The sequence below is a fragment of the Parapedobacter flavus genome, assembly GCF_035818675.1.
Classification (GTDB): Bacteria; Bacteroidota; Bacteroidia; order Sphingobacteriales; family Sphingobacteriaceae; genus Parapedobacter; species Parapedobacter flavus.
In genome coordinates this window covers 1-57,671 of sequence record NZ_JAYKZZ010000029.1, presented here as the reverse complement: position 1 = coordinate 57,671, position 57,671 = coordinate 1, and the positions used below count along the sequence as shown (strand labels likewise).

Here is a 57,671-nt window from a genome sequence, read left to right as displayed (position 1 = left end):
ACAGGCACAAAAGCTTACGCTTACCTCCCGTGCGTTCCACAGCGATTTGCTCGGTGAATTTGCCGAGTACATTACCGCATACTTCGGTTACGACAAGGTGTTGCCGATGAACAGCGGCGTGGAAGCAGTGGAAACGGCACTTAAGTTGGCCCGCCGTTGGGGCTATGATAAGAAGGGCGTTGCGGCCAATCGCGCCAAAATCATCACGGTGGCGGGAAACTTCCATGGCCGTACCCTCAATGTGGTATCTTTTAGTACCGACCCCTCATCGCGCGACGGCTTCGGGCCGTTTATGCCGGGTTACGAGGTGATCCCCTACAACGACCTGGCGGCCTTGGAACGTGCCTTGGCAGACCCCGATGTCGCCGGATTTCTAGTGGAGCCGATTCAGGGCGAAGCGGGTGTCTACGTGCCGGATGAAGGATACTTGGCTAAGGCCTATGCGTTGTGCCGACAGGCTAACGTATTGTTCATTGGCGACGAAATCCAGACCGGGCTGGCCCGGACGGGTAAGATGCTGGCGTGCGACCATGAAGATGTACGCCCGGATATTCTGATATTGGGTAAGGCGCTTAGCGGTGGCACGTTGCCCATCTCCGCCGTATTGGCCGATGATGATGTGATGCTCTGTATCAAGCCTGGTGAACATGGCTCTACCTACGGCGGCAACCCGTTGGCTTGTAAAGTAGCCATAGCATCGTTGGAAGTAATCAAAGAGGAAAAGCTGGCCGAACGATCGGCCGAGCTGGGCGACTATTTCCGCGATAGATTGCGCGCATTGAACCACCCCCACATCACGGAGATACGGGGCAAGGGATTGCTGAATGCCATTGTCATTGACCATGAAAATCCCGAGGCGGCTTGGGAGATTTGTCTCGCACTCAAGGACCATGGTTTGCTGGCTAAGCCAACCCACGGCGACAAAATCCGGTTCGCGCCACCACTGGTGATTACCAAAGCGGAGCTGGATGAATGTATCGCGATTATTGAAACAGGTCTTAAAACCCTGAAATAGCACGCCTCATATTTTTTCTAAAAAATCCTTGGATGGTGCTGATTTAATACCGATATTGGTCCTAGGTTTAGGTTGATAGTCCCCAATCCCTTGGGGGCGACATCTTTTCCCGGGAAGATGATTAAAGCCCCGCCCCATTTTTCGATAAATGGGCCGGGGTTTTTTCATTCAATGGAATCACCGGGCATTCATACAGGGTGCCGGCGCATAAGCGGAAACATGGATTTATTTAATCAAATCATCGACAAACATAGAAATTGGCTGCCCTACGATGGAACGGTCCATTATTACGGTAGGCTATTATCCAAGGCCCAGGCCGACCATTACCTAGCCCGATTGCTCGAAACGATTGAGTGGCGCAATGACGAGGCGGTTATTTTCGGAAAAAAAATCATCACTAAGCGGAAGGTGGCGTGGTATGGCGACATTCCGTACGAATACAGCTATTCCAACACGACCAAAACTGCGTTGTATTGGACGGCTGACTTATTGGAATTGAAAGCACTGATAGAGAACGAAACGGGCGAGCATTTTAATTCTTGTTTGCTCAATCTGTATCACAATGGAGAGGAAGGTATGGCGTGGCATAGCGATGGTGAAACCGACCTTAAAAAAGACGGCGCGATAGGTTCCTTAAGTTTTGGTGCCGAGCGGAAATTTGCTTTTAAGCACAAACAGAGCAAGGAAAAAGTGGCGCTCGTGTTGGAACACGGCAGTCTGCTGGTGATGAAAGATACCACCCAAACACACTGGCTCCACCGGTTGCCACCTACCAAGAAAATACGGACGCCACGGGTAAATCTTACCTTCCGGACCATAGCGGGAGGTTAATCAATTGCGCAACACCTTTACATCTTTAAACATAAACGTGTTGTCGCTGACCCGTAATGGTTTGCCCGACGTTGTCGTCACGTTTTCGAGCACCACCTCTTTGGTTCTTACGTAAGGAAACTCCTCTTGGTACGACTCGTCTGTCATTTGGGGATTGAAATCGGCGAAAAGGGCAGGGCCGTTATAATCCACCGGGATATTGGAGTCGTCAATCGTCAGGTTTTCAATCGTAATGTGCTCAGGCATATAGCAGACATAACCAAAGTCATGCAGGCCCGATTGCCTGCCGCTGATGAGTGAGACGTGGGACAAGTTCCTGGCGGAAGGCTTGAAAACACAGTCCTGTATGATCAGTTCACCTTGCCACGTACTCCCGTAGTCGGGCCGCAGGTTGATGATGCTTCTGCCGAGTATGGTGCTGTTCGACACGATAAATGTGCCGGTACCGATGGCGTTGATACCCATGTGGCCGAGCGTGGAGTTACGGACCGTGGCGTTGGCCACCCCCTGGTGGGCATCGAACCGAGATAATGTACAGCCATCATACAACAGGTTTTTACCGAAGTTGGAGCCCATGATGCCCCAATAAGTCGGGTCGTTGATATCGTTGGTTTGGGTGCAGTTGATGAATGAAACGTTGAGCGCACGGTTCACCGAGATGTCATAGGTCCCCATCGATACTGGCTTGCCCGCGTTGCCGATGGTTCTGTAGGTTTTCCGTCCGGTGAGCACCGTGTTTTTTACGGTTACGTAAGCACAATTACCTACATCAATGAATCCGCTGTAGGGGGCGCCATGGTCCCCTTCGCCGGTAACGCGGTGCACCAGCCCATCGACGGTGACATTGGAACGCCGTATCGCTAAATTACGACTATAGTACGTGTATTTTGATTCGGCTTGGTTGGCGATGGTGGTGAACGTGCCGCCGGTGATTACCAACGGCGTCTCATCGATGGGGAGCGCCGTGATACTGGTGATTTGGTCGAAATCCCAAATTATAGGTGCATCCATATCTACATTGCCGTTTTTGTCGACCACAAAAATATCCGTTTGGGAGGAACCATTATTTTGGTTCAGGCCGAAACGGATATATTGTTTTACGTTGGTGTTCACCACCGTGATGAGGCAGGGGCCGGGAAGCGTTGCGTCTATTTTTGCTTGGTTTTTCCGCAGGGAGGATATTCCTTTGGGTGTAAACGATTGCATTCCCGAGCTCACCAAAAAAACTGCTGCGGTTCGCTTCTCAACATCGGTATCATCAATGATGAAGGCGGCTTTTCCGAAGTCGGTGTTGGTTTTGATGACAGCTGTGCGTGCTTTTCTGCCAATATAGTAAGTGGCGTTGTCATCCCCTTTAACCGTCAGGCCGTGGGCATTGGCAAAGGCATGGGTGGCAGCTATCGCATCGATATCACCCGTTTTCCCGTCGCCCTTCGCACCGAAGTCGCTATATTGTACCCAGCCGGTATCTTTGAACTTACGGGCGCTTTCGGGTGGTACATTGATTTGCAGACGGCCGTCGTCGTCACGTACCTGTATTTCCCCTTTATGGGAGGTGATCAACACATCGTCTTGGGCTTTGCAAACGATCACGGCTAACAAGCAGCCGAGCAATAACGTATATTTCATAATTTTACAGCTTGTAGTGTGGGGCTAAGTTAATTAAAATATTTTTCAAACCGATTTTTCATTGGATACAATTCCAGCGGAACCGCCGATTTATTTACAGGATCATCATCGGGTATATTTAAGAATGGTATTCTTTTGCAATATTCAAATACCGAACAAAACATTACACTTACTATTTCAAACACTGCCTTTGCTGTTTTAGGGTTTTAGTTTTGCTATTATTGTGACAAGTTTGATGAGAATTAAACTCGACATCATGAAAAGGACACTCTTCATATTCCTAAGCTTGATTATCACGCTGTCTACGGTAAACGCACAGAATGAGATCAACTTTTATCGCACGTACGGGGCCGGAGGAAGATTAACTATGCATGTTGATAGTGCAGCAAAAAATGTCTATTATGGCAATAAATTTCCAAATCAACCCAACACCTCTTTTAATTATTTGCCAGATGTCAACAAGGTAAGTGTCCAAATGTATTTTCAAAAGACAGAAAATCCGCAGAACCATCGGTACACCATTTTGGTCGATGATGAACCAATCGTGGTAAACAAGGCGATCAATAAAGAGGAACTACAAGATGTCGTCAGGAAAGATTATGAATGGGAAGACGAAGTACTCGATTCCACATCACTTGGTGTTTTTCCTATAAAAGGCAAAACCATTACAATACTGACTTATGACATCCAAAGACCACAGGATGTTTACAAAACTGTGTTTTACGGGAAGCCTATTCCGAAAGCGAAAATCGAAGTCTTAGCAAAGCGTTTTGCAACGGAAAAAGGCGTCGACTACAGCCATATCACAGAGCCAAAAGAAAGAATAGATCTCACTTTCACTGAAAAAGACGACGAGCTGACCATTGTCAAAGAAAAATCGGATATCGATTATCTCTACTCCATCTCCGTAAAAGATAAGAAAACAGGTAAAATAATCTTCGAATCCACATCATGGCTTTATGGCGGCTACCTTAATAGAGAAGACAAACTTTCACCTTACGTACAGATTGACAAGAGCATTTTCAAAAAATCCGGAGATTATGAAATTATCATTCAGCCATTGATTCGATGGGGTAAATACCTTAATAGCCATTTTAAATACGATATTTCGCCAAAAGAAATAGAAAAATATATAGCCAGATATACGCTCGCTATCACGTTAGATCAAGAGAACTATACCAAAAAAGAACTTTTGACCTACACACTTATTGTGGTATCTTCTATTGGATTAGTTTTTCTTGTTATCCTCTATTTTACCAGAAAAAGAAATAAGAAGAGGCTGACGGAAAAAGAACAGCAAAAAAACATGGCCAAGCTCCAGCTTAACTCCATTCGTTCCCAATTAAACCCTCACTTTCTGTTTAACGCACTCGCTGGCATTCAAAATTTAATGAACAAAAACGAAACAGATAATGCCAATAAATACCTTTCTAAATTCGCTCGACTAACGCGTAATGTACTTGATGATAAAGAGCTGATTTCTTTGTCGCAAGAAAAAACTTTACTAGAGGATTACCTGCAAATGGAGCAATTGCGGTTCGGCTTTACGTACGAAATTAATCACTCTGGAGACTTAGATTTAGATAACCTAGAAATACCAAGTATGCTGCTCCAACCTTTTGTAGAAAATGCGGTAAAGCATGGCATATCGCAAAAAGCTACCGGTGGAAAGATTACGATTGAATTTATTAAGCAAGAAAAAAATTTGGTCTTAACGGTTACCGATAATGGAAATGGATTTGACCCAAAAAGAAAAAATAATGGACTGGGTCTGCCATTGAGTGACAGTAGAATAGCATTATTAAATAGTATTTATAAAGAGAATCGCTTTACCTTAGCTATACAATCAACCACTAACGGGACTGAAATGAGCTTAACATTGACCGATTGGCTATAATATGATGAGAGCAGTTTTAATAGATGACGAAATTTCGAACTTAGAAAACCTGCGGACTTTGCTAGAAAGGCACTGTCCGCAGGTAACTATAATCGCAACAGCGCAAAATGTAAGTGATGCGGTTGACACAATTGAAAAACATTTGCCAGATTTAGTGTTTCTGGATATTCAAATGGGCGATCAAACAGGTTTTGATGTGCTAAAACTACTTCCAACGCGTAATTTCGAAGTTATTTTTGTTACGGCTTACGACCAATATGGAATACACGCTGTAAAATTTGCAGCCTTAGATTATCTTTTAAAACCTATTGATATTGAAGAGTTGATGAATGCGGTAAATAAAGCTGAACATAAATTAGCAATACAAATACAAACTTCGCAGCTCGATTTTTTACTGCAACAACTCAAAAGGCCAGAAACGAACGTTAGCAAAATTGCACTACCTATGCAAAGCGAAATAAGGTATGTTACTTTATCACAAATTATACGTTGCGAAGCAGACAATACGTATACCCACTTCTTCCTTTCGAGCGGTGAAAAAATAGTGGTTTCTAAATCACTTAAAGAATATGCAGATTTACTGCGCCCCAATGGATTTTTAAGAACTCACCAAAGCCATTTAGTAAATCCAAAATACGTCAAAAGCTGGTTAAAAGAAGACGGTGGGATTCTACTCTTAATATCAGGAGAAAAAATACCCGTTTCTAAGCCTAACAAGGAGACTGTAAAGCAAGCCTTGCAACAGCTCTAAATAATAAATCTTAAATTTGAACTAACAAAAAAAGCCCAATCTTTCGATTGAGCTTTTTGTGATCCTAATGGTACGAAACTCGAACCCTTTTTTGGGAAATTTAAGGCGATAAAAATCGTACGTTATATATATTGTAGAAAACGAAACGGAACATATCAAGAATGACCCAGATTTACGGCATTTGATACAAGAGGGATAAATGATAAGAGGTTGCAAAAAGCAACCTCTTATTTTTTTAGTTTAAAGACCTAAATTCATTAGGTGTTACACCTGTTTTCTGTTTGAAAAGCCGTGTGAAATGTTGCGGATATTTAAAGCCTAATTCATAAGCTATTTCGCTAATGGATTTATCGCGTATCCTTGAGCGACCGCATTGTTTACCAAAATATCCAAGGCACCGAAAGTCTTTTTTTGTTTCTTCAAACAGCTTCGTTACATCGGCTTCTTTCGATACATCGCCTTGCACCGCAATGGCTGTGCCTCCATTGTCGGTAATAGCTTTCACTACTTTGTTGGCTGCTTCTTTACTTGAAGCATAACTTACAACAACCTTTGCGCCTGCCTCGGCAAATGCAATTCCTGTACCAATTCCTCTTTCAGCACCTGTTACTATCGCTACTTTGTTTTCTAATTTACTCATTATTTATTGTAGCGAAATTTAATTATTAAATTTTTTAAGGATTATATTTGAACCATTGCAACTGCTTCAATTAAACTTAACCAAGTCTTTAAATATCAGTTTGCCCCAACTGTTTCCATGCCCGTGTACGAGCATTCCTCCCTCTGAAAGTCTGCCAAGATTGATGGGGGCAAAACCGAGATTTTCTGCAAGTGTTCCAATATCTCTTGTTGCTGCATCATCATCACTTGTAAGAAACACCACTCTTCTGCCACCGTGTACGACAGGGTCTTGAGAAAGAGTAGCAGCCACCAAATGGTTGAAACCTTTCACCAATTTTCCTCTGGTGAAGGCTTCCTCAACCACCCTGCCGGAAGGTTGACCTCCTAGCACTTCATCGGACACGCCATAAGCATTCGTAACATCGACAATGATTTTTCCCTGCCAATTGGGCAGTAGCTTTGCTACTTCCGTATAAGATTCGAAGCGGACTGCCAAAAAGATGATATCCGCTTTAACGGCATCCTCCAGTTTTTTGGGAATAATAGAGGAGCCGATTGCGGCAGCAGTGGAAGTGAGGCTTTCCGGTTCGTGTCGGGAGGCAACGGATACTTCAATGCCTTTTCGGGCAAACGCTTTGGCTAATGCCTGACCTATATTGCCAAAGCCAATAATTGCATAGCTCTTTATTGTGTTGTCTGATTTATTCATTTTGAAATATTTTAAGGATTTAATGGTACGAGTTCAAATTCATGTTCGTACAAAAGATGATTACTTAGCCAAATAAGTCATACCACCATCGACAATTAGCTCTGCACCAAGCATAAAAGATGAATCATCAGAAGCGAGAAAAACTGCCGCTTTCCCAATATCAGATGGTTGACCAATTCTGCCTATCGGCATTACACTTGCAAAATGTTTTTTTACAGCTTCCATTTGCTCTTTGGGAACGAACTTCTCAAATGCCGGAGTATCTGTTGTACCTGGAGTTATTACATTCGCTCTAATCTTTCTATCTAAAAGGTCATTTGAAAATGCTTTTGCAAAATAGATTACGGCTGCTTTTGCAGCACCGTAAAGTCCAAATGACGGGTATGCCCGATGTGCTGCATTTGACCCGATAAGAATAATAGACGCACCATCATTCATATAGGGAAGTGCTTTATTTACAGTAAAATAAACACTCTTAAGGTTTAATTCCATTGACTTGTCATAGTCGGCTTCGCTAGTGTCTGCAACAGTTCCGTTAATTCCACCACCCGCATTGGCTACTACTACGTCTATTTTACTAAATTTTTCAGATGTTTCTTTAAATACTTTTTCCAAGTCGGCTATGTTAGTTACATCGGCATTGATTGCTATGAAATCATTACCAAGCTGATTCGCAGCACTAGCTAAACTTTCTTGATTTCTACCTACAATAACTCCTTTTGCACCTTCATCTTTAAATTCTTGAGCAATGCCAAATCCAATGCCACTATTACCACCTGTAATAACTACTACCTTGTTTTTTAATCTAGTCATTTTTATATTATTTTAAATTAGTATTGCAAAGATACCATCATTAGTTTCTAAAATATACTATATTTGTATTCTCTAGTACCCAACGGGTAACTAGTTTTATAAAGCTTAGATAAAATGAGAGACGATAAATTTTGTAATTCGAACTGCCCATTATACCAAGCGATTGGGAAAGTTGGCAACAAGTGGAAACCTATTATCATAAATGTCATTCGAGAAAGGACGGTTCGGTTTGGTCAGTTAGATGCCATTATACCGCATATTACCCGAAAGGTACTTACAGAACAATTAAGGGAATTGGAAGAGGATGGTATCGTTAATAGAGAATCATACAAGGAGCTTCCACCAAGAGTAGAATATTCATTAACGGAGCAAGGCAAGGCATTTCTTCCTATTCTGGAAATGATAAAAGAGTGGAACGAAAAATTTGAATTGGTATCAAGTTAATTTTGCATTCAAATTTGTATCTGTTTTTTTAATGAAAGTTTGGATTGTAGCTTTTGGAAAGTTTGGATTTTCAGAAGATAGAAATTAGGATTACAAGAGGGCATGACGGCTTTCAATATATCTGTCTGACCTTATTAACCTCTTTTTATTTATTCGGTAATGAGAGGAGGAGCTGTTTTGTTTCTCATCACTACCTCTAATTGCTCATTTATTTACTCGTTCAAAGGCCGGAGTATGCTCTGCTTCGTTTTATGGGCTAAAAAGGCCAGTGTTTAGCTGAAACAAGGTTTTGACTAAAAAATACTACCCGCAGGGTTGGAGATTTTTTAGCAAACCGAAGGCTTGACCTTGTAAAGCGTTAAGAACACTGATTTACCTTTGCCCGTGAAAATGAAACGAATAGCATACCTACTTTTCAATAAAAACCCATAAACAGTAGAAAAACCAATGGTGTTAGAGAAAAATAAGTAAAAGCGGGTTCGATGTTCCCTAAATTTCTGTCATTTACGAGACACAACATCGCACCCCGAAGATCAATTCAGCGACAACGCATATCTATCAGAATATCAGTTAATTATGAGGTAATAAAAAAGGGACAAATCTGTCGTTTTCAGACTTGTCCCAAGAGGTGATCCCGCTGGGGCTCGAACCCAGGACCCATACATTAAAAGTGTATTGCTCTACCAGCTGAGCTACGGAATCATTTTTTGTTCTTTTCAGAACCAACTTCCCTGCTTTTGGAAAGTGGTGCAAAGATAGAATTATAGGGTGTATCGTCCAAAATAAATTTCAGATAATTTCAATGGATATGATAAGGGCTTTAGTTTCAATTGTTAATATCACAGGAGCACATAGCGTACGACGGTAGCTACTCTTTACGGTAGACCGTTTCGCCGGCGATTGCCGTTTGTAACACCTTCACTTCGGGTATTTCGTTGGCCGGAATAGTCATGATGTCTTTTCCAAGTCGAACGAAATCAGCTTTTTTACCTACCTCGATACTACCGCGTGTATCCTCCTCGAACACGCTGTATGCAGCCCAAATGGTCATACCCCGCAGGGCAGCCTCGCGGTCGATCGCATTTTCGGGCTGGAAGCCCCCCTCGGGGTAATCGTTTTTGTCTACGCGAGCCACAGCGGCGTGAAATCCGTACAGCGGATTGATGTGCTCCACAGGGAAGTCACTACCTAAGGCCAATAGCCCCGCTTCTTCGAGTAACTGCCGGAAAGCATAGGCACCCTTGATACGTTCCGGGCCTAAGCGGTCTTCAGCCCAATACATATCGGATGTGGCATGGGTTGGCTGCACCGATGGAATAATGTCATAAGCACCAAATTTGTTGAAATCCGCTGGCGATATAACCTGTGCATGTTCAATCCGCCAACGGCGGTCGTTTTCCCCTTTGAGGTATTTGCCGTAAATTTCGAGTATCAGCCGGTTGGTCGAATCGCCTATAGCATGGGTGGCTACTTGGAAATCGCTATTGACTATGCGAGCAATGGCCGAATCGATGGCTTGGGGGCTGAACAGCAGGAACCCCGAAGTCGGCGCGTCTGCGTAGGGGTGAAGCAGGCAAGCGCCCCGCGAACCAAGGGCGCCATCGGCCAGTATTTTAAAGGCACGCACAGTGAATCGGTCGCCCACATAGGGACCTGCCGCCAAGTAGTGGTCCAGATTTTCATCGGATAGGCCTATCATTGCGTGGTTACGGATACGGAGTTGCCCTGCCGTATATAGACTATCCAGTAATTGGAGGGAGGCCCGCCCCAGGCCGGCATCGCTCACCGTGGTAAGCCCCACGGCTAGACAAGCCTTCTCCGCCTTCTTCAGAAACTGTGTTAACTGTGATGTTGTGGGGCGGGGAATAAGGGCAGATACGGCGTCCATCGCATTGTCTACCAATATACCGGTGGGCTCGTCCCGCCGGGTCTCAACCAAGCCGCCTTCGATATCAACCGGACCGGTGATCCCTGCCAGCTCCAATGCTTTGCCGCTCGCCAATGCCGCGTGCCCATCAATGCGCACAAGGTACACCGGGATGTTGGGGAATGCGGCTTCTAAACGGTCTTTCGTTGGAAAAGATTTGTCTTCCCAAAGGTTCTGGTCCCAACCCCGGCCCAATAGCCACGGTGCATAGGGATGTTCGGACCGGAATGCTTTGAGGCGGTCGATGATTTCATCGAACGAAGTTGCCCCACTCAGGTCGGCCTGGCCATAGGTCTGTGCATAGCCGAAGAAGTGTGCGTGCGCATCGTAAAAACCGGGGTAAATGGCCTGGCCTTGTGCATCAATAGTCTCTTCCGCCCCGTATGCTGATCGGATCTCGTCCGAAGTGCCAACGGCGATGAATTCGCCGTCGCGCACGGCAAAGGCCTCCGCAGTGTTAAACGACGAATCGACCGTGTACACAACGGCGTTATAGACGATCAGGTCGGCCTGCTGGGAGCTGTTGCATGAACACAACATCGCGGTGGCGACGGCTGCTAATGTAAAGATGGTATTATTCATGGTTTATATTAATGTTGGTTCTATTTTTTCGCGCAGACCATCCGGTCGGCACCTTGCATGTCGCTATGGACTGTAACCGCTCTGAAGCCTTTTTTATGGAACAGATCACTTACCTCTTTGCCATAATTGCGGTTAATTTCGACATATAAATTGCCGTCTGGGAGCAAGTGGCTGGATGCGAATGCAGCAATATGTTCGTAAAACAGTAAGGGAGCGTCTCCTTGAACAAAAAGTGCCAAATGGGGCTCATGTTCCAATACGTTGCTGTGCATTTGCCCCCGCTCAGCCGTGGTAATGTATGGGGGGTTGCTTACCACGATGTCAAACCGATGGTCGTTTTGGAAAACAGCATCCCATTCCAAAATATCTGCTTGGATGAAATTAATTTGTGCCGAAAGGCTTTTTGCATTCTGTTGCGCTACGCGCAGCGCATCGCTCGAAACATCCAGGGCGTATACCTGGGCTTTCGGCAGTGCTTTTTTCAGCGCAATAGCGATACAGCCACTTCCTGTGCCAATGTCGATAATACGTAAAGGAACAGTTGAAGGCCGGTGATGGCGGGTGATGAGGTGCACTAACTCTTCGGTCTCCGGCCGCGGTATGAGCACGGCGTCGCTTACGGCGAGTTTCATCCCCATAAACCAAGTATGTCCCAAAATGTATTGGATGGGTTTTGCTTGTTGGAGCGCTGACAGTGCGGTAGTAAACCATTCCCCGTCTTCCTCGCCCAGTGGCGCCTGCCGGTTTAATAAGTAAGTCGTCTTAGACCAGTCGAATCGATCTTCAGCCAGGAGGTAACAGAGCTGCTTAATTTCATCTACAGGGTATAAACCCAAAAGACCATCCACGAACCGTTGTTCGATTGCCGCTAGTGTCTGCATGGATGCAAACTTACATCATCCACGTGGATTGGCCAAACGATACAGTTGCTTACCTCGTGGCTACCATTGTTTTACCTATTCTTTACCCTTTGTTTAGTACTTCCTTACTACTTCCTTACCTCTTCCATACCATTTCCTTACCATTTCCTTACCTCTTCCTTACCTCTTCCTTACCTCTTCCTTACCAAACCCTTACCATTTCCTTACCAAATCTTTACCAAACCTTTACCTAGGCGGTAAAAAACGGGTAGAAAAGCAGTAAAGAAAGCGTAAACAAAGTGTGGGGAAGATTTAAGCGGCGGCCGATAAAAAGAACATTTTTAAGTATGTTTGCGTCATGCAGGAACATGAGGTTTACATGCGGCGCTGCCTCGAATTGGCCCGGTTGGGGATGGGGGCGGTAAGCCCTAATCCGATGGTAGGGGCGCTGTTGGTTCACGATGGAAAAGTCGTTGCCGAAAACTACCACCAACGGTTCGGCGGACCGCACGCCGAAGTGTTGGTTATCGAAGAGGCGCTCGCCAAGTATGGCGATGGCGCCGCAACGCTATTCCGCAATTCTACGCTGTATGTTAGTTTGGAGCCGTGCGCCCATTACGGAAAGACCCCGCCCTGTGCGAAGCTATTGGCCGAACATCAACTCGGAGAGGTCGTTGTGGCCTGCCGCGACCCGTTTGATGAGGTGAACGGCAAAGGAATAGCCCTGATGGAAGAAGCCGGCATTCGGGTAACGGAAGGGGTGATGGCCGATGCATCGCGGTGGTTAAACCGGCGGTTTATTACCCGCATAAAGCAACAACGACCATATGTTATCCTGAAATGGGCGCAAACGGCAGATGGCTACATGGCGCCGGCCGACAGCACCCAACGATGGATTACCGGCGCAGAAGCAAAGCAATTGGTGCACCGCTGGCGCAGCGAAGAGGATGCGGTATTGGTGGGGGCACAAACTGCTTTAGCCGACAACCCCCAGCTCAATGTAAGGGAGTGGAAGGGCAAGAATCCCAAACGGGTACTCATCGATAGGCATCTTGCCGTGGGTGCCACGGCCCACCTGTTGGACGGTAGTACGGAAACGATGGTGTTTAACGCTACGCGAACCGACTGGGAAGGGAATACCAAATACATTGCCCTCGAAGATTTCGATTGGTACCTGCCCCAGAAAATACTCTTCCAACTTTATTTGATGGACGTCCAATCCATTATCATAGAGGGGGGGCGAAAGACACTCGACCTCTTTATCGAAGCGGGTTTGTGGGACGAAGCACGGATATTCACATCGCCCCAGGTTTGGGGGAGCGGTATTGCGGCGCCCGTATGCCACGCCGCAGCGGCGGATAATGAGCAAGTCGGCGCGGACCGGCTGGATATATATTATCGAAACAGCAATCAACACAGCACGAGTTAATGGACTTCTACATCGCTGCAGTTATTCAGGCCTTATGCTTCGGTCCACTGGTCGTTGGACTCTTCCTGTCGATGAAGATTTTCAATATTCCGGATATTACCACGGATGGGAGTTACACATTGGGCGCCGTTATCACAGCCGTGGGGCTATCCAACGGATACCCGCCATTGGTTACGCTCCTTTTAGCCATGGGCGGTGGCGCATTGGCCGGGTGCTGCACGGCCTTGATCCATACCTGGCTGCGCATACATGCACTGTTGGCAGGTATCTTGGTGATGACCGCACTTTATTCGGTCAATCTGATGCTCTTGGGGCGGTCTAATATGCCGCTGCTCGATTACCCGGATGTCTTCAGTCAATGGGGAATATTCGGCAATACGGACCATAACACCTTGTCGGTGTTGCTGCTTTTTGTTGTTATTTTGCTTTTTGCGATGGCCTACTTGCTGCGTAGCGATTTTGGCATCGCACTGCGCGCTACGGGCGATAGCGAGCCCATGATTAGGGCCCAGGGGGTAAACACCACACGGATGAAGGTGTATGGTTTGGCTCTTTCCAATGGACTGGTTGCCTGGAGCGGCGGACTGATGGCGCAATTCCAGGGGTTTGCAGATATCAATATGGGGATAGGCATCGTAATCAGCGGACTGGGAGCCGTTATTATCGGTGATACGTTGATTAACTTCATGAAACTGCGCACCATGTTGCCCATGTTGGTTTGTGTTATCGTAGGGGTGGTCTTATTCCAGTCGATGCTAGCATTGGCACTGAGCGCTGGCATTAACCCCAGCTTGTTGAAACTCACCACCGCCCTGCTGGTATTGGCCATTGTGGCGTTGCCCCGCGTGGGCGATGCATTGCAATTGGCTAAGCGTTAAGTAGAAATAAGGATGCTTCAGCTACAACATATCACTAAAGTTTTCAACGCAGGCAAAGCTACGGAGGTTGCCGCTGTCCAAGACCTCACGCTCCACCTGGAGCCACAGAGTTTCAATGTATTGGTGGGTGCCAATGGTTCTGGGAAAAGCACGTTGCTCAATTTGATTGCTGGCAGCATATACCCCGATACCGGGAATATACTCCTGCGCGAACGCGAAATCCAGCGATTGGCAGACTACCGCCGTAGTAGGTGGATAGGGCGGGTGTTTCAAAACCCATTGATGGGTACTGCCGCCTCGTTGAGTGTGTTGGATAATTTCCGTATGGCTGCCCTGCGTCGATCGACCAAATGGATGACGCTGGGCACTGGTGGCCGGTTCCGGAAACAGGTTGCCGAAAAAATAGCGACACTGGGAATGGGCCTGGAAAATAAGCTTACACAACCCATGGGGTCGTTGAGTGGTGGGCAGCGGCAGGCACTCACGTTGCTGATGACGGTTATGGCCGATGTAGACGTACTCTTGCTTGATGAGCCATCAGCCGCGCTGGACCCACGTTCGGCACGGCAAGTGATGGAAATTGCTAACCGACTTATAGCCGAAGATCGACTGACGGCATTATTGGTTACCCACAACATCAGTGAGGCACTCCGCTATGGCAGCCGGCTCATACAGATGGAGAGTGGAAAAGTCATCAGGGATTATGATGTAGCTGCCAAACGCATGCTTGATCACAGTGCCGTGGTGTCGTGGTTTGATTATTTCTGATCAAATTCCTACCTTTGGTTGGCTTTACCTATAGCCCAGTTATATGACCTTGTCTGAAGATATATTGCATTTTATTTGGAAGTACCGGCTGTTTACCACCCAAGACTTACGCACCCAATCGGGCAAACAGATCCGCGTTCTCCATATGGGGACCCACAATCATGATGCTGGGCCCGATTTTCTGGCGGCACGTGTGGTCATCGACGGGGTCGATTGGGGCGGTAATGTAGAGATACATGTGCGAGCGTCCGATTGGGACCGACACCGGCATCACCAAGATGAAGCTTATAACAACGTTATTCTACACGTGGTTTACGAAGACGATAAGGACGCTTACCGTGAAGATGGCACACAGCCTGAAACATTGGAATTGAAACCGCGGATATCCGCTACGATCTTGCCACGGTATCGGGAACTCATGAGCGGCATGTGGTGGATTCCGTGTGAAAAAATGATTCACAGGGTTCCGCAGTTTCATTTGTCGCAATGGTTATCCCGTCTATTGATGGAACGTTTTGAGCATAAAATTTCGACCATATATACGTTGTTAGACCAACAACGTGGCAGTTGGGAAGACACCTGCTACATCTGGATGGCACGGAGTTTCGGGTTCAAGGTGAATGCCGACGCCTTCGAACAATTGGCACGGAGCCTGCCATTGTCCGTAATTGGAAAACATAAAAATAATCCACTGGCGGTAGAGGCCCTGTTTTTCGGGCAAGCTGGGATGTTAGAAAATCAGAAGTTCGAAGATGCTTACCCACAGGCACTCCAGCGCGAATACGCGCATTTGCGGCAGCTACATTCGTTGCGTCCCATGGGCGGGGCACCGTGGCGTTTTATGCGGACACGGCCGGGGAATTTTCCGACGGTACGCATTGCGCAGTTTGCGGCCCTTTGCTTACGGTCTACGCAGTTGTTTTCCATCATCACCAACATCAAGGACATAGGATTCCTGAAGACATTTTTTGACGACCTTCCGGTAAGCCTCTATTGGCTTAAGCATTATCGCTTTGATTCGCCGTCGTCTCCAGGAGGAAACCAACTGGGTGAACGGTCGGTCGATATATTGTTGATCAATGCGGTAGCAGGCATAATATTTGCCTATGGCAAATATATCGGTAAAGAAACGTATCTTTACCGAGCGGTAGCCCTGCTCGAAGCACTTAAGGTAGAGGATAATGCGGTTTTGCGCCGTTTTTCCGCGATAGGGGTAAAGGTAGCGCAAGCCGCCGAGTCACAGGCTTTGTTACAAATGAAAACGTTTTATTGCGACAAGAAAAAATGTTTGGATTGCGGTGTGGGGTTGCAATTGATTAAACACGGTGAATGATGGTAAAGCGAATTCTCTTGTTTTTCGAACAACGTTCCTTTGGGGTCTGCACCTATATCGGTGAACGTTTGGGTATCTCCATTTCCAAACTCAGGTTGTTCTTTATTTATACCTCTTTTCTAGCGGTGGGCTTTCCGATTATCTTTTATTTTTTAGCTGGCATCGTCTTGGATTTCCGGAATTACATCAAACGCATGCGCCATCGGCTTTGGGATGTTTAATATGCGGTGATTAGCCAGCCGTTGCTACGCTTTCAGTATACTAGCGATTTCGTTATGCCCTTTTTCGCTGGCCAAGTCTGATGCGGTTTTACCCATTTCGTTCTTGATTTCTACTAACGCACCGTTTTCCAATAAGAGGATGATGAGGTCGATGTTGCCAGTTTGTGCTGCCAGGTGCAATGGGCTGGTGCGCGAGGTTTGTAACACGTTCACTTCTCCTCCCGCCTCGATGAGCATCTTGGCGATACCATCAAAGCCCGACCCAATAGCAGCATGCAACGGATACACGTTGTAGCCATTCTTGGAATGGGCATTGGGATCGGCACCTTTTTCCAATAGGAAGCGTACGATATCCTCATTTCCGAAATGCGTTGCCATTCCTAGAGGGGTAAATCCGTGGTCAGAAATCATGTTCAGCACCTCCGCATCGTTTTCTACCATCGCGTGTACCTGTTCAAGCAGGTTGGCTGCTGCCGCTTCGTGTATGCTCACCTCATTGATGTGCCTAAGCAATACTTTTGCAATTTGGGGCTTGTTATAATAGCAGGCGAGTAGAAGCGGGGAGATTTCGTGACTGGTTTTCTGATTGCAGAGCGCAGGGTTCCCATTCAGCAAATCGTCGATGGCTATGCTATCGCCTTTCTCTATATATTCTTCTAGTAGACTAAGACTCATTTTTTCTCTTTGGATAGTCAAACAAACTAAATACAAGGACGAAATAACTAAAAATTTATGAAACCTGCATGAGGTCATTCAAGCTTTCTTGCCCTAAAAGAGAACTTAGATTAGACCGAAAATTGCCACAACGTCATATTGTTGTAGTATTACGTCTACAAAAAAGCCTTTTTGGTATATATTTGTTTGGTATACTCAATCTTTGATGTACTTTTGTAATGCCCTCCCAAAGGGCATGTTTTTCATAGGTAGATGTAGGGTCGAATATTTAGTTATTCGGCCCTTTTTTCTTACTCGTCCCATTTCCCGTTCGCGTCCTGCAAAAATGTTAAAAAATGTGAAATTATTTTCGAAAAAGTAGTGTTTTTATACATTTGCTCATACAATTTATCATTTCTAAAAAAACCAATTTTCGTATGTTAACACGTGCCATTACTTTACCAAAAGTTATCCTTTTACTATTGGTGTTGTGCGGAGTGGTTCCCATTCCGTGTGTGCAGCGCGTTACTGTTGCACAAAGTTTGTCCCTTTACACACCTTATACTAAAATTTCAGTGCCTCCGGGCGAATCCATTGATTATTCAGTGGATGTGATCAACAATGGCGGGGGCATCAGGAGTGCTGAGCTGACCGTTTCGGGCTTGCCCGAGGGGTGGTCTTATGAGCTGAAATCGGGCGGGTGGGCTGTAGAGCAGCTTTCCGTATTACCCCGAGAAAAGAAAAATGTTTCCTTCAAGGTACAGGTGCCTTACAAAGTAGAAAAAGGGACTTACCAGTTCAGGCTTGCAGCAAGAGGCGCCAGCAGCCTACCGCTCACGGTGGTGGTGTCTGAACAGGGTTCCTTTAAATCGGAGTTTAATACCGATCAGGCCAATATGGAAGGGGCAGCCAATTCAACATTTACTTTTAACGCCACGCTCCGGAATCCATCCAGTGAAGACCAGGTCTACGGTCTGCGGGCACAGGTACCACAAGGGTGGAATGCGCTATTCCGCGCAAACGGCAAGCAAGTGTCTTCTGTAAAAGTAGATCCCAACCAAACGCAGAATATTACCATTGAGTTGGATCCGCCCGATCAACTTGGTGCGGGGAAATATAAAGTTCCAGTAGTTGCCTCAGCGAGTGGAATGTCTTCCAATTTGGAGCTCGAAGTGGCTATTACAGGGTCGTATAACCTCGAGCTGACCACCCCAACCGGGAGGTTGAGCACATCCATTACCGCGGGCGGTGATGAAAAGGTGGAGCTCTTGGTGAAAAATACGGGGTCAGCACCGCTCAAAAACATCGAAATGAAATCGTCGGCACCGGTAGACTGGACCGTGGCCTTTCAGCCTGCAAAAATTGACGTGATTGCCCCTGGGCAACACGCTCAGGTTGTGGCAACCATCGAATCGAGCGGGAAAGCCGTGGCGGGCGATTACGTGACCAATCTGGAGGCCAAAACCGCCGAAAAGACGGCTACGGCATCACTGCGCGTATCTGTGCGCACTCCGTTGCTTTGGGGATGGCTGGGCATCGTCATCATTCTTGGTTCACTGGGTGGCGTTTATTATTTGTTTCGCAAATATGGAAGGAGGTAGCCCGTGGATCAGTCAATTATTGAACTTAAGGGGCTTACTAAACGGTATGGCGATTTTACAGCCGTCGATAGCCTCGACCTCTCTGTAAACAAAGGGGAGATTTTTGGACTATTAGGCCCAAACGGCGCGGGCAAGTCGACAACCATTTTGATGATGTTGGGGCTTACCGAGCCCACGTCGGGCGTGGTGCAAGTGTGTGGAATAGACTCCACGACAAATCCCATTGAGGTGAAGCGCAGGGTAGGCTACTTGCCAGACGATGTGGGGTTTTATGAGCAGTTGAGTGGCCGCGAGAACCTGCTCTACACGGCTAGGCTCAACCGTCTTTCGCCAAGTGAAGCGGCCTTGCGTGTTGATCATCTTCTGGCGCGCGTGGGCTTACAACAAGCCGCTGGGAAAAAGGTCGGTAAATATTCGCGGGGAATGCGGCAGCGTTTGGGCTTAGCCGATGTATTGGTGAAAAACCCCGAGGTCATCATTCTCGATGAGCCGACCTTGGGGATAGACCCCATTGGCGTGCGCGAGTTTTTGGAGCTGATCGTGGCGTTAAGCCGCGAAGAACGGATAACCGTATTGCTTTCTTCTCACCACTTGCACCAAGTGCAACAGGTGTGCAATCGCGTGGGCATATTTGTGGCTGGGAGGCTTCTTGCAGAAGGGCGTGTAGCCGACTTATCGCGCGCGCTGTTTTCGGATAAGGAACCGTACATCATAGAAGTCGGTGTCGATACGGGGGGATTGGAAAATGCGGCCGAGCGGATTTCGGCCGTTGAAACTGCCGTGCTCGAGTTGGGCCCCGTAGTAACCGCCACATTTGATGCCGATAAACTACGTGTAGGCAGTGAGGAAGATATTAGCGCCGATGTCGCACGAGCCGTGGTCAATTCCGGTGTGGGTCTTACCTCCCTGACGATGAAGGAATACGGTTTGGATGATATTTATACAAAATATTTCGAGGGGGGCGAGGCGTATGGAAAAATTGCATAATATGGTCACGCAGTTGAAAGGCAATCGCTGGGTAACCAAGGTATCTGATGCCGCGGAGCGACTGCGTTCGAAAATGAGTGAACGGAAGGCCCAAAGGGCCATTCATCCTTTTTGGGTCATCGTTCAAAAGGAAATATCCGACCATGTGCGCAGCTGGCGGTTCAACATCCTATTGTTCCTGATCCTGTTGACTTGTATTGGCTCGCTTTACACATCGATTACCAATCTGGTAAATGAGCTTTCGAAATCCAGCAGTGCAGACGACCCGTTTCTCTTTTTAAAGTTGTTTACCCAATCGGATGGTTCATTACCTCCGTTCCATGTTTTTATTGGCTTTCTCGGCCCTCTGCTTGGTATAGGGCTGGGCTTCGATGCCATCAATTCAGAGCAGAACTCGGGAACATTGAGCCGCATCATGGCACAGCCTATCCACCGCGATTACTTAATCAATGCGAAGTTTGTCGCTGCGTTGGCGGTAATTGGCGTCATGTTTTTTGCCCTGGGTTTTCTGGTGATGGGGTTTGGTCTGTTTATTATTGGTATCCCACCTACGGCCGCGGAGTTTTTGCGGATTACTTCTTTCCTGTTGTTGAGCGTTTTGTACGTGGCGTTCTGGCTCAATTTAGCAGTGTTTTTGTCTATTCGATTCCGCCAGGCTGCCACATCGGCGCTTACGGCAATTGCCATTTGGTTGTTCTTTACTGTCTTCTACCAGCTTATCGTCAATATGATTGCCCGGGCAATGGCGCCACCCGAAATGGTACTGCAAGAGCAACTGATGGCTTATCAGCAGTTTGTGGGTAATCTTATGCGTGTCGTTCCCAGTCAGCTGTATACCGATGCGACCACGACTTTATTGATGCCGTCGGTAAGGAGCTTGGGCCCGCTGACGATGCAACAGACCTATGGGGCCATTCCGAGTCCGCTGCCATTGGGTCAAAGCCTGTTGATTGTCTGGCCGCAGCTTACCGGGCTTATCGCGGCAACCGTTGTGTGCTTTGCGTTGTCATATGTTTCCTTTATGCGAAAAGAAATTCGCTCACGTTAGAAGCCATGCGCGTGAGGCCTTCATCACGAATAGGTGCCCCCGGCGTGAGGTGAGTTTGTAATTAAAAAGCGATTTGGTTATGTTTGACAAACTTTCATAACGATGAAGCGTAAGGTTGTTGTTGCCATAACCGGAGCCAGTGGTTCCATTTATGCCAAAGTGTTGCTAGATAAACTGATGGCATTGAATACCCAGTGGGATACGGTGGCGCTGGTGATGTCTGATAATGCCCGGGATGTATGGAAATTTGAGTTGGGGAATGCTAGCTACGCGGATTACCCATTCAAGCTTTACGAGAAAAATGACTTCTACGCGCCGTTTGCGTCTGGGTCGGCTCGGTTTGATACGATGATTGTGTGTCCATGTTCGATGGGTACATTGGCGAGGATAGCACATGGTACCTCGTCCGATTTGACCACCCGTGCCGCAGACGTGATATTGAAAGAACGACGAAAGCTTGTTTTGGTGCCACGGGAGACGCCACTGAGTGTGATCCATCTCCGTAATATGCTGACGGTTACCGAGGCTGGAGGGATCATCTGCCCGGCAAGTCCGTCGTTTTACAGCCTGCCAAAAAACACTGAAGAGATTGCTGCAACAGTAATTGATCGCGTGCTGGTCCTGGCGGGCTTCGAGTTGAATGGTTATGAATGGGGGCAATAGCAGATTCTGAAAATAAATAGTTGCCATTACGACGGATTTTGTACTTTTGTTAGTTAATGAATACATACACCGCCATAAATCCACCCCTTTTGTTTTTTTACGATATCCATGGATAACCTACTCATCAAGTCTGCCAAAATTGTTTTTCCCGACACGCCATTTCGTGACCATGAGCGGGATGTGTTGATTAAAGAGGGCGTGGTTACCAAAATTGCTGCACGCATCAAGGCCGATGGCAATCGCCAGACCGTTGTTGACGCAAAAGGACAATACTTGGCACCGGGGTTTTTTGATATGAACGTGAATTTCGGCGAGCCGGGACTAGAGACCAAAGAAGACATCGTGTCTGGATGCGCCGCTGCAGCTGCCGGAGGGTTCACGGGTGTAGCTGTCCAACCCAATACCCAGCCGTCACTGCACAGTCGATCTGAAGTGGCGTTGATCGTGAATCGCGCCAAATCCTTGCTTGTAGATGTGTATCCTATCGGTACGATAAGTAAAAAACGCCAGGGCGAAGAACTGGCCGAGTTGTATGATATGAAGTTGGCAGGGGCGGTAGCATTCGGCGACGGCGACAAACCTGTGCAACAGGCAGGGTTGATGAGTAGGGCGCTGCTATATAGTAAGGGGTTTAACGGTCGTATTATATCCTATCCCGAAGATGTGTCCGTCGCTGCCGGTGCAAAGATGAACGAGGGGATTACCAGTACGTACCTTGGGATGCGCGGTAATCCGAACTTAGCAGAGGCACTGATGGTTGCCCGCGATTTGTACCTAGCCGAATATAACGATGCGCCAATCCACTTTGCTACCATCAGTACCGCCGGAAGCGTAGATCTGATCCGTCGGGCCAAGGCACGAGGCATATCCGTTACCTGTGAAGTAGCGGCCCACCACTTGGTGATGACGGACGAGCTGGTTGTCGGCTTCGATAGTAACTATAAAGTGAGTCCGCCGCTTCGTACAGCTGGAGACCGCAAGGCGCTTCTCAGGGGCCTCAAGGACGGCACCATCGATGCCATCGTATCCCAACACACCCCGCACGAGATCGAATATAAGGAGGTCGAATTTCAGATTGCTGCAGAAGGTATCGTTGGACTGCAAACCGTACTGCCATTAGCCCTCCAAGCGGGATTGACAGTTGAGCAGTTAGTGGAGAAGTTGGCCATTGGTCCGCGGCGTGTTCTGGGACTGCCCATCCCCGAGTTTAAGGAAGGTGCTGCCGCCAACCTCGTTTTGTTTGATATCGAGAGGGAATGGCGTTTCGACCAGCAAACAAACTACTCCAAATCAAGTAATAGTCCGCTGTTCGGCAGCACCCTTAAAGGGGCCGTAACAATGGTGTTCAATAAACGTCAAATAGCAAACACACAAATCTAATGGACCAACATATTCACAACGCGCTTGGGAAATGCCTGCAGGACTATGCCGAGGCAACGCAAATGGAAGTGTCGCCCGTACTTATTCCGCTGGTTGACGTATTTGAAAGCGATAGCGCCTTTTTAGACAAAGTGGCACGAGCTGATGCCATTTTTGACAACCACCCCCGTTTTGAGGAATTGCGAGAAATCACCTTCGACCTCCTGTTGATGAATTTCTTTGCCGCCGATGTGGAAAAGCTGGAAAGCGATTATCTGGAGTCGGAAGCGTGGGACGCGATTGAGGAGCAGACCATTGACCGGGGCACGGAATTGCTTAACCTGCTGCTCTATTTCCGCGAATGTGCAGATGAACAGATCGAGCCGCAATTAGACGATTACCTCAAGGAATTTTTATTGGTAGATGAAGACGAATTCCAAGATGAACACCGCATTTATGAACCGATTATTGCTAACCAGCTGTTGGTGGATAGTGCGTATGACGAAATAGCGAAGGTTGCGGCTACGATTCCCAAAAACCAAGAGCTTGCCGACTTGTTCTATCCGATAATGAGTTTCTTTTATGAACAACATCCAACAGATGCCGACTTGGCAGCATATACAACGGACAGTGCCAATCCGGCGTTTGATAATGCTGTATACGGATTATTGGTAGCCTATCATCATTAATAAACACACATAACCATGACAACAAATCCGAATACCGAAGAAAAGGTGAGCGCAAAGCGCGCGGCTCTCACTAATGCACTGATCTGGGCAGTAATCAATATCATTATTTTCCTATTGGTATATTATGCATCGCCAACATTGATGGCAAACCCAGCCTTTAGCTTTATCACCATGGCAATCGGTATTGGTCTTGCCATTTATTTTACGATAGACCTTCGTAAAAAAATAGGTGGCTATTGGTCGTTCCGCGTGGCCTTAGGTAATATTTTCCTGATGTTCTTCGTGCAAGTGGTTATTTTTACGGTTTTTACCACCGCGTTTGGCAAATGGATTGAACCATCTTATACTGAATGGCGTTTGGAAGAAGCCCGAAACCAAGCCGTTGTACAAGCCGAACAGATGACCAGCGACCAAGATCAGGTTGATGAGATGATAGCACGATCGGAGAAATGGTCTAAAATGCTTATTGATCCGGGCTTTAAAGAGTTTACGATGATATTGGCCGTCATCGCGATTTTTTACTTCATCGGCGCGCTTATTTTTGCCGCTATTTTCAAACGCGAACGCCCGGTTTTTGCGCCGGTTGATCAGGAACAGTAGATCTTGATGGATATTTCTGTTGTCATTCCCTTATATAATGAGGCGGAATCATTGCCGGAGCTTACGGCATGGATTCGGCGTGTGATGGACGACCATCGTTTCCGTTACGAGATTATTTTGGTTGATGACGGAAGTACAGACGGTTCATGGACGGTTATCGAAGGCCTAAAGGTCATGAATCCGAAAATATCCGCGGTCAAGTTCAGGCGAAATTACGGCAAGTCTGCGGCGCTAAACGTGGGCTTCGCTGCGGCGCAGGGCGACGTGATCATTACCATGGATGCCGATTTGCAGGATAGCCCAGACGAAATTCCCGAGTTATACCGCCGCATTACGCAGGATGAGTTTGACTTGGTGTCGGGGTGGAAGCAGAAACGCCATGATCCCCTCAGTAAGACAATGCCCACCAAACTTTTTAACGCGGTGACGCGGAGCATGTCGGGTATCCACAACCTGCACGATTTCAACTGCGGATTGAAGGCCTATCGGAAAGAGGTGGTGAAGAGCATCGAGGTCTATGGCGAGATGCACCGCTACATCCCGGTGCTTGCCAAATGGGCAGGCTTCCGGCGTATCGATGAACAGGTCGTTCAGCATTTCCCCCGTAAATACGGTACCACGAAATTCGGTCCGGGACGATTCATCAAGGGCTTTTTGGATTTGCTTTCTATTTTTTTTGTTGGCAAATTCGGTAAACGGCCCATGCATTTTTTCGGCACCATGGGGGTGCTGAGTTTCCTCACCGGCTTTGTTATTGCCGTGTGGCTCGTGGTGGAGAAGCTGGTGAGCATTGCTAACCAAAGCCCTTATCGGAATGTAACCGATCAGCCCCTGTTTTTCTTTGCGCTTATCGCTATCGTTATCGGTACGCAACTGTTCCTTACGGGATTTGTTGCCGAGCTTGTTTCCAGAAACGGTGTAGACCGTAACAATTATCAAATAGAGAAAGTCATTTAATCCATGTTTTTCTCGATAATCATTCCCCTTTATAACCGACCGCAAGAAGTTGGTGAACTACTCGATAGTCTCACCAACCAAACGTATTCGTCTTTTGAGGTGTTGGTCATCGAAGATGGCTCGACGATCGATGCCCGGCAGGTTGTGGAGGCTTATCGGGAGCGGCTTGATGTGCATTATTACGTTAAGCCGAATGCAGGGCAGGGGTTTGCCCGTAATTTCGGTTTTGAACAGGCCAAAGGGGATTATTTCGTCGTTTTTGACTCAGACTGCTTAATTCCACCGGATTACCTGGCGACAGTAGCTGCTTTTCTGGCAACGACATGGCTCGATGCCTATGGTGGCCCCGATGCGGCCCACGATTCTTTTACCCCTATACAGAAGGCCATCAGTTACGCCATGACCTCTCCGTTTACCACGGGTGGCATTCGCGGCAACCGGAAGCATGTCGGGCAGTTTCATCCGCGCAGCTTCAATATGGGCGTGTCAAGAGCAGTATGGGAGCGGGTCGGCGGGTTCAAACTCGCCCGGCTCGGCGAGGATATCGAATATAGTATCCGTATTCAGGCGTCGGGCTTTCGAATTGGGCTTATCCCCGATGCGGTAGTGTTCCACAAGCGGCGAACGGATTTCAAACAGTTTTATAAGCAATTGCATTTTTTCGGTCGTGCGCGTATTAATATTTACAAACACTTTCCTGCTGAGCTCAAGTTCGTTCATTTTCTGCCGGCTTTGTTCGCTCTGTTTTTAATTGCTTTGTTGCTGTTCAATTTATGGTACGCGGTATCCGATGCTCCTACTGCCACGTGTATTGGGCTACTGGCGATGGTGGGTAACCTATTACTCGGTATATACACGGCGTTGCTTTTTATCCACGCGCTCGTGTCGACCAAGCGGTTAACTGTGGCGTTGTTGGGCGTGGTCGCTTCATTTATCCAACTTTGTGCCTATGGATTCGGATTCATGCAAGATTTTTTTAAGCGCGTGGTATTGAGGCACGGTTGAGAAGCGCGGCCGTGTTGATAAATCGACTTTGCTATTTCGTAGGATGAATTGTATTTTGGCACATCGAAATCTGATTGCGTTTGATATCTAATACACAACATAGCCTTGATAAACTGGAAACCTTGTTGAAAGACTTAGGCTATAAAGTGCGTTATGAAAAAGGTAATTTCAAAACTGCGGCCTGCATGCTTGAACACAGTAAGGTGGTGGTGGTCAATCGGTTTTCAAACATAGAAACAAAAATCAGCTCACTCGTGGGTATCCTAAGGGATATGCCAACCATCGATGCGGAATTGGATGAAAAGCAGCGGCAATTTTTACGAAGTATCAAACAAACTAGACTCACGGTTTGACGGTTAAATTTTTAGGTACGGGTACGTCCCAAGGTGTTCCGGTCATTGCGTGCGACTGCGCGGTGTGTACCTCATCAAATGTGAAGGATAACCGCTTGCGGTCTTCTGTATTGATCGCATTGGAAGGCAAAAACCTGGTAATCGATACCGGGCCGGATTTCCGCTATCAAATGCTGCGTGAGCGTGTTACCCATTTGGATGCTGTACTGTTTACCCATTCGCACAAAGACCATGTGGCAGGGTTGGACGACGTCCGCGCTTTCAACCGGCAACGGGGTGCAGCTGTTGATATTTATGGTACGCGGGATGTGCACGAAGCGCTGCAACGCGAATTTTACTATGCTTTTTCAGCAAAGCGGTACCCGGGTGTGCCGATGCTCAACCTGCATGAAATCACGTCCACGCCCTTCCGGCTGTTCGACCACGAAGTGATTCCTATAGAGGTGATGCATTATTTGATGCCGGTTTTGGGCTTTCGTATTGGCGATTTCACCTACATTACTGATGCGAAAACCGTGGACGATACGGAAGTCGAAAAGATAAATGGCACCAAAGTTTTGGTCGTCAATGCACTGCAACACGAGGCGCACATTTCGCATTTTACCCTAGACGAAGCGGTGGCATTCGCACAACGAATCGGTGCCGAACAAACCTATTTCACACATATTAGCCATCGGCTCGGCCTACATCGTGAGGTTGAGGCGGCGCTGCCAGATGGCATTTTCCTCGCTTATGACGGCTTGCAACTCTCGATTTCTTGATAGCTGATTGCAGCCTACGCAAACCTTTTGTGATTGCTGGTGTTATAGTAGATGATTGTTAAAATTTAACCTCAGTATTATGGGAAATTTGCTTTATATCATTGCAGTAGTCCTCGTGATTGTTTGGGCAATCAGCTACTTTGGTGGCTATGTAACAGGCGGGATTATTCACGTTTTGTTAGTAATCGCGATTATCGCGATTTTATTGCGCGTCATCCGAAGCGCGGCCTAGGTACTTTTCCCCAGAAGGATTTCAGCGATATGGAGGTCTTCGGGAAAGGTGATTTTGATATTATGGGTATCTCCATCCACTAACGTGATGGGATACCCTTTTTTTTCTACTATCGATGCGTCGTCGGTAAATGAATGGTCTTCATCCTGCTCATACGCATCGCAAAGGATAGCGCCGTTAAACGACTGCGGCGTTTGCATCAAGTAAACGTAAGATCGGGGTAGTGCATTGTTTTTCAATCCGTTTTCACTTGTTATCCGTACGGAATCGGTACTCGGTCTAGCCAGTGCAGCCGCACCCGTGCGAGCAGCTTGCTGATAAGTTTTATCAATGAGGGTAGTCGACACCAGCGGTCGGGCGGCATCGTGCACCGCAATTATGCTGTGTGTCAAGTCAGCCCCCGTCGATTTTATCTCAGATAAGCCATTCTTTACACTTTCGAAGCGGCTTTTCCCACCATTCACCACGGTATGAGGTACGGTAAAACGATAGTTTTCGCATAGTGCCGACCAGTCGTCGCGTAGCGATGGATGCAAGACCACGATGATTTGCGGTGAACTGCCACTACGGTGGAAAGCGAGCATGGCATGCATCATCACCGGAAGGCCATCCAGCAGCAGAAACTGCTTGGGTATATCGGCGCCCATGCGACTACCCGTTCCCCCCGCTACAATAATCGCATAATTCATGTTTAGCTATGGCATTCGGGATTGATATGAACCTATATGATCAACATGGCGTCGCCGTAGCTATAAAAACGGTATTTTTCTTTAACGGCAACTTCGTAGGCATTCATCACATTTTCATAGCCACCAAAAGCTGCGATCATGACCAACAGCGTTGATTCGGGCGTATGGAAATTGGTGATCATGCTATTGGCGATGCTGAATTCGTATGGCGGATAGATGAACTTGCTCGTCCATTCACTTGCCGGTTTGAGGTGCTTGTCGGCAGATACTGCCGATTCGATAGCTCGCATGGAAGTGGTGCCGACCGAACAGACGCGTCTTTTTTCGTCGATGGCTTTGTTCACTGTTTTAGCAGCTTCTTCAGGGATGAAAAACTGCTCTGAATCCATTTTGTGTTTGGTGAGGTCTTCTACTTCCACCTGGCGGAAAGTTCCCAGCCCCACATGGAGCGTAACCTCGGCAAACTCGATTCCTTTCAACTCCAAGCGCTTCATCAGTTCGCGGCTGAAATGAAGTCCGGCGGTAGGAGCAGCCACGGCACCTTCGTGCTTGGCAAATATAGTTTGGTAGCGGAATTTGTCTTCCGGCGTTGCTTTACGCTTGATGTACTTGGGTAGGGGGGTCTCGCCGAGCACTTCGATGTTGCGACGGAACTCTTCGTCCGTACCGTCAAACAGGAAGCGGATAGTACGGCCACGCGAGGTGGTGTTGTCTACCACTTCGGCTACCAACAGGTCGTCTTCACCGAAATACAGCTTATTTCCTACGCGGATTTTACGGGCGGGATCTACCAAAACATCCCAAAGGCGAAGGTCCTTGTTCAATTCGCGCAAAAGGAACACTTCAATGGTGGCACCGGTTTTTTCCTTATTTCCATACATCCGGGCAGGGAAAACCTTGGTGTTGTTGAGGATCATCACATCCTTATCGTCGAAATAATCCAGCACATCCCGAAAAATCTTATGCTCTATTTTCCCTGTTTTGCGGTCGAGTACCATCAATCGTGATTCATCTCGATGGTCGGCCGGTTCGTAGGCAATTAGCGATTCAGGTAAATTGAACTTAAACTGTGATAGCTTCATTGTTGACGTGAATTTTAGATGGCGGCATACCGATATGCCAACCGTGTAAATTAGCGTGCAAAGTTAGGAAATTATTTAATATTATAATGTGTATTTTTGGCTGTAACTAAATGCGATTTGAGTCGTCTTATTAGATATGATGTTATTTCTGAGGTTAATCGGCGAGAGTTTTGGTTTTGCGTTTACAGCATTGCGCGAAAACCGCACGCGAACGTTTCTGTCGTTGCTTGGTGTAACCATCGGTATCCTCATCATCATCGGCGTGTTTTCGGCGGTAGACACCCTGCGTGCCAACTTGGAGAACAGCGTGGAGAAATTGGGTAGTAAAACGCTTTATGTGCAAAAATGGCCTTGGGGCGGTGGCGAGGAATATCCTTGGTGGAAATACGTGAACCGCCCGGATCCCGACATACGCGACTTCAATGCCTTGCGCGACCGGATGACCACGGCCGAAGCCATCACGTTCAATATCGATGTGGGCAATCGTATGGCCCAATATGGTAACAACAATGTTTCTGGGATTACCGTCTCGGCCGCTTCGCACGATTTGTATGATATCCGTAAGCTCGAAATCGTGGAGGGCCGGTATTTTACGGCGTCCGAATCCGACCGGGGCAGCAATGTCGCCGTCATCGGGGCCACCATCGCCGAGGGCCTGTTCCCCGGTGGTGCAAGTCCGGTCGGCAAATCCATCAAGGTACTGGGCCGGAAAGTTACCGTTATTGGGATTTTCGAAAAAGAAGGTGAGGGGATGATATTTGACGTGTCAATGGATAACACCGTTCTCATTCCACTCAATTTCGGTCGCAACGTAATCAATATCCGACGCGCCGATTCCTATATTATGGTGAGCGCACAGCCCAGCATTTCGCTGGATGAAACCGAAAGTGAGTTGCGCGGTACGATGAGGTCTATTCACCGGCTCAGCCCACAGGAGGAAGATGATTTCTCACTCAATAAAACCACCATTATCACCGCTCAATTGGATGCCATGTTCAGTGTCATCAATATGGCCGGAGGTTTTATTGGTGTCTTCTCTATTTTGGTGGGTGGCTTCGGCATTGCCAACATCATGTTTGTTTCGGTTAAGGAACGTACCCATATTATCGGCATCCAGAAGTCTCTGGGCGCCAAGAACTATTTCATTCTATCTCAATTCCTTATTGAAGCAATAGCCCTGTGTATTATCGGTGGGTTAGCTGGCTTATCTATTGTTTACTTCCTTGCCTTTTTGGTTAAGATCACCTTCGACCTAGCCATTGTGGTCAATGTGGGCATGGTTATTCTTACCATTGTACTTTCCACCTTGATTGGTCTCATTGCCGGTATCATACCTGCAGCCATGGCGGCACGATTAGATCCCGTTGAGGCGATTAGGAGTAAGTAAATAAGTTAAACCAACTTACCCAACGCTTCTTTTATCCGCCGGAGGGCTTCTTTGAGCGCATCGTCAGATGCCGCGTACGAAATCCGGATGTAGTTGTTGTTGCCGAATGAATCACCGCCAACGGTAGCCACATGCCCTTCGTTGAGCAGGTAAAGCGCCAGGTCCGCTGAATCCTTGATGGTATTGCCCTGCGGGTCTTTTTTGCCAAAGAACGCGCTGATGTCGGGGAAGAAATAAAATGCACCCTGTGGCCGGTTCGTTTTCACGCCCGGAATGTCTTTCAATAGGTTATACACCAGTTCGCGGCGCCGTTCGAACGCATTTTTCATTTCCAGTACGGTTTCCAATCCCTGCTCATAAGCCGCAATTCCTGCGCGCTGGGCAATGGAGCATGTGCCGGAGGTGGTTTGACCCTGTAGCTTGTCGTTAGCAGCGGCAATTTCCTTGCTTGCTGCCAAATAGCCCAGCCGCCAACCGGTCATCGCGAAGGCTTTCGAAAAACCATTGATTAAAATGACGCGGTCTTTGATGCTTTCAAACTGTGCAATGGATTCGTGTTTGCCGATGAAGTTGATGTGTTCGTAAATCTCATCGGAAATGATATAAATGTTCGGGTGCTTTTCAAACACACGTGCCAACCCTGCAAGCTCACCTTTGCTATATACGCTGCCTGTGGGGTTACAGGGCGACGAAAACATGAATAATTTGGTCTTGGGTGTGATGGCGGCTTCCAGTTCTTCGGGCGTGATCTTAAAGTCACTTTCTATGGTAGCGTTGATAAATACCGATTTCCCTTCGGCCAGCGTAACCATTTCCGAATACGATACCCAATAGGGGGTAGGGATGATTACTTCATCACCCGGATTAATCAGCGTGAGGATGGTGTTGGATAGGGATTGCTTGGCTCCGGTAGAAACCACAATCTGCGATACATCGTAATCCAGGTTATTCTCTGTTTTCAGTTTATTTACAATCGCTTTCCGCAGGTCGGGATAGCCCGGAACCGGCGAATAACGCGTATAATTTTCGTCAAGCCCCTGCTTCGCAGCCTGCTTCACATGGTCCGGCGTATTGAAATCCGGTTCGCCCACGCTGAGGCTGATCACATGGATACCTTTAGCTGCCAATTCACGACCTAACTTCGTCATTTTCAAGGTGGCCGATTCGGACAGGTTGTTAATCCTGTCGGAGAGAATAGATGGTGTACTCATGGGGGGCAAACTTAGGAAAAGTTGCGCATTAATTGTTACAAATTCAGGTGAAATTTTGCCGATGGGATAACTTCAAAGCAGTTCTACCGATTTCACTACCTTTGCGTAAACAATTCAGGGTTTGAACAAACAAAAAAACATCATTCGCATTGCACTGGCCACTGGTATCGTGCTGATGCTGGTGAAGTTTACAGCCTATCTGCTTACCAACTCCAATGCGATACTGACCGATGCGATGGAAAGCATCGTCAACGTTGTCGCATCGGGCTTTGCATTTTATAGCATCACCCTGGCTGCGCGGCCGAAAGACAGCAATCATCCTTATGGCCATGGTAAGGTGGAGTTTTTTTCGGTTTTCCTCGAAGGGGGGCTCATTTTGATTGCTGGTGTGCTCATCGTTGGGAATGCCGGCTATAAGATCTTTTTTCCCGAACCCGTGGGCAATCTGATGAGCGGTATAGGGCTGATCGCTTTTACCGGCATCGCCAATTTTGTCCTTGGCAGCTACATGGTGCGACAAAGCCGTGTACTCAACTCACTGACGCTGCAAGCCGATGGCAAGCACCTGCAGACCGACGCCTACAGCACGGTAGGGTTGTTGGTTGGCCTGCTGGTTATGTATTTTACCGGACAGGTGTGGATCGATATTGTGCTTTCGCTGGGGTTGGGACTGTACATCCTCTGGAGCGGCTATAAGCTGCTTCGTAAATCAATCGCTGGGTTGATGGATGAATCGGACACTAAGTTGGTTAGCGAGATTGCGGCAATACTACAACAGCACCGCGAAGACGACTGGATAGACGTACACAACCTCCGTGTTCAGCGGTATGGCCACGAACTCCATATCGACTGCCATGTAACCTTACCCAATTATTACGACCTCAACCGGGTGCATGATGAGGTGTCTGCCATAGACGAACTGGTGAACACCCACCTACATGCCGATACCGAGCTGTTTATCCATGCAGATCCTTGTATTCCAAACTGCTGCAGTTACTGCCGTGTTGAAAACTGCCCGATCCGGAGCACACCCCATCAAAAAGACGTGCCGTGGGATGAAGAAATCATCAGCAAGAACGAGAAGCATTTCTAACCTGCCCCCGAATTTATCGGTAACTTTAGATTTCATCATGGTGAATTAAAATACTTGAAATATAGGGTTTTGCCAATGAGTCGAAAGGGTAAATGTAGCGCGAAGCCAGACAATCCCGTATATATTATCAAAACAAATCGTCATCTTTACCCCATGTTTAAGGAGATACGAAACCGCTACATACGCTATATCGTTATCGGCATTTATGCCGCGATTGTGCTGGTGTGTATGGTAGAGGTAAATTTCCTTTGGTTGTTTGGCTATTCGCCCACAGCTGCGGATATCCGTAAGCCCATCCAGAATATCGCATCTGAGGTATACACCGCCGATAGCGTACTCATAGGTCGTTATTTTAAGGAAGACCGTTCTCCCGTGCCTTACGATAGTATTTCTGCCAACGTAGTAAATGCGTTGGTGGCGACGGAAGATATCCGTTTTTTCAGTCACAACGGCGTCGACTACCTCGCTATTTTTTCGAGTATAGCCTCGGCCCTACAGGGCGATCCCCGTGGAGGCAGTACCATTACGCAGCAATTGGCTAAAAACATGTACCGCACACGTTATAAGCAATCAACCGGTCTGCTGGGGCGTGTGCCCGGCGTCGGTGTGCTGGTGTTCAAGCTCAGGGAATGGCTCACCGCCTACAAGTTGGAAAGCAATTATGGCAAAGAAGATATTCTTGCCATGTACCTCAATACCGTATCGTTCAGTAACAACGCATACGGCATCAAAACCGTAGCAAGACGTTACTTCAATAAAGAACCATCTGAGCTGACCGCCACCGAAGCGGCCGTGCTAGTTGGAATGTTGAAGGGAACGACGCGATATAATCCGGTGCGTAATCCCGAGCGCTCACTCGAACGTCGGAATGTCGTGCTGGGGCAGCTATATAAAGCAGGGATGTTGGACAGCGCGGCTTATGAAACAGCGAAAGCGGAACCGCTGGTGCTCCGCCTGGGGGAGACCGATGAACTGGGGAGTGGCGATTCGTATCTGCGCACGGCGGTTGAGCGTTGGGTGGACGACTGGGCCACGGCAAACGGTTACGATATTTACGTGGATGGGTTGAAGATTTATACCACGATAGATTCGCGGGTCCAGCACCACGCGGAAGAAGCCGTAGCCGATCAGATGGCGGTTTTACAACAACGGCTCGAAGATGTCTGGCGCGGTGAAATGCCGTGGCGCGATGCGGATGGGAAGGTAATCGATGGCTTTTTGGAAGGATTGGCCGAAGGGACGACATACTATGCACAGTTGGATGAAAAATACGCCGGCAACAGCGATAGCATTTTCTATTACCTCAATTTGCCCAAAACGATGGAAGTGTTTACATGGGATGGCCCTCGGGAGGTGCAATACTCCAGTATGGATTCACTAGCGCATTACGCCATGATGCTCAACGCCGGGCTCATGACCATGGACCCGTATAATGGGGAAATAAAGGCATGGGTGGGTGGCATTAACCATCAATACTATAAGTACGACCACGTGGTTCAGTCAAAAAGGCAAGCCGGGTCCACGTTTAAACCATTCGCCTACCTGGCGGCATTGGAGGCCGGCATGTCGCCCTGTGACAAATACACGGACAAGTTCGTACGCATTAACTACGTAGAGAACGGCGAGGAAAAAGTATGGGAGCCTAAGAATGCCGATTGGGTATTCACGGGACAGGAGATGTCGCTGCGCTGGGCGATGGGACGGTCTGTCAACTCGATCACGGCCCAGGTGACGGAAGATGTGGGGTGGGATAAGGTGGTCGATGCCGCACACCGTTGCGGTATTACCAGCGAACTGGCATCGGTGCCCTCGGTGAGCCTGGGTTCGAACGATGTGAGTGTTTTTGAAATGGTAAACGCCTACGCGACCTTTATGAACGAAGGAGAGAAAGTAACGCCCGTGCTGGTATCTGAAATTGTGGATTATCACGGAAACACTGTCGTGACTTTCAACACCAAAGCAACACGGGTGATGAGTGAAGAGGTGGCCTGGCTGATGGGCTATATGCTACGGGGTACGATGGAAGAACCGGGAGGGACCTCCCAAGCCCTGTGGGAATGGGATCTGTGGCGGAAAAACAACCAGATTGGCGGGAAAACCGGTACTTCATCAGATTATGTGGATGGCTGGTATATGGGCGTTACAAAAGACCTGGTCACCGGCGTGTGGATCGGGTGCGACGAGCGCAGTATCCATTTCAAGAATTCGCAAACGGGTGAGGGGTCGCGAACAGCCTTGCCCGTATTCGGTAAGTTTATGGAGCGGCTCTACCTCGACGATTCGCTGGCCTATGACTACGGGGCTTTCCCCGAACCCGATGTGGAGATCAATCGGAAATACAATTGTCCGAGTCCGCGTATTATCCAGCCCGATCGCACCGACACGGATTCTATTGCGCCGATACTGCTCCCGGATACCGCTCCGGAAATGCCGGTGGACTTGGAAGAACTAGAGCGGCAAATTGATATCCAGCTGCCCGGAGCGGAGAAACAAGAAGAAATCGGCGGGGAGCCCCGTATACAGGATCTTTCAAAAAAATAATATGTTGCCGATAATTAAACTTTTTTCACCGATATTCGTTCTAATTAGACATTATAATCAAACACCCGTTTTCCATGACGTACCTTAATCGATTTTTCAGGCATTCGTTGTCAAATGCGTTTATCATATTGTTGTTCTGCACGGTTACTACCCATGTGCAGGCTCAATATTTCGGGCAGAATAAGATGCGGTATAAATCGCTTAAATTCAGCGTGTATGAGACCCCGCATTTCAACTTACACTATTACTTGGAGAACGATACATTGGTCCGGTGGTTGGCTAAGGAAAGTGAAGTATGGTACGAACTCCATCAGCAGGTCTTCCGCGATACATTCCTTCGCAAAAACCCGATTATTTTGTACGCCAACCACCCCGAGTTCCAGCAGACCACCACGGTACAGGGGGAAATAGGTGTGGGTACCGGCGGTGTTACGGAGGCATTCAAAACCCGGGTGGTGATGCCGGTGATGCAGACCAACAATCAAACCAGGCATGTATTGGGTCACGAATTGGTGCACGCGTTCCAATATCGTTTACTGATGGAGGGCGGCGACTCCACCCGCTTGGAAAATATCGGAAATATCCCCCTTTGGATGGTGGAGGGGATGGCGGAATATTTTTCTATCGGCAAGAAAGACGCCTTTACGGCCATGTGGATGCGCGATGCCTACCTGAACAACGATATCCCTTCCCTGAAGGCGATGACGGAGAATATGAACCAGTATTTCCCGTATCGGTACGGACAGGCATTTTGGTCCTATATCGGTTCTACATACGGCGACACGGTAATCATGCCGTTATTCAAAGCGACGGCAATGTATGGCTACGAGATGGGAATCAGACGGGTGTTCGGGTACGATTCGCAGACGTTATCCAACTTATGGAAGAACAGCATGATAAACGCCTACCGCAGCTTGCCCGTAGATACGGCGGTGACACCGGTGGGGAGGTCCGTAATCAATACTGGAAATTCAGGGCGGATGAATGTCTCGCCGGCCATCTCGCCGGACGGCAAATACATTGCATTTCTTTCGGAAAAAAGCCTGTTTAGCATCGATCTGTTCATAGCAGATGCCGCAACCGGCGGAAACATCAAGCGGCTCAGCAGCAAACTGACGAACGAGGATATCGATGAATATAGTTTTATCGAATCTTCCGGAGCGTTTTCCCCAGATAGCCGCAAGTTTGCCTTCAGCATCTTTAGCCAGGGCAAAAGCAAGCTGATGGTGGTAGACGTAGAAACGGGTAAGGAATTGCTGGTGGAGGCGATGGGAGACATTACGGAGTTTGCCAACATTGCCTGGTCGCCCGATGGGGAAACGGTTGCCTTTTCCGGATTGCAAAATGGCTACAGTGACATTTACCTCTACAACCTCAATACCAAAACGGTTACCCAGCTGACCAACGATCGTTATTCTGACTATCAGCCTGCCTTTTCGCGCGAAGGGAAGCGCATCGTGTTCAGCACAGACCGTGTATCGCTGCAATCGGATTCGAGAAGTGTGGACATTCCGATGAATATTTCGGTTATTGATGTAGAAACACGCACAATTTCTAATATCGATGTATTTCACGGGGCCAACAACTTGAATCCGCAGTTTTCGGCCGACGATAGCCAGATTTATTTTCTGTCGAATAGCGACGGTTTCCGCAATATGTACCGGTACACCCTGGCGGATGGCAAAGTAGAACGTTTGACGCAGTATTTTACCGGAATCAGCGGTATCACGGAGTACTCACCCGCACTCAGCCTTTCGGCCAATGGTGATGTGCTGTATTCCTACTTCCGCGACAACGGTTATTCACTTTACAATGCCAAGGAAGACGAGTTTAGTCCCGTGGAAGTCGACCCTTACGTGGTCAATTTTGACGCCGCGATGCTGCCGCCACCCGAGAACCTTGGCGTGGATGTGGTGAATGCAAACCTCAGCAATTTTAATCTGTTCCAGCGTATCGATAGTAGTCAAATTGCTTCGGTACCCTATAAGCCCAATTTTAAGTTGGATTACCTAGCAAATAGCGGAATGGGATTAGCTGTGGGCAGCCGCTATGGTGCAGGTATAGCCAGCGGTATTCAGGGGATGTTTTCAGATATCCTGGGCCATAACCAGATTTTTGCCGCACTGTCTATAAATGGCGAAATCTACGATTTCGGCGGACAGGTAGCATACATTAATCAAAAAAGCCGGATCAATTGGGGAGGAGCCATCTCGCATATTCCGTATATGTCGGGCTATTCGTTTTTGAACCAAGAAGAGGCAACATACGATACGTATATGATCCGAACTTTTCAGCAACAAGCAGAAGCATTTGGAGCGTATCCGTTTTCCCGGCACCACCGATTCGAAGTAGGAGGGGCTATAGCCCGTTACAGTTATCGAGTGGACCGCTGGTGGCAGGGAATAGGTAACAATAATTATGGCTATGGCGGGCGTGATAAAGTTTCAAATGAAGAAGCAAGTGAAATATTCGGGGGTAATTTTAATGCATTTACTATTCAACAGGTAAATACGTCTTTTGTAGGCGATAACGCAGTGTTTGGTATTGCCGCACCGTTGCAAGGCTACCGTTATCGGGTGGGAGCGGAGCAGTATTTTGGTGACTACAACTTTACGGCGTATACCCTCGACGCGCGGAAGTATAACCGATATGCACCGGTTACCATAGCAGCGCGTGCATACACTTATATGCGAGCGGGCCGCCACGAAGATGCTTTGTATCCATTATTCCTAGGATACCCACATTTGATACGGGGGTATGAAAGTGGCTCATTTAGAAACTCTCAGGACGAACGATTTAACTTCAACAGCCTGATGGGTACGCGTATTGCAGTGGTTAACCTCGAACTTCGACTGCCCTTTACCGGACCCGAGAAACTCGCCGTCATCCGGTCGGGTATATTATTCTCCGATTTAAATCTGTTTTTCGATGCCGGTTTGGCGTGGAATAGTGATTCGAAAGTTGCGTTTCGGAGTACACCCGAATATGTGGAAACAGTAGAAGGAATCAATGGGCAGCTCGTTAATGTCTATGAACGTGTGCCCGCACTCAGCGCCGGTCTATCCCTGCGGGTCAATCTCTTTGGAGCGATGATATTGGAACCCTATTACGCATTTCCGTTCCAGCGGGCTGACGTGAAATTTGGGACCTTCGGGCTCAATTTTGCGCCCGGTTGGTAAAAGCGGGTCGTACCCCTCGGTGCGATAAACTCGACGGGTTTATGCTGGCCATCGCTGCGGGGATGCCCAGAGCCAGCCAATTGGGATTACGCCGTCGTATTAAACGCTCTTTTTGCATGCGGGTGTAACGGCTTAGCTCTTTAAACCTGAGCAAAGCTTCTTCTTCGTTGGTAAACGCTTCGTGATACACTAATCGAGATACGTTGGAAATGGCCTCAAAAAACAAACCGTTAAGCTCTCGGTATGTTTTGGCTGCCTTTTGGAGGTCATCCGTCATGCCTACATGAAGGCAGTTGCGGTTACTATCGGTCAATATATAGATGTAATTATTCATGCTGTGGAAAAATAGTTATCTATTAATTTTCGTATTCTACAAAAAGTTACTAACTTTATTGGCACAATAGTACTAACTTATTTAGTGAATACAAATTTTATTTTCATTTTTATGTCTAACATTGCTAACAATCTTAAATATCTCCGCAAGAAGAAGCGGCTTACCCAGCAGCAATTTGCTGATGAAATGGGGATTAAGCGGGCATCCGTGGGAGCTTACGAAGAGCGCCGTGCAGAACCTAAGTATGAGTTGCTAAAGAAAATTGCCGACTTCTACAATTTGTCGATGGATGAGTTGGCTAATGACGAGATCAATGATAAGTGGAAGCCCACGGCGCGCGGCAATGCCGCCAGTGTGCGCGTGCTGAGCATTACGGTGGATGGTGATGACAAGGAGAACATCGAGCTGGTACCGGTAAAAGCCAGTGCGGGGTACTTGAACGGTTATGCCGATCCGGAGTACATTGCCGAGCTGCCAAAGTTCAGTTTGCCGATGTTTAGGCAGGGTACTTATCGGGCTTTTGAAATCAAAGGCGACTCCATGTTACCACTGCAACCGGGTAGTGTGGTTATTGCCGAATATGTAGAAAACTGGAGCGAAATCAAAGCCGGCCAAACGTATGTGGTTATTTCTAGGGACGAAGGCGTAGTTTACAAACGGATTGCATTTAAGTATAAAGCCGATAAGGGGCTGAAGCTGGTTTCCGACAACAAGACGTACGAGCCTTATTGGGTCGCGGCCGACGATATCTTGGAGATATGGAGGGCAAAAGCATACATCAGTACACAGTTACCCGAACCTACTCCGGAGCCAACAATGGAGACGCTTACCGCTATGATGACGCAGATGCAGAAGACCATTAGCACGGTAGTGGAAAAAAGGTGAAACGAGTGCTGCGCGATTTTTGATTTTTAAAGATTTTACTTATCTTTGCATGATCTTGAGAGAGAGGGGACAGTTGTAGTCCCCTTTTTTCATGGTTGTTAGTTTGTAAAAGCATGGCACATTCAATAGAAGATAAAGTCAGTGCGTTGGTTAAGGAGAAGATTGCCGACAGGGATGATCTCTTTGTGGTGGATGTGAATATGCAGGCCAACGGTACGTTGGAGGTGCTTGTTGACGGTGATCAGGGAATTAGCATCCAGGATTGCGCGGCGATAAGCCGGTTTGTGGGGTTTCAGTTGGAAGAAGGCGATGTAATCCCCCACGCGTATCGATTGGAGGTGTCATCACCCGGTATCGACAGACCGTTGAGCATGGAGAGGCAATATCGCAAAAACATTGGTAGAGCGGTTCAGGTATCCATGCCGGACGGCGCAACCAAAACCGGTAAATTGCTAGAAGTGGCAGACGGCGCGATCACCATCGTTGAAACAATAAAGGAGAAGGGAAGGAAAGCTGTTGAAGAACAGCAGACCATACCCCTCGAAAACATCACAACAATAAAGGTGTTAATTTCATTTAAATAAAATGAGCAATAGTATTAATCTCATTGACTCTTTTCAGGAATTTAAAGAGTTCAAAAACATCGACCGCCCGACGGTCATCAGTGTGCTGGAGGAAGTTTTCCGTAGTATGATTCGCAGGAAATACGGTGCGGACGAGAACTGCGATGTTATCGTCAATCCAGACAATGGTGACTTGGAGATTTGGCGTACCCGCGTAGTCGTGGAAGACGAGTTTTCTGAAGATGACGACTTGGAAATTGAACTTACCGAAGCCAGGAAGTTTGATCCGGATCTGGAGGTAGGCGATGACTATATTGAGGAAATCACACTGGAAAGTTTCGGTCGCCGGGCCATTCTGGCCGCTCGGCAGACGCTGGTTTCAAAAATATTGGAACTGGAGAAAGACGAAGTATTTAAAAAGTACAAGGATAGAGAAGGCGAATTGATTACCGGTGAGGTGTATCAAATATGGAAAAAGGAGACATTGGTGCTCGATGATGAGGGTAACGAGTTAATTTTGCCGAAAACGGAGCAGATTCCCGCAGACTACTTTAAAAAAGGAGATACCATCCGAGCGGTTGTCGATAAAGTAGAGATGGCCAATGCCAACCCACGTATCATTATTTCACGTACCGCGCCGGCATTTTTGCAGCGTCTGTTTGAATTGGAGGTGCCTGAGATATTTGATGGCTTGATTACGATTAAGAAAATCGTACGTGAGCCGGGTGAACGGGCGAAGGTGGCCGTGGAATCTTACGACGACCGGATTGACCCGGTAGGCGCCTGTGTAGGGATGAAAGGATCACGTATCCACGGTATTGTGCGTGAGCTCAGAAATGAGAATATCGACGTGATTAATTATACGAATAACACGCAGTTATACATCCAACGGGCATTGAGTCCTGCACGTATCGGATCGATCAAACTTGATGATGATCGCATGACAGCGGCAGTGTATCTTAAATCCGACCAAGTATCCTTGGCTATCGGCCGTGGTGGACATAACATTAAGCTCGCGGGCAAGCTTACAGGATACGAGATAGACGTATATCGTGAGGCAGAGGAAGTGGAGGAAGATGTGGATATCGAAGAGTTCGCAGATGAGATTGATGGTTGGATTATCGATGAGCTGAAACGAGTAGGGTTAGATACGGCCAAGTCGGTGCTGGCGCTTTCGGTAGATGAATTGGTACGGCGTACCGATTTGGAGGAAAACACCATCAATGAAATCATACACGTGCTGGAAGCTGAGTTTGAATAGCATTGGTGGCATGTACGCATTGCGGTTTATGCTTTTTTAATTCATTTCCAATAAACGCTTAAAAAAGTATACTTTTGTATAGCACTAAAACGAGAGGTAAATAAATTAGATGTCAGAAGGTAAGCGCATAACATTGCTGAAAGCAGCAAAAGAACTGAACATTGGTATAGGTACCGCTGTGGATTTTTTAGCCAAAAACGGCTATGAAGTCGAGTCCAAGCCAGCAACCAAGCTGGATAGCGATACCTACGATGTGCTGTTAAGGGAGTTTCAGGGCGACAAGATTGTGAAGGAGGAGGCCAACCAAATTATTATTGGCAAAATTCGCCGCGAAGAGTCGCCCGCTGAAGCGGTTGCGCCAAAACCTAAACGGGAAAACGATGCAGAGGAGATTCTGATTAAGAATACCGGTTCGTTTATACCGGAAGAACGACAAGAAACTGAAACCCCTGAACCGGTTCAGGATCAGGAAAAGCCTATTGAATCGGCCACGGCCGAAGAAGAGCCTCACCATACGGGGGGGATGAAGATCGTTGGCAAAATCGATTTGTCGGCATTGAAAAAGGGAGGGAAGAGCCAGCCAAAAGCCCCCAAAGAAGAAGAAGCAAAGCAAACCGATGAAGAAGCAGCCCCCCAAGAGGCGGTTGTGGAACCACCCGTTGTTGATCAGCCGGTTGAGCAGCCAAAAGAAGATAAGCCAGAAGTAGCGCCAGCCGAAGAAGTACCAACTGAAGAAGTGCCGGCGGCTGCGGCACCCGAACAACCGGCGCCGGAAGTGGAAGCAAAACCCGAACCGAAGGAAGCGGTAGCCAAGGCCGAACCGGTCAAGCCTCAAAGCGAGGTCATCCGGGCACGCGCACAGCGGCTTACGGGCCCCAATGTTGTTGGGCGTATTGAATTGCCCAAACATCAGCCGAAGGAAAAGCCTGTGGCCTCATCAAGTGCAGCAGGGGGAGCGGCTCACGACCAAAAACGGAAGCGGAAGCGGAAAGATAAACCGACACAACGCCCTGGAACGCATACTGCGGGAGCGGGTCAGCAAGGCGGTGCGAAAGGACGTGCGGATCTCAGAGGGAAACCACGCCATGGCGCCCCAGGCCGGGAGGAACCATCGGAAAAGGAAATCCAAGACCAAATTAAGGCTACGCTTGCACGCCTCAGTGGCGCAGGCAAGTCGAGCAAGTTTGCCCAGCGTGCCAAACTTCGTCGCCAGAAACGGGATGATATAGCCCATTCGGCTGAAGAAGCTGCAATGGAACAGGAAATGATGTCTAAGGTATTGAAGGTTACCGAGTTTGTAACTGCCAATGACTTAGCCAACATGATGGGCGTGCAAGTGACGCAGATTATTGCTACCTGCATGAGCCTCGGGTTGTTTGTTTCCATCAATCAACGCCTCGATGCAGAAACGATTGCTATTGTGGCCGACGAGTTCGGCTACGAAATCGAGTTCGTGAAGCCGGACGATGAAGAGAACACAGAGCTGGAAGAACCTGATAGCCCTGAAAACCTGGTGCCCCGTGCCCCGATTGTAACCGTAATGGGTCACGTGGATCACGGTAAAACCTCGTTGCTTGACTATGTGCGTAAAACCAACGTAATTGGTGGCGAGGCCGGGGGGATAACGCAGCATATCGGCGCTTATGAGGTGACGCTTGATGACGGTCGTAAAATGACATTTTTGGACACACCGGGTCACGAAGCATTTACCGCAATGCGTGCACGCGGTGCGCAAGTAACCGACATCGCCATTATTGTGATCGCAGCGGATGACAGTGTGATGCCCCAAACCAAGGAGGCGATTAATCACGCCCAAGCAGCCGGAGTGCCGATTGTTTTTGCGATTACGAAAATCGACAAACCCGGTGCAAATGCCGACAAGGTACGCGAACAGCTGTCTACCATGAATATCTTAGTCGAAGACTGGGGGGGTAAGTACCAATGCCAGGAGATATCCGGTAAGACAGGTCTGAATGTCGACTTACTACTTGATAAGGTGCTACTCGAAGCCGAGCTGCTCGACCTGAAAGCGGATCCGAAGAAACGTGCTGTTGGGTCGGTAATCGAAGCGAGCCTCGATAAAGGTCGGGGTATTGTTACCACAGTACTCATACAGTCTGGTGTACTCCGGGTAGGGGCACCGATATTGGCCGGTTCCCATAGTGGCAAGGTAAAAGCCCTTTACAATGAGCGCGGGCAGCGGGTAACCGAAGCAGGCCCATCAACGCCGGTGCAGATGTTGGGTATGTCTGGCGCGCCAACAGCGGGAGATAAATTTTATGAAATGGAAAGCGAGACTGAGGCTCGCCAGGTTGCCAACAAGCGACTGCAGTTGCAACGGGAACAAGGACTACGTACACAGAAACATATCACGCTTGATGAAATCGGCAGGCGGTTGGCTATTGGTAATTTCAAGGAGCTGAATGTTATTGTTAAAGGTGATGTCGACGGTTCCATCGAAGCCCTTTCCGACTCGTTGCTTAAGTTATCGACCGAGGAAATCCAGGTGAATGTTATTCACAAATCGGTCGGCCAAATATCTGAATCGGATGTATTGCTCGCTTCGGCCTCAGATGCGATCATCATCGGTTTCCAGGTGCGACCGTCTACGGGTGCCCGTAAGCTTGCCGAGCAAGAGCAGATCGATATTAGGTTGTATTCCATCATATACGATGCGATTGAGGAGGTAAAGGCCGCCATGGAGGGAATGTTGGAACCGAAATTTGAGGAGAAAATCGTGGCCAACGTAGAAATCCGCGAGACCTTTAAAATCAGTAAGGTTGGTACCATTGCAGGTTGTATGGTGCTGGATGGTAAAATCAACCGGAACCACAGTATCCGGATCATCCGTGATGGTGTAGTGGTATACTCCGGACACCTGGCTTCCCTCAAGCGTTTTAAAGACGACGTTAAAGAGGTGTCGGCAGGTTACGAATGTGGTTTGAATATTCAGAATTTCAATGACATCAAAGAAGGCGACATCATCGAAGCCTACGAACAGGTAGAAGTGAAGCGTAAACTCTAACGGCCATCGTAATACGACACCGAAAGATATGCAATCCGGTTTTCCAAAGCTGGGTTGCATTTTTTTTGCACCACCCGTGCCAACGTGGAGTTTTCGGAATGCTTCGTCATTTTACCGCTCGGTTCGAGCCAATCACGTAAAGCTGGTATCGGTGGCATAAAAAGTTTTCCACACCTTTGCCGGTATCGTTCAGTGTAATTAATACACTAAAGCGGTGTCTTATAGACTTATGGCACCGCATGGGGTGTTGGAACGCATGGTGGCCGTTGCCGAAATTAAATCGCCTAATTTTTGGATTTACATAAAAAGGCAGTAAATTCAGCCACCGATTTTATTGATTGTAGCTGAGATGACTGTTAAATCCATTTTTTTTTCGGGCATATTTTTGTTGAATATTGCCGTAGCTCAAGAAGATTTTAAACCCTATACACAACAGATTGAGGGGACTGCCCTCAATTTCACCATGCAGCCGATACCAGCCGGGACGTTTGCGATGGGCAGTACGGATGGTAACCCTGACGAGCAGCCCGTTCATGAGGTGAAGATCGCACCGTTTTGGATGGGAACATATGAAGTAACATGGGATATATACGAGCCATTTGTTTACAAGGACCTCGAAGTGACCCGTAGTGGCGGAAGTGTAACACCAGAGGTGGACGCGGTGACGCGGCCGACCAAACCTTATTTGGATATGACATTCGGTATGGGTAAGGAAGGCCATCCGGCACTAGCCATGACCCATTACAACGCTGTCCAGTTTTGCAAATGGCTGTACGTGCATACCGGCGTCTTTTATCGATTACCCACGGAAGCCGAATGGGAATATGCGTGTCGTGCTGGAAGCACTACCGCCTATAATTTCGGAGATGATGCGTCGGCATTGGGCGATTACGCCTGGTATGCAGCCAACAGCGAGAGTAAAACACATGCGGTAGGACAGAAGAAGCCTAACGCATGGGGGCTGTATGACATGCATGGCAATGTAGCCGAGTGGACCTACGACCAATATATCGCCGATTTCTATCAGCAATTTGAAGGCGCCACCGCTGATAATCCCGTAGCGGTGCCCGATAAGTTATATCCACATAGCATCCGCGGTGGATCTTTTGCCGACGACGCTCAACACCTGCGCGCGGCATCGCGCTTGCCCTCAGACCCTTCTTGGAAACAACTCGACCCGCAGATTCCGAAAAGCAATTGGTGGTTTCCCGAAGCCCCTTTTATTGGTTTGCGGTTGGTTAGACCATTGAACCCGCCATCCGAAGCTGAAATTATGGCCTACTTCGACCGGCCACCGATAGAGGATTATTAACCTCTTGTAACGATACGATTTAATTTTGTAAACCATTTAGATAAAACTAAAACAGATGGATAAAGCAAGTTTAGGCGGCCAACGCCGGGAATTTTTAAAAACATCGGCCCTGTTGGCTGGTGGAGCAATGTTGAGCGGGGCACCACTTATGGGTGCGCATGCAAGTGTGGATGACACCATCAAGGTGGCATTGATAGGGTGCGGGGGGCGCGGCACAGGGGCTTCCTTCAACGCCATTGCATCGGGCGCAAACATCAAGATCGTCGCGTTGGCAGACGCTTTCCGCGACCGATTGGATGAAGCGTATAAGAAGCTTTCCGAACGTCATGCGGATAAGCTCGACGTGCCTGAAGACCACAAGTTCGTTGGATTTGATGCTTACAAGCAGGCTATCCCACTTGCAGACGTAGTCATCTTGGCCACCTCGCCGGGGTTCAGGCCCATCCATTTCGAAGAGGCTGTCCGCCAAGGAAAACATGTCTTTATGGAAAAACCCGTAGCTACGGATATTCCCGGTATACGCAGGGTATTGGCTGCGGCTGAAGAAGCAAAACGGAAAAAACTTAATGTGGTCGTGGGACTTCAGCGTCGCTATCAGGCCAACTACCGGGAGGCGGTTAAGCGCATACAAGATGGTGCCTTGGGCGACATCATGTCGGGCCAGGTATATTGGAACAGCGGTGGCGTATGGGTACGGCCGCGTAAACCAGAGCAAACCGAAATGGAGTACCAAATGCGGAATTGGTACTATTTCAATTGGCTCTGCGGCGACCATATCGTGGAACAGCACGTGCACAATATTGACGTGGCCAACTGGGTGAAGGGTAGTTATCCGGTGTCTATACAAGGCACAGGGAGCCGTGCATGGCGTAATGGTAAAGAGTACGGAGAAATTTACGACAACCACGCGGTGGAACTGACGTATGCTGATGGAGCAGTGATATACAGCCAATGCCGCCACTTCGAAGGGACGTCCAATCGCGTTGATGAAACCTTTCAAGGGACGAAAGGACGCACCTACCTTTCGGCCGGCAACGATGCAGTATTGTGGGATTCCAAAGGTAATGAGTTGTACAGGCACCCAAAACAGGGCAATGCGAACCCCTATGAGCAAGAGCATGTGGAGTTTTTTGATGCCGTGACAAAGGGCGAATGTAAGTTTGAAAATGCCGAGTACGGCGCATACAGTACGTTGACCGGTATCATTGGTAGGTTGGCCACGTATTCGGGTCAAGTGATCAAATGGGAAGATGCATTGAAATCCAATATCGATTTGATGCCCGAGCGTTTCGCTTGGGATGCATTGCCAAAGATCCTTCCCGACGAAAATGGCCTCTATCCGTATGCGATACCCGGACAAACGGTGGTGCTTTAATGTGATTACCGTCATTTCCTGCTGGTTTGTATCAACGGGTGCCGGTAATCCGGGTTTAACGCGATACCAACTTACAGGCTATGCCCAGGGTACAACGTACAGGGTGGTGTACTATGCAAGCAATAAGGTGGTTTCAAATACATCCATTGACAGCGTGCTGTCGGTTATCGACAGTTCAATGTCATTATATAAATCCTACTCATTGATTAACAAAGTCAATGGTGCCAACGGCACTTTACGGATTGCGGATCAGCATTTCCTTCGGGTGCTCAGGCGGTCGTTTGAGATATACCGACATAGTGGGGGGCTTTTTGATATCACCGTAGCACCATTGGTGCAGCTTTGGGGGTTTGGTATAACACGCCAAGACCACTTCCCTGATACTATTGCGGTAGATCAGGTAATGACCTGTGTGGGTATGGATAAGATTAAGCTTAGGGGGCGGCGATTGACTAAAAAACTGCCCTGTGTAGCTTTAGACATGAATGGCATTGCCCAAGGGTATAGTGTGGATGTAATGGCGGACCACCTAGAAGGTCAGGGCGTTGTACATTATCTCGTAGAGTTAGGTGGAGAATTGCGCGTGAAAGGGCCGAAACCCGATGGAACGGCGTTCCGGGTAGGGATTGAACGCCCGACACGAACGGAAGAAAGGGGTACGGTGATTGAAGACGTTGTAGAAATACGGGAAGGGGCGATAACAACGGCCGGAAGCTACCGGAAGTTTGTGCAGGACGGGGATAGACGCGTATCTCACCACATCAATCCCAAAACCGGATATCCGTTTGCCACCGGCATCATAAGCGCAACGGTTTACGGTGAAGATGCCATGACAGCCGATGGATATGACAACGTTATTATGGCCATGCCGGTAGTGGACGCCATATCGTTCGTAAACCGGTTTAAGGGCATGGAAGTATTTATCGTGTATAAAGACGAGCAAGGCTCGGTCAGGGACACCATGAGTACGGGTTTTAAAAAATTTATAGCCAATTGATCATTAATAGTTAACAAACATGAAGAGAAGTCAATTCGTAAGAAACTCGCTCCTGGCAACAGGAGCCGTAATCGGCGGCGGTTTGTCGCCAGCCTTTGCCGATGCAACAAGAAGGTCCCCGCAGACGGGAACATTTAATCTTAATTATGGTCCCCATCAAGGCATGTTTGCAAACCATGCCGGCAAAAGCATCCTCGACCAGATCCAGTTTATGTACGACCAAGGGTTCCGTAGCATCGAAGACAACGGTTTTCCCGGTCGGTCGGTCGAAGAGCAGGAACGCATAGGCAGTCTGCTCGCCAAGCTGGGAATGACCATGGGCGTGTTTGTACTGGATAAAGGTGGGAATGGAGCGAATACCCTAACCGCCGGAAAGCAGGAGCATGTCGATGTTTTTCTGAAAGGCTGCCGGCAGGCCGTGGAACTCGCCAAACGATGCGGGGGAAAGCACACTACGGTGGTACCCGGTGATTACACCCGGAATTTACCCTTAGACATCCAAACCGCGAATGTGATCGAAGCGTTGCGGCGGGGAGCGGAAATACTCGAACCCCATGGGATTACGATGGTGCTGGAACCGTTGAGCGATACGCCGGAGCTGTTCCTGCGCTATTCGGCACAAACATACCTGATTTGCAAGGGCGTAAATAGTCCATCGTGCAAAATACTGTACGACGTCTACCACATGCAGCGCAATGAAGGCGATCTGATCCCGGCTATGGAGCGGTGCTGGGACGAAATTGCCTACATCCAGGTAGGCGACAACCCGGGGAGGAAGGAACCGACCACCGGAGAGATCAATTATAAAAATGTGTTTAAATACCTTTATGATAAAGGGTACCGCGGTGTGGTTGGCATGGAGCATGGTAAATCCGAAGGGGGCAAAGAAGGCGAGCTTAAGTTAATCGCCGCGTACCGTGAGACAGATAATTTCCTGAGTTAAGGGTATAGCATAAATGACATGGCCGCAATAACTAGAATCAAGCTCTCCCTGATGATGTTTCTTCAATTTTTCATTTGGGGAGCTTGGTTCGTTACTTTGGGGACTTTTTTGCCACAGAATTTAAACGCGTCTGGCTATGAAGTCGCCAACATCTTCTCTACGCAGTCTTGGGGGGCAATCATTGCGCCCTTCATTATCGGGCTGATCGCAGACCGGTATTTCAATGCCGAACGCATTCTCGCGATATTGCATTTGTTGGGAGCCGTATTGATGTATCAAATGTATCATTCGGCTAGTGTTGGTCAATTTTATCCGTACGTGTTTGTGTACATGATTGCCTACATGCCCACGCTGGCATTGGTCAATTCCGTTTCGTTCAGGCAGCTCGCTAACCCCGAGAAATCATTCTCCGGCATTCGCGTTTGGGGGACCATCGGGTGGATTGTGGCTGGGCTCGCTATCAGCTTCCTGGGATGGGACTCGGAAGGAGGGATTAAGGAAGGGTTGCTAAGGAATACGTTCTTAATGGCCAGTATAGCCTCGCTGGTGCTGGGGGTGTTTAGTTTTACATTGCCGAAGACACCGCCAATCGTGAAGGAGAACACAGGGAGGCGTAGTCTCTCGGAGGTGCTAGGCTTGGATGCTATCAGGTTGCTAGGTAACAAGAATTACCTCGTATTCTTTGTGGCCTCGGTATTGATTTGCATTCCGCTCGCCTTTTATTACCAGAACGCAAATTTATTCCTGTCGGAAGCCGGCTTGCCCAACCCAACGGGTAAAATGGCGATTGGGCAGGTGTCGGAAGCATTCTTTCTGCTGCTGTTACCGATTTTGTTTGTCCGGATAGGGTTCAAAAACACCATTATGCTGGGCATGCTAGCCTGGGCGATTCGCTACCTGTTATTTGCGTATGGAAACGCCGGTGAGCTGGCGTACATGCTGATTATCGGTATTGCGTTGCATGGCATTTGTTACGACTTCTTTTTTGTTTCCGGACAAATATACACGGATGCGAAAGCAGGTGAGAAGTACAAGAGCTCGGCCCAAGGGTTAATTACATTGGCTACGTATGGCGTGGGACAACTCATTGGGTTTTGGGTAGCCGGGTTTATCAGTGAGCATTACAAGGAAAACCCCACAAGTGACCCGTTATGGCAGAATATTTGGCTCGTACCGGCGGGTATCGCAGCAGTGGTATTGTTTTTATTTGCTGTCTTTTTTAAAAATGAGAAAACAACGGTTGCCGCTCCATCCAGAGAATAGCGCAATAAATTTTGAAAAATGACGTCATTAATAGTACCTTTATTAGGCTAAACAGACAACAGAGATATAACTAAATAACACGATAAGCAAACTATGGCAGATAATGTATATGATGCGATTGTAATCGGATCAGGGATCAGCGGTGGCTGGGCTGCAAAAGAATTGACCCAAAAAGGGCTCAAAACCATTATGTTAGAACGGGGTCGGAATGTAGAGCATGTAAAGGATTACCCCGCGGCGACAAAGCACCCTTGGGATTTTCCGCATCGCGGCGGCCGTACGCAGCAGATGATTGAAGACTATCCCGTATTGAGTAGGGATTATCCATTGAATGAGAAGAACCTCGATTTCTGGGTAAATGAAAAAGAAAGTCCGTACGTTGAAGTAAAACGTTTCGACTGGTATCGCGGATACCACGTAGGAGGTCGTTCACTGATGTGGGGCCGACAAAGTTACCGACATAGCGATCTCGACTTCGAAGCGAACCTGAAGGATGGCCATGGAACCGATTGGCCGATCCGGTATAAAGACATCGCGCCGTGGTATAGCTATGCTGAAAAATGGGCCGGTATCAGTGGCAACCGGGATGGCTTGGACGTATTACCGGATGGTGACTTTCTTCCGCCCATGGATATGAACGTGGTTGAAAAAGACTTGGCTGCCCGCATCAAGTCGCACTACCAAGGCAAACGGCATTTCATTATGGGCCGGGTGGCTAATCTTACGAAACCCCACGAAGGCCGAATGAACTGCCAGTATCAAAATCAGTGCTGGCTGGGCTGTAATTTCGGGGCATATTTCAGCACGCAGGCGTCTACGCTACCGCCGGCTGTTGCTACGGGCAACCTTACGCTCCGTCCGTTTTCTATCGTTACACGTATCCTTTATGATAAGGACACGCAGCGCGCTAAAGGGGTCGAAATATTGGATGCAGAGACCAACCAGACATATGAATATTTTGCAAAGATTGTATTTGTATGCGCTTCGGCCTTTAACTCCACATGGGTGTTGATGAATTCGGCGACAGATGTGTGGGAAGGTGGATTAGGTAGCAGCAGTGGTGAACTGGGCCACAATGCGATGGACCACCATTTCCGCTGTGGTGCCCGCGGAAGGGTAGAAGGCTATGAGGACAAATATTATTTCGGCCGTCGCGCAAATGGATTGTATATTCCGCGCTACCGGAATGTGGGCGACGATAAACGTGATTATGTGCGTGGCTTCGGCTACCAAGGGTCGGCCAGTCGCGGTCGTTGGAGTGGCGAAATCGCCGAAATGAGTATCGGCGGCGAATGGAAGGATGCGATGTGCGAGCCCGGATCGTGGTCTGTTGGTTTTACCGGGTTCGGTGAAATCTTACCTTACCATGAAAACAAGATATTCCTAGATAAAGAGGTAAAAGATAAGTGGGGGTTGCCTGTATTGGCTATGGATATGGAAATCAAAGAGAACGAGCTGAAGATGCGTAAAGATATGATGGAAGACTGCCAGGAAATGCTCGAAGTGGCAGGTGTAAAGGATGTCCATACATACGATAGCGGCTACGGCTTCGGGCAAGGTATTCACGAAATGGGTACCGCTCGCATGGGAAGAGACCCGAAAACATCGGTGCTGAATGGAAATAACCAAGTATGGGATGCGCCGAATGTATTTGTGACCGATGGTGCATGTATGGCTTCTGCGGCATGCGTAAATCCGTCACTAACCTATATGGCGTTGACTGCAAGAGCGGTTGATTTTGCAACATCCGAAATGAAAAAAGGCAACCTGTAATAGGCATGTGCTGCAATTGTTAATTTTAAAAAGAATTAGTTATGAATAGAAGAGAAGCTTTGGCACGGGTTGCTTGGATAATGGGGGGGACGGTCATCGGGGCCAATCTATTTTTAGAGGGATGTACGCGAGAGGCTACCAACAGCGTGGAGGGGCTTTTTGAACCGAATACGGTCGATTTCCTCGGTGATATCGCAGACACCATTTTACCCCCAACAAGCAGTCCAGGCGCGAAAGAAGCCGGTGTGGGTGCCTTTATTCCAGTCATGGTGAAAGACTGTTATACACCGGCCGATCAAAAAACATTCGTCGACGGGCTTGCATTATTGGAGAGCGCTGCCAAGGATAAGTTTGGCCGTAAGTTTCAGGAACTCAACGGCAGTGAGCGTACAGAACTGTTGGTGGCAATCGATAAGGAGGCGAAGGATTATCAGCGTAACAAAACAGGCGAAGATCCAAACCATTATTTCCATTTGTTCAAACAGCTCACTTTGCTTGGCTTTTTCACGTCAGAACTCGGAGCCACCAAAGCCCTTCGCTACGTCCAGATCCCCGGCAAATATGACGGGGATTACCCGTATAAGAAAGGGGATAAGGCGTGGGCGACATAGGGTGAATTTTCGTCGTATTTTTCTATTTGAGCAAACAGTATGGATACCGTAGAGTTAATACCTAAAGAAGATATTTCCAAGTACAAATTGGTACGGGCGTCGGAGGACCATGTGTCGGAGTTGCGGCAGAAATTACGCGGGGCTTTGCGGTTGGGCAATGAGTTTAAATCCAAAGCTACGATTACATTCCAAACGGTTGAAGGCCCCAAGCGTGTAGAAACAACCGTTTGGACACTTACTGAAGACGCACTTCAGATCAAGAACGGGGTGGTATTGCCTTTAGGCAGCCTATTGGATATCGATTATTAAGTTAGTTGCACGGTTGAAATGAACATCCATTATTTCCAGCACGTTCCTTATGAAGGATTGGGCCATATAGACGCGTGGGCAAGAGAGAATGGTCATAAGCTTACTTGCACGCGTTTTTTTGACGAATCATGGCCATTGCCCGAATTGTCGGAAATCGATGCGTTGATTATCCTCGGCGGTCCAATGAATGTGTTTGACGAGGCACATTACGCTTGGTTGACCGTGGAAAAGCAGTTCATCAAAGCCGCAATTGATTCGGGGAAGAAAATCCTCGGTATCTGTTTAGGTGCCCAGCTGCTGGCGAATGTGCTTGGAGCTGCGGTGAAACCGGCACCCAATAAAGAAATAGGCTGGTTTCCGGTAGTAGCTACCGATGAAGCGAAGGCTTTGTCGTGGTTTAGCGAACTTTTCGCTGCTGGGCCCACGGTATTCCATTGGCATGCAGACAAATTTGAAATACCTTACGAATCCATTAATCTGGCATCGTCGGAAGGTAATAAAAACCAAGCTTTTGCTGTTGGGGACCAGATATTGGCACTGCAATTCCATGTGGAAACGACGTTTGCTGACGTGCAAACGTTATTGGAAAATGCCAGGGCTGATGTGATTCCGGGTAATTTTGTGCAACCGGAGGCGGCGTTGTTCAATGATTCGGCGTTAGCATCGAGCCGCCAGTTGTGCAACGATTTGCTCTCCCGATTTTTTCGTTGATTTCCTACCTTTTATAAACTGAATCGCAGTTGCTGTCGTGTCGGGGCTAACGTAACATCCGGTGTTTCCTGTCGTTCGTATACATTTTTATGCCGTTTGCATGCTTTGATTTTCAAATAGTTGTTTGGCCACCTACCTTTGGCTGCTATAAAAGATCAAACGAACAGAAAACGTACTCTACGATATGCAGCATGGGAAGTAACTTAGCGAACGTTAAGCATAATATATTCTTGACTTATTGTCACGAAGTGGTGGGTGTTGCGATGAAGTGGCTGGTAAAGCAACATTTTCCGATGTCCGCCATTGGCGAAGCCAAGAATTTTCAGGAGACACTTAGCGATCTACCCAAGAAAAATTATGATTTGGTGGTGCTCGATGCGGAGATTGGGGATAACGCCCACCTATTAGGTGCCGTACAGCGCATCAAGTCGCTCAGTCCGCTGACCCGTATATTAATCTTTTCTGAATTGGATGAGGCGGTATACGGCCCAAAGTATCTGGCTTTTGGGACGAATGGGTTTTTAGCGAAAAACGCCGACGTTGATGATATCGTGCTTGCCATTGAGACCGCGTTGCGCGGGGATGTTTTCCATGGCGGGGATAAAGTAGACCACCGATTGTCGTCTCGGGAATACCAGATTGCCGACTTACTGGTCAAAGGGACGTCGCTTTCTCAGATCGGCAAGTCGATCAATTTAAAGGAAACAACCATCAGTACCTATAAGAAGCGTATATTCGAGAAGTTAGGTGTGAAAACCCTGTCTGATCTCATTTCCGTTTGGGAGATTTATCAGTAATACCGCACCCGGTTTTTACTGTCTTATCCCTTCCCGTCATCCATTGTAGCATAACCGCTACACAAATTGCCGTTCACATACATTTTCCTGTCGTTCGTATACACTAGATTGTCGCCCGTGCTGCAATTCATTCTCTTTGTGTGCCTCAACAAGGTGTAGGGCCTTGAAGAGCAAATAAGTTACATCTATTAATTTACAATTTGAGAAATGAATTTGGGGTCTAACCACATCACTTATCTGAAGTTTCATTGTCTTGATTTCAACGTATCATTATGAATCATAGATTTTTACTTAGTGTTTTCAAGAAGACATTAACTTTTGTTTTACTAACCACACTGTTTGGCGGTGTAGATAGCTTTGCTCAAACGTCCGGCTATGGTGATTTCATTATTTTTGAGGATTTTGGAAGGGCGATTCCTAATAATCCAGATCATGAGTATTACTCATCATCTCAGAACAACGACGGTGGTGAGGTTTATTTTAGAAAGGCGTCGTTAAGTGATATTGATCCGACTAACCTACTTTTCTATATTCCTTCGAATCCTCCAAGTTCATATGGTCAATCCCACTTTGGACCGCAGTATCGGGATAATGTAAAGCGGGGTTCTTATTCAATCGTCACGAATTCACGAGGGTATCGAAATATATATTTTCATGCCGGTCCTGACCATACGGAAGGCGATGATGGGGATGGGTTGGGCTACATGTTGTTAGTAGATGCGCATTCAAGTACCGAACTGTATTTTGATAGGGAAATAAATGAATTGTGCGCGGGAACGAAGTTTGAATTTTCTGCGTGGATTAAAGATGTTAACAATGAAAACAAAACGAAACCGCGGATTCGTTTTGACATTTTAAACGCCTCTAATGGCGCGGTAATCAGTTCGTATTCTAGTACCGATGATGATATTTCTCCTGTCAACGAATGGAGGAAGATAACCACGGAGTTTGAGATGCCTTCCGGTGTAAGTGAAATCAAACTTAAGATCACTAATATCGTAGCTAATCACGACGGCAATGACATCGCGATTGATGACATTGGTTTCCGACCAATGGGACCAAGCTTGAATTTTGTGGTGAGTCCACAGCTCCCCGTATGTGCAGATGGACCGGTTACCTTCACGGCCAATGTGGTTAACGCGAGTGAGGCTTACCCCACCAATCATTTCGTGTTGCAACGGCGCGAAAATGGCGGCTCGGGAACTTGGGAGAACGTTGGGAATTACAAAAAAAGCTCCGGGACGAATCCAGTGACATTCGAGGTAGGAGCCACAGCATCGCAGAATAACTATGAGTTCCGTGTGGTGGTTGCGGGTGATGAGACGACGCTAGGCAACGAAAATTGTAGTGCGGTATCTGACGAGATTTTATTACAGATAAACAATCAGGTCGCTGAGATATCCGTCACCGGTGGTGGCGCAGAAATTTGTATGGGTGAGGCTGCTCAACTAAGCGCTTCCGTGACCGGTGGCATTGGTGACCCCGATTATATTTTTGTTTGGGAGAAATCGACCGATCAATCCACTTGGGAAGCCGTTCTGGGAGCAACGGAAGCCACGTTGAATACCGGCGCATTAATGCAGACCACGTATTATCGGGTTACCGCGTGGATTGGCGGTATTGACGGATGCCCGGGGGCTGGCGCTTCAGCGATTTTTACCGTTACGGTAAACCCAATGCCGGATGCACCTACCGTCACCGACCGGATTACATACGTCGGCGCTACCGGGATCGAATATAACGCAACCGCATTGCCGGATTATACATTGATCTGGTTTGACGAAGACGGTGATCCGCTTGCGCCAAATGAAAAACCTGCTGTTAACACATCGGCACCAGGTGAATTTACGACCTATGTGGCCCAGCAGAACGATGAAACAGGCTGTATCAGTCTGATTGTCCCTGTGAAGGTTTTTGTAAAACCTGTTGAGCTCGCGGTTGAAAAGGCGGTTAACCTGAGTGAAATCGATGGTCCAGAGCAATTGGAATATACGATTGTCGTGACGAACACGGGCGAATATGATCTGACAGATGTCAGCGTAATAGATGTGTTGAGGCAACAAGATGCTACGGACGAGATACTCGATGTCGGCGTTGCTGTTGAATCCGGGAACGCCGACAATATCTTGGAAATAGGTGAAACGTGGACCTACACATTTGTGTATGCCGTCGGTCAACCGAGCATTGATAACGGTGCAGTTCTGCTGAATACAGTTTCGGTGACCACCGAAGAAGGAGCCACGGATGAAGATGATGCCACGACGACGATTACGCAATCACCTTCGGCTACGGTAACTAAGGAGGTTGACCTTACGGTTATCTCAGCTCCGGCCACATTGAACTATACGATCACCGTGGTGAATACGGGCAACGTGAGCCTTACCGGCATTGCAGCATCCGATGCGGTCGCACAGGATGGTACAAGCACTGCATTGACTTTGGGTACGCCCGTTGGCGACACAGATAATGATGGCAACCTTGATGTGGGGGAGACCTGGAGTTATACGGTCAGCTACGCAGCGAATCAGTCGCACATCGACAACGGCAGCGACATCGTGAACACGTTCACTTTCGATGCCGATGAACTTACCGTGGCGGTAAGTGATGATGCTACGACGACGATTACGCAAACGGCCTCCGTATCGGTCGACAAATCAGTTGACCAAGGGAGCATCGCTGCCCCGGCTACCTTGAACTACACGATCACGGTGGT

At 47.9% G+C, this 57,671-nt stretch carries 51 protein-coding genes, 1 tRNA gene and 2 pseudogenes (1 of these 54 running past the window's edge); 41 read left to right on the top strand and 13 right to left on the bottom strand.

Annotated elements, in window-relative coordinates; genetic code table 11:
• Positions 1-1,015, top strand: the 3' portion of a protein-coding gene (gene rocD / locus U9S71_RS19025) for an ornithine--oxo-acid transaminase (RefSeq protein WP_326329335.1). The gene continues 224 nt to the left of window position 1, outside the view; only the last 1,015 of its 1,239 coding nucleotides appear in the window; the start codon falls outside the window, past its left edge; its stop codon occupies positions 1,013-1,015.
• 219 nt (positions 1,016-1,234) lie between these two features.
• A complete protein-coding gene (locus U9S71_RS19020; protein ID WP_326329333.1) occupies positions 1,235-1,846 on the top strand; it encodes an alpha-ketoglutarate-dependent dioxygenase AlkB family protein in 612 nt (203 codons plus the stop codon).
• Here U9S71_RS19020 and U9S71_RS19015 read toward each other — a convergent pair whose 3' ends face one another.
• Positions 1,847-3,475, bottom strand: coding sequence for a hypothetical protein (locus U9S71_RS19015; protein ID WP_326329331.1), 1,629 nt, complete (start codon positions 3,473-3,475; stop codon positions 1,847-1,849). It abuts the gene before it with no gap.
• A gap of 256 nt (positions 3,476-3,731) precedes the next feature.
• Between U9S71_RS19015 and U9S71_RS19010 the strand changes: the two genes are divergently transcribed.
• Positions 3,732-5,372 carry a sensor histidine kinase gene (locus U9S71_RS19010; RefSeq protein WP_326329330.1) on the top strand — a complete coding sequence of 547 codons (1,641 nt, stop codon included), beginning with the start codon at positions 3,732-3,734 and terminating at the stop codon, positions 5,370-5,372.
• A 1-nt stretch (position 5,373) separates the two neighbouring features.
• Positions 5,374-6,123, top strand: coding sequence for a LytR/AlgR family response regulator transcription factor (locus U9S71_RS19005; protein WP_326329329.1), 750 nt, complete (start codon positions 5,374-5,376; stop codon positions 6,121-6,123).
• Positions 6,124-6,358: 235 nt separating this feature from the next.
• On the opposite strand, the pseudogene U9S71_RS21115 reads toward U9S71_RS19005, so the two are convergent.
• The 4 genes and pseudogenes from U9S71_RS21115 to U9S71_RS18990 form a co-directional block, all read right to left on the bottom strand.
• A pseudogene (locus U9S71_RS21115) lies at positions 6,359-6,472 on the bottom strand (helix-turn-helix domain-containing protein); the annotation flags it as partial.
• Between the two features lie 66 nt (positions 6,473-6,538).
• Positions 6,539-6,763 (bottom strand): annotated as a pseudogene (locus U9S71_RS21110) (SDR family NAD(P)-dependent oxidoreductase); the annotation flags it as partial.
• Between the two features lie 66 nt (positions 6,764-6,829).
• Entirely contained in the window at positions 6,830-7,453 is a 624-nt protein-coding gene (locus U9S71_RS18995; RefSeq protein WP_326329327.1) for an NADPH-dependent F420 reductase, read from the bottom strand.
• Between the two features lie 60 nt (positions 7,454-7,513).
• Positions 7,514-8,266, bottom strand: a complete 753-nt coding sequence (locus U9S71_RS18990) for a glucose 1-dehydrogenase (protein ID WP_326329326.1) — start codon at positions 8,264-8,266, stop codon at positions 7,514-7,516.
• A 114-nt stretch (positions 8,267-8,380) separates the two neighbouring features.
• On the opposite strand from U9S71_RS18990, the gene U9S71_RS18985 reads away from it, so the two are divergent.
• Complete coding sequence (locus U9S71_RS18985; protein ID WP_326329325.1) at positions 8,381-8,710, top strand: winged helix-turn-helix transcriptional regulator; 330 nt, start codon at positions 8,381-8,383, stop codon at positions 8,708-8,710.
• A 629-nt stretch (positions 8,711-9,339) separates the two neighbouring features.
• Here U9S71_RS18985 and U9S71_RS18980 read toward each other — a convergent pair.
• From U9S71_RS18980 to prmC, 3 genes are all read right to left on the bottom strand, one after another.
• Positions 9,340-9,412, bottom strand: a tRNA-Lys gene (locus U9S71_RS18980).
• 166 nt (positions 9,413-9,578) lie between these two features.
• The gene (locus U9S71_RS18975) at positions 9,579-11,219 is read right to left on the bottom strand and encodes an amidohydrolase (protein WP_326329324.1); all 1,641 of its coding nucleotides are present in this window, start codon (positions 11,217-11,219) and stop codon (positions 9,579-9,581) included.
• A 20-nt stretch (positions 11,220-11,239) separates the two neighbouring features.
• Entirely contained in the window at positions 11,240-12,100 is an 861-nt protein-coding gene (prmC, locus tag U9S71_RS18970; RefSeq protein WP_326329322.1) for a peptide chain release factor N(5)-glutamine methyltransferase, read from the bottom strand.
• A gap of 337 nt (positions 12,101-12,437) precedes the next feature.
• Here prmC and ribD point away from each other — a divergent pair, with 337 nt between their 5' ends.
• The 5 genes from ribD to U9S71_RS18945 are packed head-to-tail and all read left to right on the top strand — an operon-like array spanning position 12,438 to position 16,708.
• Entirely contained in the window at positions 12,438-13,508 is a 1,071-nt protein-coding gene (ribD, locus tag U9S71_RS18965; protein WP_326329321.1) for a bifunctional diaminohydroxyphosphoribosylaminopyrimidine deaminase/5-amino-6-(5-phosphoribosylamino)uracil reductase RibD, read from the top strand.
• The gene (locus U9S71_RS18960) at positions 13,508-14,386 is read left to right on the top strand and encodes an ABC transporter permease (RefSeq protein WP_326329320.1); all 879 of its coding nucleotides are present in this window, start codon (positions 13,508-13,510) and stop codon (positions 14,384-14,386) included. The genes ribD and U9S71_RS18960 overlap by 1 nt, the downstream gene beginning before the upstream one ends.
• Positions 14,387-14,398: 12 nt before the next feature.
• On the top strand, positions 14,399-15,154 hold the full coding sequence (locus tag U9S71_RS18955) for an ABC transporter ATP-binding protein (RefSeq protein ID WP_326329319.1): 756 nt from the start codon (positions 14,399-14,401) through the stop codon (positions 15,152-15,154).
• 43 nt (positions 15,155-15,197) lie between these two features.
• Positions 15,198-16,487, top strand: coding sequence for a DUF2851 family protein (locus U9S71_RS18950; protein ID WP_326329318.1), 1,290 nt, complete (start codon positions 15,198-15,200; stop codon positions 16,485-16,487).
• Positions 16,487-16,708 (top strand): PspC domain-containing protein, encoded by a 222-nt coding sequence (locus tag U9S71_RS18945; RefSeq protein WP_079718338.1) that lies wholly within the window; start codon positions 16,487-16,489, stop codon positions 16,706-16,708. Before U9S71_RS18950 ends, U9S71_RS18945 begins: the two co-directional genes overlap by 1 nt.
• 24 nt (positions 16,709-16,732) lie before the next feature.
• Here the strand turns inward: U9S71_RS18945 and U9S71_RS18940 are convergent, their stop codons facing one another.
• Positions 16,733-17,383, bottom strand: coding sequence for an ankyrin repeat domain-containing protein (locus U9S71_RS18940; RefSeq protein WP_326329317.1), 651 nt, complete (start codon positions 17,381-17,383; stop codon positions 16,733-16,735).
• A gap of 554 nt (positions 17,384-17,937) precedes the next feature.
• Here U9S71_RS18940 and U9S71_RS18935 point away from each other — a divergent pair.
• The 12 genes from U9S71_RS18935 (at position 17,938) to U9S71_RS18880 (ending at position 27,617) form a co-directional block, all read left to right on the top strand.
• Complete coding sequence (locus U9S71_RS18935; RefSeq protein ID WP_326329316.1) at positions 17,938-18,963, top strand: COG1470 family protein; 1,026 nt, start codon at positions 17,938-17,940, stop codon at positions 18,961-18,963.
• Positions 18,964-18,966: 3 nt separating this feature from the next.
• Positions 18,967-19,950 carry an ABC transporter ATP-binding protein gene (locus tag U9S71_RS18930; RefSeq protein ID WP_326329315.1) on the top strand — a complete coding sequence of 328 codons (984 nt, stop codon included), beginning with the start codon at positions 18,967-18,969 and terminating at the stop codon, positions 19,948-19,950.
• Positions 19,934-20,998: an ABC transporter permease gene (locus U9S71_RS18925; RefSeq protein WP_326329314.1), complete on the top strand. Its 1,065-nt coding sequence runs from the start codon at positions 19,934-19,936 to the stop codon at positions 20,996-20,998. The genes U9S71_RS18930 and U9S71_RS18925 overlap by 17 nt, the downstream gene beginning before the upstream one ends.
• Positions 20,999-21,100: 102 nt before the next feature.
• Positions 21,101-21,661, top strand: a complete 561-nt coding sequence (locus U9S71_RS18920; protein ID WP_326329313.1) for a UbiX family flavin prenyltransferase — start codon at positions 21,101-21,103, stop codon at positions 21,659-21,661.
• A gap of 108 nt (positions 21,662-21,769) precedes the next feature.
• Entirely contained in the window at positions 21,770-23,041 is a 1,272-nt protein-coding gene (locus tag U9S71_RS18915) for a dihydroorotase (RefSeq protein ID WP_326329312.1), read from the top strand.
• Positions 23,041-23,709: a hypothetical protein gene (locus U9S71_RS18910; RefSeq protein WP_326329311.1), complete on the top strand. Its 669-nt coding sequence runs from the start codon at positions 23,041-23,043 to the stop codon at positions 23,707-23,709. The genes U9S71_RS18915 and U9S71_RS18910 overlap by 1 nt, the downstream gene beginning before the upstream one ends.
• Positions 23,710-23,724: 15 nt before the next feature.
• A complete protein-coding gene (locus U9S71_RS18905) occupies positions 23,725-24,309 on the top strand; it encodes a DUF4199 domain-containing protein (protein ID WP_326329310.1) in 585 nt (194 codons plus the stop codon).
• Between the two features lie 6 nt (positions 24,310-24,315).
• Positions 24,316-25,266 (top strand): glycosyltransferase family 2 protein, encoded by a 951-nt coding sequence (locus U9S71_RS18900; RefSeq protein WP_326329309.1) that lies wholly within the window; start codon positions 24,316-24,318, stop codon positions 25,264-25,266.
• A gap of 3 nt (positions 25,267-25,269) precedes the next feature.
• The gene (locus U9S71_RS18895) at positions 25,270-26,271 is read left to right on the top strand and encodes a glycosyltransferase (RefSeq protein WP_326329308.1); all 1,002 of its coding nucleotides are present in this window, start codon (positions 25,270-25,272) and stop codon (positions 26,269-26,271) included.
• An 80-nt stretch (positions 26,272-26,351) separates the two neighbouring features.
• The gene (locus tag U9S71_RS18890; RefSeq protein WP_326329307.1) at positions 26,352-26,624 is read left to right on the top strand and encodes a hypothetical protein; all 273 of its coding nucleotides are present in this window, start codon (positions 26,352-26,354) and stop codon (positions 26,622-26,624) included.
• Positions 26,621-27,385 carry an MBL fold metallo-hydrolase gene (locus tag U9S71_RS18885; protein WP_326329306.1) on the top strand — a complete coding sequence of 255 codons (765 nt, stop codon included), beginning with the start codon at positions 26,621-26,623 and terminating at the stop codon, positions 27,383-27,385. The genes U9S71_RS18890 and U9S71_RS18885 overlap by 4 nt, the downstream gene beginning before the upstream one ends.
• A gap of 79 nt (positions 27,386-27,464) precedes the next feature.
• Entirely contained in the window at positions 27,465-27,617 is a 153-nt protein-coding gene (locus U9S71_RS18880; RefSeq protein WP_326329305.1) for a lmo0937 family membrane protein, read from the top strand.
• Here the strand turns inward: U9S71_RS18880 and U9S71_RS18875 are convergent.
• The gene (locus U9S71_RS18875) at positions 27,614-28,306 is read right to left on the bottom strand and encodes a 2-C-methyl-D-erythritol 4-phosphate cytidylyltransferase (protein ID WP_326329304.1); all 693 of its coding nucleotides are present in this window, start codon (positions 28,304-28,306) and stop codon (positions 27,614-27,616) included. The two genes, U9S71_RS18880 and U9S71_RS18875, sit on opposite strands and share 4 nt — an antisense overlap.
• 32 nt (positions 28,307-28,338) lie before the next feature.
• Positions 28,339-29,388 (bottom strand): tRNA preQ1(34) S-adenosylmethionine ribosyltransferase-isomerase QueA, encoded by a 1,050-nt coding sequence (queA, locus tag U9S71_RS18870; protein WP_326329302.1) that lies wholly within the window; start codon positions 29,386-29,388, stop codon positions 28,339-28,341.
• Between the two features lie 139 nt (positions 29,389-29,527).
• Here queA and U9S71_RS18865 point away from each other — a divergent pair, with 139 nt between their 5' ends.
• The gene (locus U9S71_RS18865) at positions 29,528-30,775 is read left to right on the top strand and encodes an ABC transporter permease (protein WP_326329412.1); all 1,248 of its coding nucleotides are present in this window, start codon (positions 29,528-29,530) and stop codon (positions 30,773-30,775) included.
• A gap of 5 nt (positions 30,776-30,780) precedes the next feature.
• Here the strand turns inward: U9S71_RS18865 and U9S71_RS18860 are convergent, their stop codons facing one another.
• Positions 30,781-31,986, bottom strand: a complete 1,206-nt coding sequence (locus tag U9S71_RS18860; protein WP_326329301.1) for a pyridoxal phosphate-dependent aminotransferase — start codon at positions 31,984-31,986, stop codon at positions 30,781-30,783.
• Between the two features lie 121 nt (positions 31,987-32,107).
• Here U9S71_RS18860 and U9S71_RS18855 point away from each other — a divergent pair, with 121 nt between their 5' ends.
• The 3 genes from U9S71_RS18855 (at position 32,108) to U9S71_RS18845 (ending at position 38,799) form a co-directional block, all read left to right on the top strand.
• Entirely contained in the window at positions 32,108-33,079 is a 972-nt protein-coding gene (locus U9S71_RS18855) for a cation diffusion facilitator family transporter (RefSeq protein ID WP_326329300.1), read from the top strand.
• 153 nt (positions 33,080-33,232) lie between these two features.
• Positions 33,233-35,620, top strand: coding sequence for a transglycosylase domain-containing protein (locus tag U9S71_RS18850; protein WP_326329298.1), 2,388 nt, complete (start codon positions 33,233-33,235; stop codon positions 35,618-35,620).
• A 74-nt stretch (positions 35,621-35,694) separates the two neighbouring features.
• The gene (locus tag U9S71_RS18845; RefSeq protein ID WP_326329297.1) at positions 35,695-38,799 is read left to right on the top strand and encodes a tolB protein precursor; all 3,105 of its coding nucleotides are present in this window, start codon (positions 35,695-35,697) and stop codon (positions 38,797-38,799) included.
• On the opposite strand, the gene U9S71_RS18840 is transcribed toward U9S71_RS18845, so the two are convergent.
• Positions 38,777-39,133: a GIY-YIG nuclease family protein gene (locus U9S71_RS18840; protein WP_326329296.1), complete on the bottom strand. Its 357-nt coding sequence runs from the start codon at positions 39,131-39,133 to the stop codon at positions 38,777-38,779. The two genes, U9S71_RS18845 and U9S71_RS18840, sit on opposite strands and share 23 nt — an antisense overlap.
• Positions 39,134-39,244: 111 nt before the next feature.
• Here U9S71_RS18840 and U9S71_RS18835 point away from each other — a divergent pair, with 111 nt between their 5' ends.
• From U9S71_RS18835 to U9S71_RS18765, 15 genes are all read left to right on the top strand, one after another.
• Entirely contained in the window at positions 39,245-40,018 is a 774-nt protein-coding gene (locus U9S71_RS18835) for a LexA family transcriptional regulator (protein WP_326329295.1), read from the top strand.
• Positions 40,019-40,131: 113 nt separating this feature from the next.
• A complete protein-coding gene (gene rimP / locus U9S71_RS18830) occupies positions 40,132-40,602 on the top strand; it encodes a ribosome assembly cofactor RimP (protein WP_326329294.1) in 471 nt (156 codons plus the stop codon).
• A 1-nt stretch (position 40,603) separates the two neighbouring features.
• The gene (gene nusA / locus U9S71_RS18825) at positions 40,604-41,842 is read left to right on the top strand and encodes a transcription termination factor NusA (RefSeq protein WP_326329292.1); all 1,239 of its coding nucleotides are present in this window, start codon (positions 40,604-40,606) and stop codon (positions 41,840-41,842) included.
• Between the two features lie 109 nt (positions 41,843-41,951).
• The gene (gene infB / locus U9S71_RS18820; RefSeq protein WP_326329290.1) at positions 41,952-44,867 is read left to right on the top strand and encodes a translation initiation factor IF-2; all 2,916 of its coding nucleotides are present in this window, start codon (positions 41,952-41,954) and stop codon (positions 44,865-44,867) included.
• Positions 44,868-45,216: 349 nt separating this feature from the next.
• Entirely contained in the window at positions 45,217-46,179 is a 963-nt protein-coding gene (locus U9S71_RS18815) for a formylglycine-generating enzyme family protein (RefSeq protein WP_326329289.1), read from the top strand.
• Between the two features lie 55 nt (positions 46,180-46,234).
• On the top strand, positions 46,235-47,554 hold the full coding sequence (locus U9S71_RS18810) for a Gfo/Idh/MocA family protein (protein WP_326329287.1): 1,320 nt from the start codon (positions 46,235-46,237) through the stop codon (positions 47,552-47,554).
• Positions 47,523-48,551 carry an FAD:protein FMN transferase gene (locus tag U9S71_RS18805; RefSeq protein WP_326329286.1) on the top strand — a complete coding sequence of 343 codons (1,029 nt, stop codon included), beginning with the start codon at positions 47,523-47,525 and terminating at the stop codon, positions 48,549-48,551. Before U9S71_RS18810 ends, U9S71_RS18805 begins: the two co-directional genes overlap by 32 nt.
• 19 nt (positions 48,552-48,570) lie before the next feature.
• A complete protein-coding gene (locus U9S71_RS18800; RefSeq protein ID WP_326329285.1) occupies positions 48,571-49,494 on the top strand; it encodes a hydroxypyruvate isomerase family protein in 924 nt (307 codons plus the stop codon).
• Positions 49,495-49,512: 18 nt separating this feature from the next.
• A complete protein-coding gene (locus tag U9S71_RS18795; RefSeq protein WP_326329284.1) occupies positions 49,513-50,757 on the top strand; it encodes a nucleoside permease in 1,245 nt (414 codons plus the stop codon).
• Positions 50,758-50,850: 93 nt separating this feature from the next.
• Positions 50,851-52,530 carry a GMC family oxidoreductase gene (locus U9S71_RS18790; RefSeq protein WP_326329283.1) on the top strand — a complete coding sequence of 560 codons (1,680 nt, stop codon included), beginning with the start codon at positions 50,851-50,853 and terminating at the stop codon, positions 52,528-52,530.
• Between the two features lie 41 nt (positions 52,531-52,571).
• A complete protein-coding gene (locus tag U9S71_RS18785; protein ID WP_326329281.1) occupies positions 52,572-53,141 on the top strand; it encodes a gluconate 2-dehydrogenase subunit 3 family protein in 570 nt (189 codons plus the stop codon).
• A 39-nt stretch (positions 53,142-53,180) separates the two neighbouring features.
• On the top strand, positions 53,181-53,450 hold the full coding sequence (locus U9S71_RS18780) for a hypothetical protein (protein WP_326329280.1): 270 nt from the start codon (positions 53,181-53,183) through the stop codon (positions 53,448-53,450).
• Positions 53,451-53,468: 18 nt separating this feature from the next.
• The gene (locus U9S71_RS18775; RefSeq protein ID WP_326329278.1) at positions 53,469-54,161 is read left to right on the top strand and encodes a type 1 glutamine amidotransferase; all 693 of its coding nucleotides are present in this window, start codon (positions 53,469-53,471) and stop codon (positions 54,159-54,161) included.
• A 230-nt stretch (positions 54,162-54,391) separates the two neighbouring features.
• Positions 54,392-54,958, top strand: coding sequence for a response regulator transcription factor (locus U9S71_RS18770; RefSeq protein ID WP_326329276.1), 567 nt, complete (start codon positions 54,392-54,394; stop codon positions 54,956-54,958).
• A gap of 272 nt (positions 54,959-55,230) precedes the next feature.
• A partial coding sequence (locus U9S71_RS18765; protein WP_326329274.1) for a DUF7507 domain-containing protein occupies positions 55,231-57,671 on the top strand: 2,441 nt, incomplete at its 3' end.

Coding starts and splice junctions, on each gene's coding strand:
- U9S71_RS19020 (WP_326329333.1), top strand. CDS start 1,235: ATGGATTTATTTAATCAAATCATCGACAAACATAGAAATTGGCTGCCC.
- U9S71_RS19015 (WP_326329331.1), bottom strand. CDS start 3,475: ATGAAATATACGTTATTGCTCGGCTGCTTGTTAGCCGTGATCGTTTGC.
- U9S71_RS19010 (WP_326329330.1), top strand. CDS start 3,732: ATGAAAAGGACACTCTTCATATTCCTAAGCTTGATTATCACGCTGTCT.
- U9S71_RS19005 (WP_326329329.1), top strand. CDS start 5,374: ATGATGAGAGCAGTTTTAATAGATGACGAAATTTCGAACTTAGAAAAC.
- U9S71_RS18995 (WP_326329327.1), bottom strand. CDS start 7,453: ATGAATAAATCAGACAACACAATAAAGAGCTATGCAATTATTGGCTTT.
- U9S71_RS18990 (WP_326329326.1), bottom strand. CDS start 8,266: ATGACTAGATTAAAAAACAAGGTAGTAGTTATTACAGGTGGTAATAGT.
- U9S71_RS18985 (WP_326329325.1), top strand. CDS start 8,381: ATGAGAGACGATAAATTTTGTAATTCGAACTGCCCATTATACCAAGCG.
- U9S71_RS18975 (WP_326329324.1), bottom strand. CDS start 11,219: ATGAATAATACCATCTTTACATTAGCAGCCGTCGCCACCGCGATGTTG.
- prmC (WP_326329322.1), bottom strand. CDS start 12,100: ATGCAGACACTAGCGGCAATCGAACAACGGTTCGTGGATGGTCTTTTG.
- ribD (WP_326329321.1), top strand. CDS start 12,438: ATGCAGGAACATGAGGTTTACATGCGGCGCTGCCTCGAATTGGCCCGG.
- U9S71_RS18960 (WP_326329320.1), top strand. CDS start 13,508: ATGGACTTCTACATCGCTGCAGTTATTCAGGCCTTATGCTTCGGTCCA.
- U9S71_RS18955 (WP_326329319.1), top strand. CDS start 14,399: ATGCTTCAGCTACAACATATCACTAAAGTTTTCAACGCAGGCAAAGCT.
- U9S71_RS18950 (WP_326329318.1), top strand. CDS start 15,198: ATGACCTTGTCTGAAGATATATTGCATTTTATTTGGAAGTACCGGCTG.
- U9S71_RS18945 (WP_079718338.1), top strand. CDS start 16,487: ATGGTAAAGCGAATTCTCTTGTTTTTCGAACAACGTTCCTTTGGGGTC.
- U9S71_RS18940 (WP_326329317.1), bottom strand. CDS start 17,383: ATGAGTCTTAGTCTACTAGAAGAATATATAGAGAAAGGCGATAGCATA.
- U9S71_RS18925 (WP_326329314.1), top strand. CDS start 19,934: ATGGAAAAATTGCATAATATGGTCACGCAGTTGAAAGGCAATCGCTGG.
- U9S71_RS18920 (WP_326329313.1), top strand. CDS start 21,101: ATGAAGCGTAAGGTTGTTGTTGCCATAACCGGAGCCAGTGGTTCCATT.
- U9S71_RS18915 (WP_326329312.1), top strand. CDS start 21,770: ATGGATAACCTACTCATCAAGTCTGCCAAAATTGTTTTTCCCGACACG.
- U9S71_RS18910 (WP_326329311.1), top strand. CDS start 23,041: ATGGACCAACATATTCACAACGCGCTTGGGAAATGCCTGCAGGACTAT.
- U9S71_RS18905 (WP_326329310.1), top strand. CDS start 23,725: ATGACAACAAATCCGAATACCGAAGAAAAGGTGAGCGCAAAGCGCGCG.
- U9S71_RS18900 (WP_326329309.1), top strand. CDS start 24,316: ATGGATATTTCTGTTGTCATTCCCTTATATAATGAGGCGGAATCATTG.
- U9S71_RS18895 (WP_326329308.1), top strand. CDS start 25,270: ATGTTTTTCTCGATAATCATTCCCCTTTATAACCGACCGCAAGAAGTT.
- U9S71_RS18880 (WP_326329305.1), top strand. CDS start 27,465: ATGGGAAATTTGCTTTATATCATTGCAGTAGTCCTCGTGATTGTTTGG.
- U9S71_RS18875 (WP_326329304.1), bottom strand. CDS start 28,306: ATGAATTATGCGATTATTGTAGCGGGGGGAACGGGTAGTCGCATGGGC.
- queA (WP_326329302.1), bottom strand. CDS start 29,388: ATGAAGCTATCACAGTTTAAGTTCAATTTACCTGAATCGCTAATTGCC.
- U9S71_RS18865 (WP_326329412.1), top strand. CDS start 29,528: ATGTTATTTCTGAGGTTAATCGGCGAGAGTTTTGGTTTTGCGTTTACA.
- U9S71_RS18860 (WP_326329301.1), bottom strand. CDS start 31,986: ATGAGTACACCATCTATTCTCTCCGACAGGATTAACAACCTGTCCGAA.
- U9S71_RS18850 (WP_326329298.1), top strand. CDS start 33,233: ATGTTTAAGGAGATACGAAACCGCTACATACGCTATATCGTTATCGGC.
- U9S71_RS18845 (WP_326329297.1), top strand. CDS start 35,695: ATGACGTACCTTAATCGATTTTTCAGGCATTCGTTGTCAAATGCGTTT.
- U9S71_RS18840 (WP_326329296.1), bottom strand. CDS start 39,133: ATGAATAATTACATCTATATATTGACCGATAGTAACCGCAACTGCCTT.
- U9S71_RS18835 (WP_326329295.1), top strand. CDS start 39,245: ATGTCTAACATTGCTAACAATCTTAAATATCTCCGCAAGAAGAAGCGG.
- rimP (WP_326329294.1), top strand. CDS start 40,132: ATGGCACATTCAATAGAAGATAAAGTCAGTGCGTTGGTTAAGGAGAAG.
- nusA (WP_326329292.1), top strand. CDS start 40,604: ATGAGCAATAGTATTAATCTCATTGACTCTTTTCAGGAATTTAAAGAG.
- infB (WP_326329290.1), top strand. CDS start 41,952: ATGTCAGAAGGTAAGCGCATAACATTGCTGAAAGCAGCAAAAGAACTG.
- U9S71_RS18815 (WP_326329289.1), top strand. CDS start 45,217: ATGACTGTTAAATCCATTTTTTTTTCGGGCATATTTTTGTTGAATATT.
- U9S71_RS18810 (WP_326329287.1), top strand. CDS start 46,235: ATGGATAAAGCAAGTTTAGGCGGCCAACGCCGGGAATTTTTAAAAACA.
- U9S71_RS18805 (WP_326329286.1), top strand. CDS start 47,523: ATGCGATACCCGGACAAACGGTGGTGCTTTAATGTGATTACCGTCATT.
- U9S71_RS18800 (WP_326329285.1), top strand. CDS start 48,571: ATGAAGAGAAGTCAATTCGTAAGAAACTCGCTCCTGGCAACAGGAGCC.
- U9S71_RS18795 (WP_326329284.1), top strand. CDS start 49,513: ATGGCCGCAATAACTAGAATCAAGCTCTCCCTGATGATGTTTCTTCAA.
- U9S71_RS18790 (WP_326329283.1), top strand. CDS start 50,851: ATGGCAGATAATGTATATGATGCGATTGTAATCGGATCAGGGATCAGC.
- U9S71_RS18785 (WP_326329281.1), top strand. CDS start 52,572: ATGAATAGAAGAGAAGCTTTGGCACGGGTTGCTTGGATAATGGGGGGG.
- U9S71_RS18780 (WP_326329280.1), top strand. CDS start 53,181: ATGGATACCGTAGAGTTAATACCTAAAGAAGATATTTCCAAGTACAAA.
- U9S71_RS18775 (WP_326329278.1), top strand. CDS start 53,469: ATGAACATCCATTATTTCCAGCACGTTCCTTATGAAGGATTGGGCCAT.